The sequence below is a fragment of the Catellatospora sp. KI3 genome (assembly GCF_029948125.1).
Taxonomy (GTDB): domain Bacteria; phylum Actinomycetota; class Actinomycetes; order Mycobacteriales; family Micromonosporaceae; genus Catellatospora.
Map to the genome: position 1 here is coordinate 1 of NZ_JASAMB010000004.1, position 55,849 is coordinate 55,849.

The following is a 55,849-nucleotide window of genomic DNA, read 5'->3' on the forward strand; positions in this document are numbered from 1 at the left end:
CTGTTCTGGCGGCGGCCATCCGGCGTCGGTGCGGGCGTCGATCGGCGGCGTTGCGGCGTTGGCCGCAGGAAATCTTTGTTCAGGTGGTCAACAGCAGGTCAGCAGGGGTGTGGCTGTGTCGGCGGTCGCCGACGGTCGGGGTCGAGGTTTCGCAGCGCCGCAGGTCAGCGTGGTGACGGTCGTGTCGGTCGGTGAGGTGTGTTGGGTGAGCACCTTACGGTTGATCCATCTCCTAGAGACAATTTGACGCACCACCCCTGGGCTTGTCCGCCCACGACCTGCGGTCGCATCCGCCCACCCGCCACAAGCCGGTCGGCCCGCCACCACAACGTCGGCGAACATCCCACTCCGGTCCCTGACCGGCGCCTGCGCGGTGACATCACCGCGCCACCTCACCCTGCCTGCAGCACCGCCCTACCGGCGGTGCGTTTTCGCGTGCGAGCACGCAGAAGGAGCCCTCATGGCCCAGATCGTCACTGTCTGCATCTGCGCGGACGTGCCCACTGAACAGGTGGCCAACGCAGCCAAGGCTGCCTTCATATCCGCGGTCAGCCTGCTTCCCCGCTCGCAGGCCCTTCTCCGCTCCCGCGACGCGAGCCAACTCCATCCCCACTTCGTTCACACGGCACGCCGCCGTAGCCGGGGCGAGCTGGTCGCCCCACGTGAGCATCTGGCCGCGGGAGCGCCGGTACGGCTGCTGAACCTCGACTGGATGGCGCAGTACGGGTACGACGTCGCCCGCAACCGCTGGCACGTGTGGAACCAGGTCGTCAAAGGCACCCAAGCTGCCAAGCCGCTGTCGCACTTCATCGACCGGCACCGCAGCACGCCCGATGATCGCTACACCCTGGCGCAGGCCCACCGGGACTACCAGTCCCAGTCGAGGGTCGCCGCAATGGAGATCTACAACAGGTCCGGTCGTGGCCTCATGCACCTTCCCCTGGACCACCTGGAGGCATTGCAGGTCAGCTGCGAGGCGTACGCCGAGATCGGCTACCAGGTGGCAGTGCCCGGCAACGCCATCGTCGACCGCCACGGCGTGTTGTTCGAGTGCCGCCCGAACTCCCCACTGGCAACGGTCTGGGAGTTCATTTCGAAGACCCGCTCGGCACTGCAGGACCTGTCAGCCGACGACCGGCTGGTCGCCCTGATCGTGCAGTGACCTGAAGGGGTGAAGCCCGGGTTCGCGTCAGCGGAACGGCTTCACCCCTTCAGCCGCGTTGCCCGACGTGGCTTTTCGCGTCCCTGGTGCGACGTCGCTGATGCCGATACCCCGTGGTCCTGCGGACCTGGTGAGGTCGCTGCCCAACGGGCTGCCTGCACCTTGTGCGCCACCACCTTCAGCACTTGCTCCAGAACTCCGGCCGCGCCTGGCCGATCGCGCAGCAGCGCGCACCGGGCACGGCCAGTCGGCCGTGCCCGGACTTCCCTTCCTTCGCCAAAGGAGTCCCGCACCATGACCTACATACGCACGCCCTTCGCTGCCGCGGCACCGTTCGCAGCGCAGCAGCCCGTCCACCTCAACGTCGGCTCGACGTGGGTGCCCGCCACGGTGATCGAGGTCCTGACCGGCGGCAGGGTCACCGTCAGCTACCTCGTCGGCACGGTGCCGATGATCGCGACGGTGGCTGTTTGGCTGATCCGCGCCGCCGACGGCTACGACCTGCGCACCCCCGCGATGCTGACCTCCGGCGCCGAGGTCGCTTTCACCGACGGGATCCAGACCGTGGCTGCCGCGCCGTGGAAGAGCCGCGGCCGGTGGGTGGTGCCGTTCACCAACGGGCAGTCCTCCCGGCTGCGACCCGACACGAAGGTCCGGGTCGTTGACGACCGCGCCGCCGTGACCGTCGACGGCATACCACTAGTCCAGGCCCTGCACATCCTCAACACCACCGAGCAGGTGAACGGATGAGCAGCTACAGCCACAGCTTCGGTGCCGACGTCACCACCGCCCGGTACCGGCTGATGTGGCCGGTCCTGCTCGCCGACACACAGAAGATCCTGCTCGCCGTCGGGCAGCTGGGCATCGGAATGTGCGGCCCGGACGGCTTCGGCGTACCGGTGCTGGACTCACATGCCGGGATCGCGGTCAACGGCGACGCCGCCACCGGCCGGCAGGGCACGCCGCTGCTGCTGCCCCCGCCGCTGATCCACGGCCAGCGGGTTCCGCCCCGGACCGGAACCTGCCACACCCGGCGGGAGCGCTACGACCTGGCTGTCACCGCGGTGCTTCTGCGGGCGTGGCAGCTGCTCGGCGACGACTTCGCCGTCCGCAGCTCGGGACGGTGGGACGTCGAATGGAACGAAGGTCCGCGACTCGGCCTTCCCGGCGCCCGGCAGCTGATCACAGACCTGTTCGGTGAGGTTCCACGGTGCTCGCCGCTGTGAGCCCGTCCCTGCACCTGCAGACGACATGCGGCAACGGCGCCGCGGTACAGGCTTCGGCCTGTACGTACCCGGCACGGCCGGGTCACCAGTCCGGCACCCGCCGGACGAAAACGGCCCCAAGCGCGCCAACGCTTGAGGCCGGTGGAGCAATGGCCACTCTTGGTAGGAGTACAGACCGATGACAACCGTAGCAGTCGACCGCCCGGTCGACGTGAACACCGCGTTCGCCGCCGAGCGGGCTGGGCAGCTGGCCTCCGGCGAGCGGCAGCGCGCGGACCTGCAGGCACGGATCGACGCCGGCAAGCTGGTGGCGCTCGGCGATGGCCGCTACCGGGTCAGCGACCCGGGCAGCTGGGACAACGGCGAGATCTGGATCCAGCGTGACAACGGCCTGGTCCTGCCGCAGCACGGCCTGGACCTGTCGACGGACCGCGCGGCCCTGTATACGTCGACGCCGGCGTGGCATCAGCTCGGAACCGTGATCGAGGGCGGCACCACCGACGTCGACAAGGTCCTGAAGGCCGGGGCGATCGACTTCACGGTCGAGAAGTTCCCGGTCCAGTTCCGCACCCCCGACGGGATCCTGCACGAGTTGGAGGACCAGAACGTCACGGTGCGGCGCGACACCGACGCCGGTCTCGGTGTGGTCGGCAACCGGTACGAGGTTGTGCAGAACCGCGACATCTTCGAATTCCTGCAGGCTCTCGTCGGACGCAACGACGTGATCTGGGAGAGCGCCGGCGCGCTGCGCGGCGGGCGCCGCGTGTTCGTCACCATGAGGCTGCCCGACACGATCGTCATCGACCCGGCAGGGCTGGCCGACGTCGTCGCGCCGTTCCTTGCCGCGTTCAACTCCCACGACGGCCTGACCGGTTTCGAAGCCGTCGTCACGCCGTGGCGGGTGGCGTGCGGCAACACCGAGCGGTTCGCGTTGCGTGACGCGGTCGCGCGGTGGAGCACCCCGCATGTCGGTGACCCGCTGCAGCGGATCCGGCAGGCCGAGGAGACGCTGCGGCTGTCGCGCAAGTACTACGAGTCGTTCGCCGCCGAGCAGGAGATGCTGCTGCGGACCGATCTGGCGATCGACGAGTACCTGCAGGTCGTCGCGGACCTGTGGACGCCGCCGGGTGACGAGGAGTCCGACAAGGTCAAGGCGAAATACCGCAGGTTCGCCGAAGGTATGGCGACCCGGTTCGAGACGAACGCCGAGGACGTCGGCCGTAACGCTTACGCCGCGGAGCGGTCGATCACGGAGTTCCTCGACTGGGGCCGCGGTGTCCGGGCGCCCAAGACGATGACGGAGCAGGCGTGGCGTGCCAGCCAGGCCCTCGAGGGCGACCAGGACGGCAAGAAGACCACGGCCCACAAGCGGCTGCTGACTGTCGTACGTCGCTGACCTCCGTCTGACTCCGGCTCGAACCAGCGGCTGCAGGCGGGTGCGTTCGCACACCGCCTGCGGCCCACGCGCGCCACCCTGCCGGGCGGCGCCCGATGTCCTTTACATCCACAGAGCTGTCTATAGCTGTGGCGTCGATCCGTGGACCGGTCCGGCGTGCACGCCGGACCCCTCGCGTCCGGCGCCGCATCCCGACCCTACGGAGAATCATGTTCGCACTGCCTGCCGCACCCATACGGGCTCGTCTGAATCCGGTCGACCTCGACGCCCTGCTCCGGTCGCTGCACGACGCGACCAGTCCCGCTGACGTGCTGCGCCTGGTCATTACCGGCGTCTACACGCCGCTGCTGGAGGCTCAGGGCAAGTCGCCGCGCGACTTCGGACCCGGCAACAAACTCAACGCCGACAGTTGGCTGCTGTCGGCGCCGCAGCTCGACGCCATCCTGCAGGCCGCATGCGGCCGCGCCACCCAGTGGGGTGTCTGCGCCGACATCGTCGTCGAGCTGATCAACCTGCTGCCCAAGGGCTTCCCCGACGACGACACCGTCGTCGCCGAGGTGCCGGCGTTCGACTACCTGCCGCAGCAGCTGACGGCCACCGTCGAACGCGACGCCGCCGCGGTGTTCACGGCCGTCCAGCACCGTCTGCTGGCGCTGGCGTCCTGCTACGGCGACACCAGCCGCTTCCACGTCGACGCCCAGTCGTCGTGGGTCGCGATGGTCACGGTACTGATGTCGCTGAACTTCGGCCCTCATCAGCAGGTCGCGCCGTTCGGGGAACTCGGCCTGCTGGTCACCGCCGCGGGTGGCACGACCTACAGCATCGGTTTCGAGCCGCTCGCGCGAACGTGCGTCGCGGGCGACGGCTGCCAGGCGATCTTGGGCGACGACGGCCGAGTACTCAACCCGGACCAGCAGATCACCGAACACGACCACGTACCCGCCTACCCGCTGGCCGCGATCACGCCCGGAGTGTGGCGGGTCCGTTCCGGCCTGCACCTGGCCCTGCCGGCCTGACCGACCACCGCCCCGCCGACGCCCTTCTACCTGCCCAAGGGGTGCAGCGCCTGCGCGCTGCACCCCTTTCGCCATTCCTCGAACGGAGGACGATCTTGCTGCTCACCGAACCGCGACAGGACGACCACCTCACCGTCGCCATGCCCGACCGCCTCTGCGGCGACCTCACCGCGCCGACCCTTGCCTGGCTCGGTGTCGCCGTAGCCGCCGTGGGCGGCCACCACCTCGCCCTGACCGGCGGGACAGGCACCGTCCGGAGCCCCCTTGCCGAGGCCGTCGCCGGCCTGGCCACCACGCTGTCGCGCCGCGAGACCGAGCGCGTCGCCGCCGTCTGGCGGCATCGACCCGACCAGCTGTGGCTGGGCCGGCTGTGTCGGCCGAGACTGGTCCGCCGCGACCACACCGCCCGGCCGGGCGACCTGCTCGGCTGCGGTGACCCGCACCAGCCGGGTGCGATATCGCTGGCCGACGCCGAAGTGCTGGTCCTGGACCAGGCCGGCCGGTACGACCCGCAGACCGTCGCCGCGCTGGTCGCGGCGATGACCACCGGTTCCATCACCCACCACGGCCAGGACGGCTGTCACACGTGGCCGGCGCGCTTCCAGGCTGTGTTCACCTCCACACCCTGCGGATGCCTGGCGCATCTTCTGGACCGTCCGTGCCGCCAGGCCGAGGCCGAACAACTCACCTACCGCTGCCGGACCGCGACGCTGACGCAGTTCGCCGACCTGCGTATCGACCTCGACGCAGCGCTGCCGTGCCCGCATTACGGCATCGCCGGCAAGGATTTGGCCGGCCTGCGGCGCCTGGTCGTGGCCGCGACCTGGCGGGCCCGGACCCGTATGAACGGCCTGCCGTTCCGCCGCGCTGCCGACTTGCGACACGACCTGCGGACACCGCCGCGCTGGGACGGCCCCGCGTTGCAGCGCCTGCGACGGCGCCTGGCCCGTGACCGGATCACCGCCGGGCAGTACACCGCCGTCGCCCGGGTCGCGGTGACGCTGGCCGACATCGCCGGACGGGCCGTGCCGGACCTCACCGACGTCCGCGCCGCCGCGCTGCTGCACGGCATCACCGTCTGACCTTTCCTGATCGCTCTCCGAGGGCGCCGTCCACGTGGACGGCGCCCTCGCCGTGTGAGGAGCCCACGTGACCCGTCCACCCGAACCCGACAAGACAGAACACCACCGGCACCAGGAACCCGCCGACGGCACCGTGCCGTGCGTCAGCTGCGCGAAACCGACCGTCGCCAACACCGCCCAGCTCATGCCGCAGGGCTTCATGTGTGACCTGTGCATCACGCGGCGCCCGGCGGTGACCCCATGATCCTGTCCCCTAGCAGCGCCGACGCGCGCCCGCCGAGGGAACTGCTGCTGCGGACGCTCAGCTTGCAGGACCGCACCGAGCTGCAGCACCTGCTGAACCGTGCGACGCGGCTCCCGGTGTGGCGTGGCCGGGCAGCTGCGGCCAGCCTCGCGTCCCGCCTCGCCGCGGTTCCCGTCATGCAGGCTCCGCGGCTGCGGTTCGACGCCGAAGCGTGCTCGGCGTGGCTGGAAGCCGGCGCCGCGGCCCGCTACGGCATCGACGACACCCTGTGCCGCGACACCCTGGCCACGACCGCTGGACAGCTCGTCGACCTGCTCACCGGCCTCAACGACGGCGACGCACCCGGGGTCTGGCAGGCGGTCGGTGCGCTGCGGCAGGTCCGGATGTGGCGCACCGCAGACAACGACGGCGCCGACGGCGGCGGTGTCCTGACCGCGCGGCTGCTGGTCGGCCACAAGGCGGTGCGGATCTGCTTGATGCACCAGGAACCGCGGGACCTGATGCCGTCCGACGACACGGGCGTCTTCGCCGCCGTCGAGGCTCTCGAGCGCATCGCCACGGAGATCAACCGCGAATGCGCGGTCGTGTTCGCGGCCCTGTCCGGGACCGACCTGGAGCGCCGATGACCGCGAAGATGATCACTCTGTCTGCCGCTGTGCCGCTGTCGGCGGTGTACCGCCTCGACCTGTCCTGCGGGCACCGCACGACGGTCGCCGTCTCCGGTGTCGTCCCGGTGGTGCTCGGCTGCTGCGACCGGCTCGGGCTCACCGACCACCGCGACTCGCGCGGACTGCCGATCCCGGTCCCGGGGGCCGTGGTCGGCGCCACCCATCTGCCCGGGTTCGTCGCGTCGGCATCCGGACTGAAGGTCGTGCACCGAGACGACCACGAGCAGCGCTGACGCCGCCGTACGCGACCCGTCCGGGTCCTCGGGCGGGTCGCGTCGCCCCCGACACGTCACTTCATCCGCTGCCGCTCGTACGCGGCCTTCGAGCACTGGAGTTCCCATGTCCATAACCACCCTTCCCGGCGCGCCACCGCAGAACGCGGACAGCCCGAACCGCCCCATCGCACCGATGCGCCCGGATGCCGGTGCCGCGGCGACGGTCAGGATGTCGATCATCCGCGGCCGCCAGGCACAGACCCTGGCCGGCGCCCTGTACAACGTCGCCGCGCTGGGTTCCTGGATCGGCCAGACCTGGGCCGGCACCACGAACCTGCCCTGGCCCGACGACTTCCCGATCTGGCTCCGTGTGATCATCGTGGCGCCGTTCGCGCTGGTCGTCGACCTCGGCGGCGTCGCGACGATGGCGATCGCCGACTGGCGCCGCTCCGAAGGCGAAACCGCCTGGTACTGGCGGATCGTCTCGGTCGTGTGGCTGGCCGTCGCCGTCGGCATCAACATCGTCGGCCACCTCGACCTGCCGATGCTGGCCGTCGGGTTCGGGTTCCTCGGAACCATGGCGTTTGCCGTCGCCTACGGCCACATCGAAGCCCGCCGCCGCGACGCCCTCAAGGCCGCCGGGCTGCTGCCACGGGACAAACCCCGCTGGGACGACGACCTGCGCAAAACCGAATCCGACGCGGTACGGCTCGCCGAGCGGTTCTACTACGACGACGGCCTGGACAAGTGGGCGGCGCTGGACGCCGCACGGGAGAGCATCCGCAGCAGCCGGCACAGCGCCGCGCTGGCGGCCTACCTCAAGAAGCAGATGACCGAAGCCCACGGCGGCGACCAGACCCTGCCAGGCCTGATCGCCGGCGCGATCCGCTTCGACCAGCTCGCCGAACTGGTCATGGCTCAGGTCGACCTTCCTGCCTGGGCCGGCCACATCGCCGGCCAGCTCAGCCCGCCGAGCATCGCCGACGACTTCGACAGCGGCGACTTCGAGCCGATGCCCGGCGCCGCGAGCCGGGTGGTCGCCAACGCGCCCCTGGATCTGATCCGCCGCATCCCGAACCAGCAGCACCACTACGACGTGTGGCGGTGGCTGTGGGCGCAGATGATGGCCCACCCCGACATGGACCTGGAGACGTTCGCGGACAAGCACGACATCCGCGCACGTCAGGCGCAGTCCATTCGGCAAGCCGGCACGATGCGGCTGCTGGACTCCCCGCAGCCGCCTGCCGCACGGCTGATCAACGCCGCAGCCGCTGCCACACCCGTAGACCTGTCCGATGTCGCCGGGCAGCCACGACCGCGGACCGTCAGCCCGGCCAAGGCCGACAGCAGCGACGACGGGCCAGCCTCTGCAGCCGACCACGGGTTCGCCTCGGCCACCGGCACGGTGAAGTGACATGGCGGACATGCTGTGCTGCGCCGCCGACGTCACGCACCGGCACCCGGGCGCCCACACCGTTCTGGTCTGTGTCAGCGACCGGACCGGCTACGGCCCCCGGCTGCTGAACGCCGTCGAGCGGCAGCTCGCCGCTGTCGGTGTGGCGGCGTGTGTCACGGACTCGATGTGCTCACGGCATCTTCTGCGCCGCGGTGACTGGGCCGCAGCCGTACACACCGCCGACCTCGACCTTGACGCCGCTCGGCGGCACGCCGTGGCGGCTGGCAAGTCGACGTACTGGTGGTACCGCCTCAACGCCTACGGCACCCCGCCGCTGCCGCTGGCGCTGCTGCGCGATGGCACCCCGCAGCAGATCGCCGAGCATCCCCGCAGCCAGTGGCTGAGATGGGTCGGTCTCGGCCTGGGCACCGTCGCAGCCGAACTGTTCGGCATCGGCCTGATGTGCCTGCAAGCCGGACCGACGGTCTTCGCCCAGTACGCGGCCGCCACGACCGTGTTCGGCCATGCGCTGATCACCTGCGACGGCGAGCTGCTGCGCAGCGGCGGGTCGGTTCCTGCCCGCGACACCCTCGGTCGGCGGCTGACCTACGCCGGTGCCGCCGAGGCGTACCTACGGGGCTTGCGGGACGCGGTCGTGTGCGTGGTGCACGTCGACCTGCCTGCCGCGGTCTGACCTTCGACCGGACACAGGCGGCGGAACTGCCGCCTGACCGCTGCCGCGGCTGCGGCTGCGGCTGCCCTTCCTCCAGATGAGGGCAGCCGGATGTGACCCGGCTGCCCTCGCACTCTCTCCGCTTACCAGAGGAGATGCGAACCAGTGTCCACCAACTTCACCGCTTACGCCCTGCTGGGCTTCGGGATTCTCTTCGGCCTGCTGTCCGGCATCGGCCTGTGGCTGCTGGCCGATATATGCCGCCGCCCACGCAACACCCCGATGCCGTCGGCAGCGGCCGTCGACCGGCTCACCGGTTTGCCGGACCGGCGCGCGCTGATCGACGCCCTCGCGCCGATCAGCCGCGCAGGCAAGGCCGCCACCCTCGCCATCGTCAACCTCGACCAGTTCGCTGCCCTCAACGCCACCTTCGGTTACCGCGCCGGCGACCAGGTCCTCGTGCTCCTCGCCGCCGTACTGCGGGAAGCAGCTCGCAACCGCGGTGCGGGCGTCTACCGGCTGGGCCGCGACGAGTTCGCTCTGCTGTGGCCCCGCAGCGACGAACACCTCACCAAGGACGTGAAGGATCTGCTGGCGCGGCTGCGCGAGCCGTTCGAGGTGCAGCTGCCCGGCCGGACCGTCGTCATGGACGTCACGGCATGCGCCGGAATGTATGCCGCGCCGATGTGCCCCATCACCTCCACGGTGCTGCTGCGGGCCAACAGCGCACTGCAGCACGCCAAAGCGATCGGCGCCGGGACCGTTCTCAGCTGGACCATGGGGCTGCCGCTGCGGCACCGTGCCCGCGACGACCGCCGCTGCCACGCCGTCATCGGCTGGGCAGCCGGAACACCGACGCTGATCGTCGGCCGTGACCCCGATGCCGTCGACCGGCAGGCGACGCAGATCGTCGCCGACGCCGTCGCCACCTGGACCGGCGATCGACGCTCAGCGGCCGACGCCGCTCTGCCGCCGATGCCCCCAGGCGACGCACCCGCCGCCGACCAGATCGCGTGGACCACCGCGGTCCTCGCCGCCTGGTCGGCGTCCTACCACCGGCTCACCGACACCGACATCACCCAGGCCGGGCCCGTCGTCGTGCCGGTGTCTGCGGCCCGGCCGCGCGAGGTCCAGCGACCCGTCGGCACTCCCGGCAGCAGGCGGGCAGCATGAACCGCCGCGACCTGTACTTCCGGCTGGCCGGCAGACCGTTCGACGCCCGGCGGCAGCTACCCGTCCCCTATGTCAACGAGCACGACGGCGGCCGTCATGACTTCGCCGTCGTCAACGGTTAGCGGGCCATGGAGTGCGCGCGGGAGCAGCTGTGCGGTGCCTGCAGCCACTACATCACCCGGGACCTCACCTTCGTCGGCGGCGTCGCGAACCTGCTGCACAACACCTACACCGACCCGCCGATGCACATACCCTGCGCCGACGCGGCCATACGTCTGTGCCCGTTCCTGAACCATCCGCGGATGCGGCCCCGACCGGCAGCCGCGGACGTCATGCCCGCCGACTTTCGAGACCTGGACCGTAGCAGGCCCCTGGCCGTCGCAGTCACCGGCGGCTACCGCGTGCGCCTGACCGCCGGCCCCGACGGGTCGCTGCTGGAGTTCCTGCCCGAACCGTGGCACGCACTGCGCCTGTTCACCTACATCGACACCGGCTTAGCCCCCGCTTCGGCCGCCGCTGGCGGGGGCGCCGTCGCCGCCCTCATCGCCCAGCTGAAGGAGACCTACCGTGACTGACCTGATAGCCGCCCCCGCCGATCACGCCAACCCGCGCCCCTACCCGGCAGCGGCGGACCTGCCCGACCACCCCACGGAGTTGGCCGCCGACCTGGCCGGCGCCTGGGGCTACGAGCTCGACAGCCCGCAGATCACCTACGGGACCGGGCTGTGGCCGTACTACCGGCACGGCAAGCCGGCCGCGGTCCGGCTGGCACCGGACATCGCCTACCGCGCCTGGAACACCCACGACATCGTGGCCCGCCCCGCCGGTGAGGACCAGGTCCAGCTCGTCCTGTCCTGCCACGCCGCCAACAGCGATGACGCGGTCAAGGTCTACGTGCGCCTGGACCTGTCCCATCGCCGCGTCGTGCTCCCCCGTGATCTACCGGTGCAGCTGAGTGTGCAGGCGGTCGTCAAGGCCAAGAAGGTCCTCGCCCTGATCGACGCCGCCTGCGCCGACCGCAACGTCCACGTCCGGCCCGTCACCGCCGAGATGCGGGCACGCGCCCACACGACCACAACCGGCCACTGACCACGGCCCTGTACTGACCCGACCGGGCCTGCACCTGCCATGGGGCGCGGGCCCGGTCTCGCCCTTGCGCATCCCGCCGCAGCGGGTGCGCACCACATCACCGCGGGAGGAACGCCGCAACGCGACGCGGCACATCAAGGAGGAACCTCATGCACCCCCAGCCCAGGGCCGTGCGGCCATGACCAACCGCGTGATCAGCGTCATCGTCGCCACCGTCATGGGCGTCACCATCTGCTGCGTCGGCGGACTCGTCGGCCTCAGCGGCACCGCCACCGCCTGCGTCCCGCAGACCACTGCCACCCCCACCGCCTCCACCGACACGGCCGGACGCTACGACACCGAGCAGCGGGGCCATGTGGCCACGATCGTGCAGGTCGGCGCGAACAAGAAGGTGCCGGGACGCGGGATGGTGATCGCGGTCGCGACCGCGATCCAGGAGTCCGTGCTGCGTAACCTCGGCGACCTCGGCGCCGCCAACGACCACGACTCCCTCGGCCTGTTCCAGCAGAGGCCAAGCCAGGGCTGGGGAACCCCGCAACAGGTCATGGACCCGCGGTACGCCGCAGGCGAGTTCTACGACAAGCTGCTGACCATCGACGGCTGGCAGCAGATGCCGCTCACGCAGGCCGCCCAGGCCGTACAGCGCAGCGCCTACCCGAACGCGTACGCCAAGTGGGAGCCTGACGCCACCGCGCTGGTCGCCGACACCGCAGCCGTGCTCGGCGTCGAGATACCCGGCGGGTTTGGGATGTGCACGAGCGCCAGCGGATGGGTCAAGCCCGTCGACGCGCCGCTCAACTCCGGCTTCCGCACCGATTCACGTCCCGGCCACGACGGCGTCGACCTCGGCGCCGGCCGCGGCACCCCGATCCGGGCCGCGGCCTCCGGCATCGTCATCAAAGTCCGGTGCAACGCCTACAACGCCGACGGTTCACCGCGCTCCTGCGACATCGACGGCAACCTGTCCACCCCAGGCTGCGGCTGGTATGCCGAGATCCTGCATCCAGATAAGACTGTGACACGCTACTGCCACATGCTTCAGCGACCGGCTGTGTCGGTGGGCGAAGAGGTCGTCGCGGGGCAGATCATCGGCCTGGTCGGCAACAGCGGCCACTCGTCCGGACCGCACCTGCACCTGGAGACCCACACCGGCCAGCCTGCCACGGAAGCCAATGCGGTCGACCCGGTGGCGTTCTTCGCTGCCCGTGGTGTGGATCTCCGCAGCGTCAGGACGTTGTAGGTTCTCGGTGAATCTTCCGTTTCTCCGATTATGTCGGTGCGAATGTCGGCCCGACATTTCGTTGAGAAGCCGTCGTTGCTGAGCTGTCGACATTAGTGATCCTGGCAGTTTCTCACCGATGTGTCGCCTGGCTCGCGACGGCTCCCTCTACATTCGCACTGGCCATGTGTTTCTGGGTGGGGCCACTTGGACGATACCGAACTTCAGTCCGCCGCCAAGCTCAACGGCGGGCTACGGTATGGCGGGTCTCAGGACTCGGACCGCCCTCTTGGCAGTCGAGGCGGCTCGTTCGAGGCGACTTCCCGGAACCAGATCAACCCTGGCTGTCCATATTCCGTGGCGATGGCCCGTTCCAAGTCGGCCATCCTGCGATAGAGCGCATCGACTAGGCCGATCACATGCTCCACTTGGGTCAACATCCGGGCGGCTGTAATGCCGATCTCGAAGCTCGTCCCCAGAAGGGCCGTATAGCTTTCCCGATACAGCCACCCCGCCTCAGCCGGTCCTGAAATGGCCCGACGTACCTGAATATTGCGACGCCCAATCGTCAATGACTCCCAGGTGTCACACAACGTACCCAGGGCGACTCTGGCGCGCTCATAATCTGCTTCCGCGACGCCCGCAACGGTTTTGCTTTCCCGATACAGCTGGTAGAGGTATTGGAGCCGTGCGCCGACGGGTTTGGCACCAAGAGCCGCCTCAACCTTCGATATACGGTCACGCAAATCGTGACTGGAATACGTTGCGTCGATGGCGTGCTCAAGTTCAACGGACAGCCTGGGATCGTTGACGTGGTCGCCTGATCCCGCACGCAGGGTCACGTCTCGAGTTCCAACCTACTAGCGAAGATACTGGTCCACAGGGCGTTAAACCATCCACCATTGAGCAAGTCGTCCGACCACCTGACGGTACCGCTGATGCGTGCCTGGTTGAGTTGGACCGAGAGTTTAGCCATGGTCTGCAGGGACTGATGCCCGATCATTCGCTCGTCTTCGGAGATGTAGCGATCCATAACCTGTACCGTCAGCCGCGAGATCGCTTCGTTCAGCTGGGCCGATGACAAAGTTACCTCGCTACCCGTCCAACGCATCTCGGCGGCCGCTAGTTCCACCTCCCGTTGACGTTGCCCCAGAGCAGCAAGCGAAATTGAGCGTACGGCTTCTGTGCGTTGCCTCTCTAGCGCGATCTGTCTGAGCTCCGCAGCCAGGGCCGATAACTCAGCGACGGTACGAGCCGCTGCACCAAGCGGACTTAGAGCGTCCGCAACGCGCGAAACGGCTTCCGTGAAGGAGACGACGCCGTCGTCGAGATGGAACAGTTCTCGCATCATTGGATCTCCTAGATCGGAAATGACGAAGCAGTCCCATCATCGTCTGCCCGCAAATGGATAGGCAGCCGCCAAGCGGACAGTAGACCATCCGGTCAATCGGCAGAACCGGACAGCCATCGGTGTTCAACGAGATCGACGACGGGTACGGGAGCATTCGCTTACCGGGGCCGTCGCTGCCGCATCGACCTGCACGCCCACAACCTCGCCGCCATGCGGTGGGCGTTGCAGCCGATCATCGACCACGCCCGACCCGACACCACGACCAGGCCCCGGCCGCAAGTCGCGCGGCCGCTGACCCGGATGCCTACCTGCAGTACGAGTACGTGACACACCGGTAGCCACCGGCCGAAGAGCCGCCGACCAGCTCGGCCGCCACAACCCGCCAAGGGGTTGAGCGGCCGTGGGGCCGCTCAACCCCTGTCCGATCCGACAGGGAGTTTCAATGCGCATCATCCGTGCCTGCGTCCCCGCCTACAAACCTCGCAGCGCTGCCGTGACCACCGCCCGCCAGCTCGCGGCTCTGACCGGTGCCCTGCGTCAGAGGCTGGCCGACGGCGGCAACAGCATCGACGTCGCCGAGGCCGAGCTGGCCCTCACCGCGCTGAACCTCGCCGTCGCTGACATCAGGGTCGTCGTCGAGCATCTGCACCGTGTGCTGGCTGCCGAGTCCAGCACCGCCACAGCACTCACCGCCGGCCCTGACAGCCCGCAACCCGGTATGCCCTCGGCCGCGGTGCCGCAGGTGGAGAGCCTGCGCTTCGCCGCCGACCCGGCACCAGCCAGCACCGCATCGATCCCCGAGGGTCCTGCTCCGCTTGAGTCAACGGCGCCCGATCCGGAGCCGCTGCCCGACCTGGAGTCAGCGCAAGATCCGGAGCCGGAGCCGATCGCGAGCCAGGCGGCATCGATTGCAGGACGAGCCGCTGCTTTGCTGCAACTGCTCTGCCCGTCAGCGCCATGGTCTTTCACCTTCAACGACCTGGAGCAGCTGGCAGCGGCGCTGACAACCGCAGCCGACGACCTCGACGCGATCAGCCAGCACTACCTCGCACCCACCCGGCAGCGCCGCAGCAGTCATCTGACCGCCGTCGCGGCCGCCGGCACCGACGATGAAGGATCCCCGACGTCGGCGCCCTCCTGCCCGGTCCGGGCCGAGGTGCGGCCGACGCCGTTCCTCCTCGCCCGCCGCGGGCACCGCACGACGTCTGCGTCGAGCCGCGTGCGCGCCGGCGACCTCCTCGCGCCAGCCACCTGACGCCCACGTCATACGACGCTCGCAGTACCCAGTAGGTCTATTCACCCGACCGCCTATCGCCAACTTAAGAGATCATCACATGACACACGCTTCCTCCTTCGTCATCCGGCAGCTCCGCAGCGCATACGCCGCAGCCTGGGCGCAGATCGTCGACGCCTGCGCCAGCCTGGGCATCGTCATCGCCGGACCCGACGGCACCGGCGACCCCCAGGTCGACCTCACCGCCGCCATCACGTTCAACGGCGACGCCGACACCGACGCCAACCGCACACCGCTGCGCCTTCCCCCGCCGCTGCCCAGCGACGGCATCTGGCCAGCCGCCACCGCGGTCCACTTCCAGGTCGACACCGGCGGCATGCCCTACGACATCGCCGTACGCGTCACGCTCCTGCGCCTGCTGCACCACGCCCGACGACATCTGTTTGATGCCGGCCCCACACGGCCCGGCGCTGTGCTGGTGCCCGCGCGGTGAGCGTCACCGTCCGGGTCGCCTTCGAGGCCGACATCGAGACCATCGCACGAGTCCTCATGCTCGCCGACGTGCACGGTTCCAGCCAGCAGGCTGTCCGCACCGCTGTGGCCGAGGTCCTCACCCGGGACGGGATCGACGGCGCCATGCGCCGATACCGCAACCTGCGCTACCAGCTGACCGAACCCGGCGACGTCGAACGCCACGACACCACGCTGGCCGCCAACCGGCTGCTGGCCAAGCACGCCTACCCGGAACCCAGGCCGCGCGTCCGGCCGACCCGGCCTGCACCGGCAGGTCGTCTGCTGCTCGACGTCCTGGCCGGCGAGCCGGACCAAACCTGACCGCCGCACCTTAGCTGGCCATGCGCCGCCGCGGCCTCAGCACCCCACGCTTACGTTCACCTATTCAGGGACAACTATGCCCATGCCCCGTACAGCCAGCCCGGAACAGTGCCTGGCCGAAGCGACCACGGCGCTGCGGCAAACGCTGTCGGGCCTGCAGATGTCGCTCGGTGAGGACCACCCGGTTCCCGGATGCCTGCCGCTGCCGACGCTGCGTCTGCCTACCGACGCCGTCGACATGAACTGCCACGCGCAGGAGATCGACGCCAACCTGTGGAGTCCGTCCAACAACCGGCTCATGGCCGACGGCTGGGTCCGGGCCGAGGACGCCTGCCCGCACCTGCCCGCAGGCGGTGTCCAGGTTGTCCGGGAGATCCTCGCCTCGTGGCGGTCGCTGCTGCTGCGCGCCGACGACCACGCCCACGGCCGACCGAACCCGATCAGCCTGGCCGACTGCCAGGCCACGGTGCTGGCCCGGCTGACCGACCTCGATCGGCTCATGGCCCACAGCGCCCTACGGCCGCCGTCCTGACGCCCGCCCGCCACTGGACGCCGGGCGCGGTCCCACCGCGTCCGGCAGACCCGGCGCACGAACGGACACCGACCATGCCAGGCAAGCACTCGACACGTGCAACCGATCAGCACACCAGTGTTAACAGCCTCTACGACCTGGAGCACCTGCCGGTGCGTGACGCCTCACCCCGACCCGCTGGACCTATCTCGCCTGGGCGGGGCGTCCGGCCTCCGGTAGCTGCCGGCTGCCCAGCTCATCGACGTACCCGACGAGCAAAGACCACGAACCTACCCGATCCAGGCACAGCTACGGATCGAACGCCTGCTAGCAGCACAAGGGAGAAGCCGATGACCGGCCAAGACGTCCTGATGGACTTCCTTTTAGCCGCTGAGGCGGCAGCGGACCGGCAGGGCTAGGACGCACGACCGCAGTTGCTAGTCCTGCGACGCCGCAGCGACACCATCGCCGCAGTGAACAGCCCCTTACTGCAAGGACACCACATTCTGCCGGAGTTTCTGGAGAATCTCACCGTGGCGACTGCCGTCAATGCCGCCGCGCGCCATTGTTTCCTCGCCAGCGTCGGCCCCAACGTCTACGGCCTGTGTCTGCTCAACGAAGGGTGGGGCGTGTTCGACAGCGAGTCCATCGCGCAAGTCGCCAGGTCCACCGAACGCCGGCCGATCAGCCGGCACCCCAACCGTCGGGAGGTGCGGACGCTCACCGCTGTTGTCGCTGGCCGTGACCTCTACATCCAACGTATCCGTGGCGGCGAACCGGTGGTGCTGTTCGACTCGGCCACCAGCCCGTTCGGCGGCACGCTCCAGGGCCGGATCCCGGAAGCGCTGCGTGGGCTGGCGAGCACCATCCACAACTCCCTCTGACTCACGAAGGCATCCCGATAGCTGCCGAACCGGAGGAACACCATGCTATTCGACCCTCGTCAACACTATGCGGTGCTCGACTGGTCGTCTGCAAGCGACGCATCGCCGGAACTCATCGTCGGTGCCACCCGCGACGATGTCGACCGGCAGCTGATTCGCTCGATCCGCTCGATGCACGAAGCACTCCCCGACGGTCTGCTCGAGGACGGTGTCCTGACCGCTCACCCGTTCCCGGATCCTGACGACCTCACTCGTGACGTCTCGACGTGGGTGGAGAAGGTGACCGACTACGGCCCTCTGCTCATCGCAAGGTTCGACGACAGCACCCTGACGTGGGCACCATCACCAGCCGCTGTCTTTCACCGCAAGCGGCTCAGCTGACCGAGCCATCGACGACCGCAGTCGGGACGCCGGACAGGTCGTCATCGCTTCAGATGTGGTGGCGGCATTGTTGGGGTTCCGCGGCCAGACAGAGTCCGCTCATTGATCGATGGCCCTGCCAGACACCTGAAAGTGAGGGCCATGACCTATGTCGACGACGAGGCCCAGCTCGGGGCCCGCATCCTGGACACATATACCGATCTGGTCCAGGGTCGATTCTGGGGACGCCAGGCGAACCTCAGCGACGTGCTGGCGACCCTGATGCATGCAGCCCACGCAGAGGGTCTCGACTTCACCGACGCGCTGACCTCGGCCCAGTGCCACTACGCAGAGGAGGTAGCCGAACACGGCATGTACGTCAGCGGTTCGGCTTTGCGCGTCTCAGCCCACTGACCAGAGCCCACCGCAGGCGTCAGCCATCGCCATCGACGCCTGCGGTGGGCCGGTCCGCGACTTCTCCGGCGGCGCTGCCTGCCAGCTTCAGGCGGCGGCGCCTCCGTTTGCCCCCGTTCTGCCATGCCCAGGAGGTACTAAGTTCTGGCGGGACGGTCGGTGGCGGCACCTCGGCACAGCCGAGGCGGCCCCGACCTGGTCCGCCGATGGACAGTGACTTCCTCCGGTCGGCGCCGAACCTGGACCACGGCGCCGCCGTCGCCCGGCTGCATCTGTACGTCTGCCCGCAGGGCTTGGGCACTATGACCGTCGCGGTCGAGCTGCACCTGGACGTCAGATATCGCGCGCTGATGCTGCCAGGAAGGGCTGCGAACCGACCTGCTCGGCCAGGCTGACACCAGAGGCCGACGCCTGGTGGGCCTTACCACGTCGGAGCGCGAGAGAAGACGCTCCGCGCGGCCCCGAACCTACCCACCACCGCTCCCTGCGGACCAGCAGTCGCCGGAGATCCCCAACGGGACCGACACGGCTGTTTCCGAAACCAGGGCGGTCAGCACGTCACATCACTTCTCCCTGCAGCTCTCGCGACCGATTGGTCGCGCGCCAGCCGAGGAGCCTCTATGCACCATCATTCTTGCCGCCGGGCAGCCACGACATGAGCTCTTCCCGCGAAGCGGTCCAGGCCGCCCAGGCCATCGCCGGGATCCGGCAGGGCTACTTTCAGAACCTCGTCATGTGCGGTGTTACTCGCGCAGACATCGCCGATCTGGAACGGCAGCTCGCCGCCGACACGACCATCACCTTGCCACGTGGCCTGGCCCAGTACAGCGAGCTGCTCGCTGTACTGGGCGGCAGGTCGACCTACGTCTCCAACCTGAAGACCATGCTGCAGCTGGGCCTCTGGGAGCACCACAAGATCGTTTACCGGCTTGACGCCGACCTGGCCCACGACCTGGGCAACCTCGGTGACGGCGACGTCATCCACCGCGAGGTGCTGCGCCGGCTACCCCACCCCAATCCCTACATCCACCTGCCCTCACCGATCCTGTTCACGAGCAACTCGAGACGCACGATGCAGGTCCGCGGGTTCTTCGTCTCCGGTTCGCGATACGACGGCGACGACCCGGTTCTCTGCAGCACCCACCACCCACAGCGACAGCACCTTGTCCTGCTCTTTCCGCGACTGCCTCATCCGGCCGCAGACCACTCGGCCGACGCCGACATGTCGGAGATCGAGTTCAGCCGGTTCAACCTGAAGTTCGCCGGTCCCACGGCAACGCTGGGCGAGCTCATCGCCGACGTCCAGAGGCACTTCACCGACCACACCAGCAACATGCCGGCAGAGGACGTCGCAACGCTGCTGCGCACGAGCATCGCCCCGATCTTGTACACGTGCACCGTCGATCCCGACATCCGCCGGACAGCGGCCGGCCACTCCAAGAAGCACCGCTGGCAGGGCAGGGCCGTCACCGCGTACGACCTGGGATACCGCCTGGGCGACGCGATCCGGTCGTGGAAAGCCGCTCGGGTCGCCCGCAGCCAGACCGCGGGCACAGGCACGGGCGCCACGCGACGTCCGCACTGGCGGAAGCCGCACCTGCACACATACCGGGTCGGTGTCGGCCGCACCGAAACGGTCATACGTTACCTCTCCGGTCTGCCGGTGAACGGCTACACCGGCACCGACGTCCCGACTGTCATCCCCGTCTAGAAATAACCGGCTGTGGCGGCGCCCGCGGGCGCGGCCACCTATGGAGATGGTCCTTCGGGGCCCGCCGAGAGAGGCCGCTGCCCGGCTGCACCCACAAGCACTGCGGCAACTGCAAGCGCTACGCCCTCGGGTAATGCGAGCGCGTGCTGCAGGCCATCCGCATCGGCGAACTCGCCGAGCACAACACCCCTTGCTGAACTGGAGAGACACCATGAGCGACCCCTCCTACCCCTCCCTCAAGCCAGCGGTGGCGGCACCGGTCAAGGCCGCTATGGTGCGAGTGTCCTGGCGGACCGAGCTCGTCGAATTCTGGGTGCGCGACATCCCGATCGACGTGTTCCGCGAGGCGCTCGGCCTCAAGCCCGACGAGCCGATCGACCCGGCCGAGATCGTGGGCCACAAGGCGGAGCACTGGGACGACATGCACTCGTTCCTCGGCGATTTCGAGGACGGCGCCGACTGCTGCGTGGACACCAACGAGCGAGAGTTCGAGGAGATCCGGCTGCTGGACAGGTGACGGAAGCCGGGCGTTGGGGCGAGGCAGCCAGAGCCCCAACGCCCACTCGATGGTCTGACCCGAGAAGGCATTCGTATCGCCGTACGGCATGGACCGATCGAGCGCGGCGCAGTTCATTCACTATTGATCATTGACAGCCATAGATTTCCATAACAGAGTGTAAGCTACCTGCTACGGAGAGGATCTTTTATGGGCATCCGTCGGCTAGCCTATGGATTAGGAGCAGTGCTCGCCGCTGTCCCCCTCGCTATGACATTCGCATCGCCGGCCCAAGCCGTTCCCAGCGGCTGCCAGGCCGGTCCGTTCGATGCCCGGGGTTCCTATGCAGTCTGCAGCGGGGGAACAGGGGAATACCAGTCGTGGACGCAGTGTGAGGTCCTGGGGAGCTACTACATTCGCTACGGAACCTGGGAGAATGCAGGCTCCGGGATTCTCTCCACATCCTCGTGCAGCTGGGGCGCGAATCGACGGGCCTACGGCTACAACCTGAAGTAATACCGGCGACGGAGCCGTCTGGAGCGCGCTGGAGCAGCACACGTCGTCCCACACGATCGGCGTCTCCACAAGAGCACGGACATTAGCGGACGCCGTCGGCAGAATCGCCGACCATGACGTTCCCTACGGCCCTGGCCGTCGTCACCGTACGCGGCAGGATCACCATCGCTGACGGGGTTCCGGCGCGCGGCCACATCGTCTTCTAGATGCCGGTTGCGCTCCGGAGCCCCGCCGACCAGCTGATGCTGGCACCGACCGCGTTCAAGGCCGTCCTGGACGACGAGGGCGCCTCGAGGTCGACCTGCCCGCCGTCGACTCGCCGGGCGTCACGCCGGCGGGCCGGGCGTACCGGGTGATCGTATCGACGTCGCTGTGGCGGCCATTGCCGTTCTTCGCGCAGCTGACCCACGACGACACCTGTCGCCCCGGTCGCTTGGGTCGGTGACCCGAGCGACGGGGCCACGACTCGTTCCCGAAGGCACCCCCGGTCCGCCCTGCCCGGGCTGCTGGGCCGAGTCCACCACGACCTGGTCGTCTTCCTCGGCGCGCCTCGCGGCTGGGCGTTGCGACACGGATGCGCGGACCACGTCGACGCGTTCGTCGCGAAGCTCGACGAGGACTTCGTCATCACCGAGCCACGGTTCGCCGACCTCACCAAGGAGAACGCGGTATCTGCCGGCCTTCGCGCAGGTACGACAACACCCACCGCGCCTCCTGCCCCAGCAGAGGCGTGAGGCCCGACTCCCGCAGGAACGCCTCGTACAGGGCGATGCCACGGCCGGGATCCCGGTCAGCGACGCAGCGAATCGCGGCGCTGCGCACCACGAGATCCTGATCAGCGAGGACCTTCTCGACCGCTTCCCGGCTCTCCGGGGCGGTGTGCTTGGCCAGCGCCCTCACCGCGTTGACACGGTGCAGGAAGTCCTCGTGCTCGGCCTGCTCGCGCAGGATGTCCGTAGCCCGCGAGTCGTCGATGTCGCCGAGGATCACGATCTCGGTGGTGCCGACGCGGCCCGGGAGCCGGGCGAGGAACTCCTCGGGTGCGAGCGTGGCCGCGACGTGCAGAGCAGCCGACCAGCCGTCGACCAGTTCCCGGCCGGTGGCCTTGGCGACCAGCCTCGTCTTGGCCCTGCCGTAGTAGAGGTCGAAGACGCGGCGCGCCCCCTTCCGTCCGGCGGCGATCAGGGCTTTCTCAGCTCCGGGCTCCCAGTCAAGCACCCTCGCAATCACGCCGTCGACACCATCACTCATCGCCCCATGATGCCATCGATCTTGCCGAGCGCCCGACGATCTGAACCTCACCATCGTCTAGCAGGGCTGCAGTGACCGACACCAGCCGTCGGTAAAGGTGTTCGAGGTGGTCTGCTTGCCCTCGGAGTCGGTCAGGACTGAACGTTGCTCAGAGATCCCCTACGAATCTCGCTATCTTCTGCAGGTCGATGGCCGATTGGTCCACGGGACGCACCATGATATCGAGTTGGCGGCATACCGGTTCACGCCTAGACGCCTCCACGAACGAGCCTATGATCATGTTGATGAAATCGTGCAGGCCGTTGGATTCCACTCTCGCCAGCCCCGATCCGATGACCGGCATCGCGACGACGTCGTTTCTGCCATGGCGGCGAACCGCGCTCCAGAGGTTGTCCAGGCTCATCCGGAGGAACTCATAGTTCGACCTGGCCACCAGGTCGTTGCTCATACGGCTGTAGGCGACGGCGAAGATGGACCGGCCGCCGTGGGCGAGCACCGCAACGGTGCCCAACGGGTAACGATGGAGCTTGCCGTACGGCTTCGCCGACCGTGGCTCCGTGGATACCGGTGATCTGCCCGCGAGCGCGCGTTCGATCGCCCTGTCCAGACTCGCCGGCTGATCCTCGTAGACGCGCCGTAGAAGCTGACCCTGGAGGCTCCTACTGTTGATGATGCGGTCCTGCTCCGTCGAGGTGTCGAAGGTGTCGCTGAATCCGATCACCAGGTGGGTCTGCCGGGCGAAGAGATCGCCTGCGGAGATCCGCACTGACGTGCCGAGTTCGGAGAACGCGTACAGGGTCGACAGCGCCGCGGACAGGCCGGATTGGCTGCTGCCGCGTGCCACCTGCCGCCGTAGCTCGTACAACTGATCCCGGAGCGTCGCCGCTGCCGGTCGGGCATCCGGCGCCAGGGACTGGCCCGACATGAGCAGCGAGACCAGCGCTCGGTGAATGATGGCATCACCGCCGCCGGGATGGCCGGGGCGGCTTCCGGGCGCGTCCACGGTCTTGTCGTCGAGGCTGAGCAGCAGACACGTACACAGTTCGTATACGTCACTGGCCGTGGTGGGCTCTGCGCCGCGCAGAAGCTCCGGGGCCGCGAGCGGGCCCCCCGGCGGGGATTGACCCCAAGACGGCAGGTAGAAGGAGGTGATCACGGGCTCACCGTCCACGAGCACGATGTTCGACGGAGTGATCGATCCGAACCTCATGCCGACGTAGTGGGCATAGCTCAGAGCGTCGGCCAGCTTGGCACCGATGTCGAGTGCCTGTGCCAGCGGCAGCCGCCTGCGCAGCAACGAATCGGCCCCGAGATACGGCTGGTGGAGGAATGACCGGCCGGCATGGGCCCCCCAGCTGAGCACGTCGGCGATGTGGGGATGGGCGGCCGTTTCCCGGAGCAGCTCGACTTCTGCCTCGAACTGACGCTGCCCTGTTCCCGTGTTCGGCGGCATGGGTGCGCTGTACGCGACGACCGTCACCTGGTGTCTTTCGTCGTACGCCAGCTGTACCGACACGGTCTGGGCGGGGTGGTCGGTCAGCTCGAGCAGAGGGGTGAGAGCCGGGGATCCGTAGGGCGGCGCCTCGACCGTCAGCGCGATCTGCGCAGTACGAAGCCTGGGCCGCTTCCTCAGGGCGAATACCATGGTCAGCATCGGGTGGTCGTCACATGCCGTCACCACGTCGTCGACGCTCAACGACGTCTGCTCATCGATTCCGTCGACGACCACAAACCGAAGGCGGTCCGACCGGACTGCCTCCGCCCGGGGCAGCGCGCTCCGCAATGCGCGTAGATCCTGCTCCAGGAAGCGTCCGCGCAGCCGGTAGACCTCCGCACCTCTGACCTCACGGATCCGACGTGCGAACTCTTCCAAGATGGTGGTCTTACCCGTGCCGGCCTCTCCCACCACGACGAGGACATTCGGCCGCGGCCTGACCGGCGAGTCGTCCAACGCCGCCTGGAGCAGCTGCTCGACAGCGAGGAGCTGCTGGACAGCGAGGAGCCGCTGCCCGGCCGAGGGATGCCCGTCCCACTGCGGCACGACCGATGGATCATGGGGTTCACGCGGCGCGGGTTCCGGCGGCGAGGATTGCGGCGCGGTCACGCCGAGCAGATCCAGCACGGTTCGGCTAGCTCTGGCGAACGGTCGCAGGCTGGCCGGGATCTCGGCGTCGCCGGCGGGATCGTAGACGGCCGCGATGAACTGCCCCGGCAGTCCCATGGTCTCGGTGAGGTGCTTCGACAGCGCTTCCTGCGTCCGCCAGACGTCCTCCTCGGTCAGCCGAGCCTGCAAGTGCGCACTGACTCCCGGTTGGAAACGCAGTTCCACCTGGCCCTGAGCATCCCGCGTGGCGGAGAACAATCCGCCCACCATCAGTTCGGCCATGTCGCCCGTGGTGGCTTGGGGCAGCAGTTCCTGCCGCAGCAGGTGCAGCAGGGGAATGGTGATCTGCTCGTACGGCGACGCCAGCACGGCGAGCCGGTCCGCCAGCGGGGACGCCAGATAGCGGAACGCCTCGACGATGTCCGCCGGCGACCGGTGGTCCGGCTCGTCGTTGGCCCCGTCGTCCCAGGCCGCTCCGTTGACGGGATCCGGCCAGGCGGCACCTGCGGCCGGGTCTGCGGCGATGAGCACGCTGTCGCAGCCGTCCCGGTCACCGCGCATCAGTGTCCTGGCCCACCGGTCCAACGAGTGCGGGGTAAGCGAGGCCACAGGCACCGACAGCCACCGCTGCCCTGGCGAGCGGCGCAGCTCAGGGGGCAGCTCTATGGTCAGGTTCCGGTTCAGGCTGCCGGTCTGCGGCGCGGTCGTCCTGGTGATCGGCTGGTCCAGGCCGGTGTGCCGCCACAGCGCCGCCGACAGCGGGTTGATCAGGACCGTCGGGCCGGAGGCGGTCAGCTCTCGCACCAGGTTCCAGGGCTTATCCGTGTACCAGCCCAGGCTGGAGAAGTCTGACACCACGCAGAGGATGAGACGCCGGTCAGACGACCGCAACCGCGGATGTCCCGCCTTCTGCCGGTGGTCGAGCAGGGCGGTCTCACCGCCGTCGGCCACATGCATCTTCCACGTTCGTACGGAGCGGAACACGCCCAGCTGGCTCAGGATGTCGTTCAGTTCGGCGATGGTGTCCTGCCAGACGGCCATGCTGATGCCCTGGTCCACCACGAGCGCGACCTCGTACCAGCGCTCCGGGGCACGGCGCAGCACCGGGATGATGAGCCGGGACCTGCCGTATGCCTGGACCGTGGCCGCCAGGTCCAGCTCGTACGTGTGCCCGTGCGGCCACTGCCGCTTGAACGGGCGCATGGCACGGGCGATCTCGAGCTTGCGGGCGAGGCTTCTGCCCCGATGCACCCGGACATGCCGTCCAGCGGTCGAGGCACCCGGCTGGGAGACCAGATCGACGACCTCGGCCTCCTCGCCCTGCCGAGCCGCTGCGCCACCGCCGCCGACCGTCGACCGGGACGCGGAGTCACCGCCGTCGGTCGAGGACGGGACGGGAGCGGAGCCTGCGGCGCCTGTCCGGGCCTGCTGCCCGACGAGCGCCGCGAACCAGACCGCTTCGGCGATGCCGACGGCGTCGATGTCAGGAAGCTGCTCGAGCAACCGTTTCTCCACCTCGTACACCATCAGCCGCCCGATAGGTCGTGCATCACTATCGAGGTGAGGAACTCGCTGCGTTCCGCGCCCGTCGGCGCGTGGCTGCCGGACAGCAGATGGACGGCGTTGAGCAATTGGTCGACGGCGACCTGCTCGCCGTTGTTGAGGCGAAGCAGGTAGGCCTGGATGAGTTGTTGCACGATGGCCTCATCGGCACCTGCCAGGTGGGCGCTCACCACCCGGCTGAGGATCTCCGGCGTCGGCCTCGGCATCGTGTACCGGATGCATCGGCGCAGGAAGGGTGCGGGAAAGTCACGTTCGCCGTTACTCGTCATGACGATGAAGGGGAACTCGGTGCACCTGACGCGCCCGTCGACGATCTCCGCGGCTTTTCGGCTGTCCCACCGTCTGATCGCCACCGACCGCCGGTCGTTCAACCGCGCGAGCTCGGGGATCTCGAACTCGCCGCGTTCCAGCACGTCGAGCAGGTCACTGGCGAGGTCGAGGTCGCTCTTATCGATCTCGTCGATGAGCAGGGCCTGGGACGGTCCCGGCAGCAGAGCCGTGCCCAGCGGGCCCAGCTGCATGAAGACGCCGATGTCATCGTCCTGATGCAGTTGCTGGGCATGGATGCGACCAAGCGGATCGTATCGGTAGAGCGCGTCGCTCAGCGTGCTGCGGGAGGTGATGTGCCAGCGCAGCACCGGTCCGAGTCCGAGTTCGTCGGAGACCGCCTCGATCACCGTCGACTTGCCCGAACCTGGCGCTCCGGTCAGCAGCAGCGGGCGGCGCAGCAGCAGCGCGGCGTTCACGGCGTCCGTCAGCCCCTCGGTCGGCTGGAAGGCCGACGCGAGCGAGGGACGGGGAAAGGTACGCCATGGCGGCGGTGGCGGCAGTGCCACCTGCCGGCGCACACCGTCACCCACGAAGGGAGCTGCCGTCCAGGTCATGCCGCGCTCCTTAAACCGATTCTGGTGTCCAGGCTCCGGCAGAACCCCAGCCATGCGCGGTCATCCCAGACCGTCCGCAGATCGGCTATCGGGTCCTGCTCCGGCAGGCGCCACCGCCGCCGGATCGCTTGCAGGAACTCGTCGGGCAGTTGACCCCACCGTGCCGTCACGATCGCCTCCATCTGGACCGCGTCAGGCTCGGTGCCCGGGTCCGGCCAGATGACGACAGGCGCGTAGGACAGCAGCAGGTCCATGAGCGCCAGGTTCATGCCGGGGTGCTGGTGCAGCCCGAAGGTCGTGGCGGAGGAGTCGTCGGCGAGCCTCTGCTGCAGCCCCGCTCCGTCTGCTGCCGCAGCAGGGGTGAGCCAGCTGATCGTGCATGCGCCGTCCTGAGCGTCCATGAGGTCCAGCCGCCTGGATTTGTGCCGCCACAGCCGCTGCGATCCGGTGCCGCGGCGGCCCGGGCCGAGCAGGTTGCTCCAGCGCGTCCCCACGCGGTAAACCGAGCCCAGGCGGCTCTGGTACAGCACGCCCGTCTCCGAGAGGCCGGGACCCGACGCGTACATAGCTTCGGGTCGCCAGTTCAGCAGCAGCCAGGTGGGCATGGCGATGTCGATCTCGCTGACGCCGGTGTCCATGGCCTCCGGCAGGTCATCTGCCCAGTCGACAGCCATGTTGACCAGCGCTTCGGTGCTCGCCTGATCCGGCTTGCCGTCGTGGGTGAAGCGTTCGTGGCGTATCAGGACCCCGTCGCGCAGCAGCCACACATCTGCTGCGACCGGCCACTGGCTCGTGGTCCGCGCCGTGTGCAGGTCGATGATGAGCCGCAGGGCGGGATCCGCCGCATAGCGCAGGAGTGTCTGCGCCGCGTTCCTGGCGTGAACGCCGGCGTCGAGGGAACTTGCCCAGCGCAGAAGGTCGGGGTGGTCGAGCGCCAGTTCGCCCAGCCGTGCCACAGCCGCGACGAAACGGGTCAGGCCCACCTGGTAGGGCTCTTCCTTCGTCGTGTCCTTCAGCGCCAGGAACTCGACGAAGTCCGTTTCGGTGTACAGGGTGGGGCCGTCAGGCATCTGGCGCAGGCGGCCGGGCCACGTCGCGACCGTCGTGAAGGCCTTGCGCAGCGTCGAGGTGGTGAGCAGTTGCGGGCACCATGAGCGTAGAAAGGCGCCCGTCAGCCGGGCAGCCTCCAGCTTGGCCAGCGTGTCCGACACCCGCTGCACGGCAGACGTCTGCAGCCGGCGTTGCAGCCTGGCCTGCAGTTGCGACAGTGTGGGCGCCCCCGCGAGTTCACCGTCTTCATCAGCACCAGCGATCACGTCACGGAGATAGCCGCGGCCGAAAGACCCCCATGCGCCTAGCCCATCCGGCGCCTGCCCGCTCAGCGGGTTGCGGCTCAGCCAGCGGGCCCCCTCAGCATCTCCCCCGGCGTCGACGGTAACGGCGGTGAGATTCTGGTCGGGTATGAGCTGCCTCAAGTGGGTCAGGGAATCGGCCATGGTCAGCTTGTCGCCGAAATCAGCGGACCCGGTGCTCAGCAGGTCCGCGAGCCCGCGGGAGACTCGCAGGTCGATGGCGTACTCCCCTCGACCTGCCGCAAGGAGCATCACGAGACCGAGCTGGCCTCCGGCCGTGCTGGCGAGCAGGTCGGCCACCGCAGGCGCACCTGCGGCGGCCATGCAGGTGTCCACGATGACGATGACGCCGTTGATGCGCGAATCACCGGCGGCTGCCGCGACGATGCTCCCCACATCGACGGCTTTCGCGGCGGCCTCCGGAGTCGAGTCCATTGCCAGAAAGTGCAGGCGGTTGGACTCCCCCGGTGCGAACCCATGGCCGAGTAGGCACAGGACGAGCGTCGCGCGCTGCTGCGCGGCGTGCTCGATGGCGCCGTGGAGGGCGCCGATGGTGTCCTGGAAGCCCGCGTCACGCAGCACGGCGCTGCCGTCGCGGAATCCGCCGACGCAACCTCCGGCCAGCGGGTCGAGGAACGCCTTCTCCAAGCCGTCCGCTGCCTCGCCCAACCGGACGAGGACGGTTTCCTCGGCGGCGCATTGCGATGCGACGATGATGAGATGCCGGCGAGCGCTCATGCGTCTGCCGAACCGGCCAGCAGCGCCACGGCCTCCGCCAGTGGCCCGGCCACACCAGGCGTGCTCAGATAGGTGGTCGCAGGATGCACCCACAGTCCGGTGGAGTCGACGCGGTCGGTGAGCGCCACCACGCCGGCCGTGTTGGGGGCGATCTTCCCATCCCAACCAGAACGGGCCACGATCACATCGTCGTGGTCCCAGAAGTTCAGCCACCGGCCGACCGTTTCGGGGGTCCGCGGGGGTTGCGGCCGAAGCCTCGGCCAGACGACGGTCCTCATTCCGATAGGCGATCCCATGGTCATGAAGAGCGGAACGGGCGTCGTGAGTTCATGGAGTGTCTCCAGCCCCACGACACTGCCCAGTGAATGGGCGACCACTATCGCTGGCTCATCGCCGATCGCAGCCCGCACCCGATCGCGGATCCGCGCGTCCAGGGTCGTGCCGGTGTTGTCGGCTTCACCGCGCGAGAGGTAGCGCACGACCTGCGCGAAATGCCCCCGCATGACCTTTGCGCTGATCCAGTTCGCGACAGGGTGGGGCAACACCGAGCCAAGTGTCGTCAGCACGCCGAGCAGTCTCCGGGCCGGTCCGAGCGCACCCTGCTTCTGGCCCGGTGGCATGAGCTGGGTCCGGGCGCTGCGCAGTTTCACACGTACGTCATCGGGTGGGCCGTCGTCGAGGCGCAGGTCGATCTCCTCGACCAGCAGTGCAATCAGCGCCTCGGCGTCCTCGTCGGACAGCTCGGGCTCGCCGGCACCCTGGGCCTGCGACGGCCGGAACAGGTCCGCATAGTTCGCGAAGGCAATCTCCACGCGGCCGCCGCAGGTGGGATCGTCGGCCACCTTCTGATGCCCTGCACGAATCGCGCCGCGACGAAAGGCGCCGATCCAGGAAGTAACGTGTTCACGGCTGTCGCGGCTGCCGCCGATTCCGTGGATGAACACCAGCTTCGGCACTCTATGGCTCCCGGCGACGTCGATTTCTCCCAGAGAAGAATCTTTTCGGCTGCCGAGCGCTGTTGCAAGTACCGTTCACCTGTCGCGTTTCCGACGGACGTGGCGTCGGACCGAAGCGGCCGTCCCTCTCAGCTCACGCAGAGGAGTTTCACTCGCCTGATAAGGCCGTCACTCGGCAGTGTGCCGCCTCGAACGTCCTCAGCCGGCTCGAGCAGGAATGGATCACCGGAGAGCAGGATCGGGATCAGTGGTTTGCCGGTTCGCCGAGCCTCATCCACTTCCTGCCGAACGCCGGCGGCACACCGGGAGTGCTCGGTCATCAACACCATGACCGCTGCGGCGCACTCCAGGTTCACCGACACGTCGTCCCACCATCCCCGCGCGTGACGGGTCGGACCGGCGATCCAGGTGCGCACGCCCGCGGACTCCAGCTGATCGGCCAGAGCACGCGCGTAGACGTGGTCCCAGCGGCTGTGGCTCAGGAACACCGACCTAGGCTGAATGATCTCATCGAGAGCCGAAACTCCCACCGGCACTATTGTCATAACCATCGGTTCCTGCAGCTTCGGGTCGACGGGATGCGATCAAGCGGTATCAGCTTAGCGGCGAGTAGCCGGAAGCGGGATGACCGTCACACAGTAGAGGATTTCCGCGCCCGATGCGGCGATTCCGGAGATCGGCTACACGGCTGCCGAATACCGATGCCGGAAGAACGCGAGGATCATGCCGGGACTCACGCCGGACGTTCCGGCGTTGTGCCATGGACGGCGCTGCCGGCCCCCTGAGCAGGTATCTCCGCCGAGCCGGATCGGGCCTGCCCGCCAAAAGGGGTCGGGGCGGGCAGGCCGTGGCCGAGGACGGTTACCTGACCGATGCCGGCTCAACGAAGTTGCGGGGGTCGAGATGGCCGCGAGTGAACGCGGTTCGGGAGGCGATTGGATCGGTTAGGTACGCCGGTCAAGTGGCCATCGACGGCTCGAGCACGGCACGGCAGGCGACGAGCTCAGCGGCGAGCGCGGCGGCCCGGACGGCGCCAGTGTCCGGAGACCCCGGTGAGCCAGGCGGCGGCGATCGCGTCGTACATACGCCGCAGCAGCTCGTGCACCACGCGTAGATCACGGTAGAACCGCGGATCGGCGGCGGTCGCCCACCCGTCGTGCAGCCGGAACCGGGCCGCAGCCGGGTGGGCGGAGGTGGGCGGGACGTGTCGCATCACCGCCAACCTGCTCGGCTCGACGCAGTCGGCGATCAGCGGCGCCGCGAGCACCGCCACCTCCTCGACAATGCGGCGGCGCCGGTACGGGTCGCAGTGCCTCAGCGTCGTGGCCTGCGCGGCGATGACAGCCCTCTCCTGCGGGGTGCGCCCGACCAGATGTGCGTGGAACCTCTTGCGAGACTGGATCGAGGCACGGTCGCCGGTGGCGGGGTCGTAGCTCCAGGAGATGACAGGAGCCAACTCCGCGTCGGCGCAGTGATCGACGAACGTGCCGAACAGCCGTGCCAGCACGGTGTCGTATGCGGCGGAGTGGTCGTGCAGGCCGGAACGGACCCGCTTGCCCGCCGAGATGACCATGACCTCGTGCAGCGCGTGCGGGAATGCTTTGTCGACCACCGCATGTCCCTCGTCCTCGCCCAGCCCGGCAGAGCAGAGCAGCCGGCCGTGTGCGCGCAGCTGCTCAACGGTGCGTAGATTGTCGTGACCCGCACCGCTCCAGTCCTGGGCGAACGCCGGCGCGGGCAGTCCATCCAGCACCGCGACGCCATCGCGGGAACGGCACAGGTGCGGCGGCAAGAGACCTATGCCGCAAGCATTGCACGCCTGGCCGTCCTGTGACGCATCGAGTCCGCGGAACTACCCGCGCCTATCACTGGACATCGACAGCCATGATGCGCTGAGGGATGTCGATACCCATCTGTGAGGCGCTATGACGCATCGTATGTCCGACCTCGGCGCAGGCGTTATGGGCACCGGAACCGCCACACTCGCGGTGGGCAACGAACTCGCGGTGACCCTGATCGACCTCTCAGGGCCGCATGACTGCCTTTCGGTGACTGCTGCGGTTCGCCGCCGTCGCGCTTCGGAAAGCATTTGTCTGTGCGGCGGCGAACCATACCTACATCTCTGCTGCACCTGTGGCGCAGTGACGGTTCGCGCATCCCACGCGTCCGCAGGGTCTGCCCCGCTCGTGCAGTGCGGCATCAGACAGCAGCGCCCGTATCTCCTCCCTGGCCCAGGCTGGCGGGACGGTAACAGCCTGAAGGTCGAGTGGCGGCCCTGACCTTGTCCGTCGCGAAGGCGGGCTGGCTTGTACGGCCCGGTCGGTGCGAGCCCTTTCCAGTGCGCGTTGGTGGACCTCGTCGGTGTCGGGAGCGGCTTGACGAGAAACGCTCGCGGCTTGGGCGATCTGGCGTACGGCGGCACGCAGTCGCGGGTCGCTAATGGTGTTCGGTTCGAGGCGCTGCGCGGCCCGCGGGATCATGCGTTGTCGGCGCTCGTGTTCGGCGCGGACGAGCCGGACGGTTTCGACAAGGTCTACCGGCCACATCCGCTGGCGGCTGTTGGCGTAGAACCGCGACACAGCCTCCATGGCAAGGTCGAACTCGAGGTGGCCGACGGCTTCGTGCCAGGCAACGACGTCGGTCTCGCCGATCGTGCGGGAGTCGAACGCGGCGCATTTGGCCAGCACAAGCCCCATCTCGCTGGGCTTCACGGGACGTCCTTTCCCTCTGGCGGCTGGTCTGCCGGCGGCTGCGATCGGAGCATGGTGATGGTCTCGGTGAGGTCGACCGGCCACATCCGATTGCGGTGGTGGGCGTAGAAGTGCGCCACGGCCTGGATCGCGTGGTCGACGTCGAGGTGGCCGGCGACCTCGTGCCATGCGGTGACCTGGTCGGCGGTGACGACCCGCTGGTCGAACGAGGCGCATCTGGCCAGCACCCGGGCCATGTCGGCGTGTTTCATTCGAGTTCTCCTCGGGCTTGTTGGGCTTCTCGTTCGGCGAACATCGCGGCGACGGCCAGGCCTGCGCGGACTTTCTGGTCGGCGGTCGACAAGGCCGGTGTTCTGTCGGCTGGGGTGAGTTCGTCGAGCCAGCGTTCGGCGCGCAGCCAGGTGCCGGGATGCGCGGTGTACTGGTCGCCGCCGCGGCGGCGTGCGCCGTCGTCGCGGTAGCGCTCGGCACCGGCGATGATCGCGTCGAAGTCGGCGTCCTCGGCTTTGGCGATCTTGTCCCATGCTCTGCGGGCATCAGCCTTGCCGACACGCTTGGGATAGGCAGCCCAGAAGCGGTCGAAAGCGGCTCCGACGTCGGCCGCAGCCACGGCCAGCCGTGGCGCGGAGGAACGCGCCGATCGGCCGGCTTCAGCGGCACCCACAGGACTGGCAGGGCGTTCAGGAACATCGACCGCGCTGGTCGGCAGCGGCGGCGCCTCGGCGGTGACCGAGGGTGTGTTACCTGATCCCTGATCCCTGGTCCTTCTTCCCTGTTCCCTGCTCCCTGTTCCAGTCGCTGGGGTGTCGCCGCATCCTCGCGAGACCGCAGCGAGGCTGTTGGCGCACCTGCCGATTCCGAGATAGTTTGCACAGGCCACAGAGCGGTGCAGGGGTTTACGTGATGTTTCTGGACCGGTCGCCGGGCCTCGGGACATCCCACCCGTTCGCGTGACGATGGCGGGGCGATCACGCGCGTGATGTGGCGGCGGACCACTGCGGTGGTGCGGGTGGTGCGCTGGTGTGCGGCACGGCTCGCGTAGATGTCGCGAGGGTGTGGGGCGGGCTGTGGCTGAGGCCATGCCTGCAGGTCGAGTTCCCTGGCGTGCGCGGCGTCGAGCCTGACTGCGCCGTCGGCGTCGGGTTGCGGGTAGCGGGGTTTGCTGGGCCGGTCGATGCGCTGGTGTTCGTCCCAGTTGGTGACCTTGAGGTAGCGCTTGCCGTCGACGACGTAGCGGATGATCAGGCCATGTTCTGCAAGGCTCGCGAGGTCCTCGCGAGTGCTGTCGCGGGCTTCGCGTGGGTCGGGTTCCAGGGGGTAGATCTCGCTGGTGATGAGGCAGTGGTTGTCGCGGCCGACGCCGTTGTCGTCGACGTAGGTCCACGTGCCCGCGAAGGTCATCCGGGCCCGGATCGGAACCCTGGCGAGGGTTTCGCTGGTCCAGAACTCCGGTTTGATGGTCCTGATCCTCATCGGATGCCTCCTTGGATACTCGTGCCTTCCGGCCGGAGAGGAAACGGAACTCCTGCGGAGCAGGGCAGGAGAAGCCGGTTCGCCCTCAGGGCGGATACGGCATCCGCCGGTGCCGCGGAAGCGAACGGGTGGTCTAATTTGTTGCGGCCTGGCCGGCGAGAACCAAGCCGGTCGGGCCTACCGCCGGGCTGGCGGGAAGTCAGGTCTGTGGAGCCTGTGTAAGACCGATGGGCGGTACACCGCTCCTTGCTGGTAACCCAGGTCGGCAACGGACTGGTAAGCAGAAAGCTCAACCCGTGAGCGTCGAATCCCCCTGCTTCGGCTGGGGGAGATGTCAAGCTGGGCTCCTTGCGTGTTCAGTTGTCGCCGCTGAGCCAGCGCGCGGACCGTGCCTTGGTCGGGGCGCCGGCGGCTGGTGGGCGGGGCATCGTGCTGCGGTCCACCTGGTGTGGTCAGAGGCGATTGTTGCCGGGTTCGGTGGTCAGGTCGGTCAGCAGTTGCTGGGCCAGCCGGGCGGTGTCGTCGGACAGTTCGAGGCCTGCCTGGTGCAGGTCGCGGGTGAGGACGGCCAGGCGGTGGCTGACGGCGCCGGCGTCGCTGTGAGCGGCTGCGGCGCGCATGGCCCGGCAGGCCAGCTCCTCCGACAGCGGGTCGACGGCACAGGCGGCGTTCAGCAGCGAGCGGGCCTGGTGCGGGTCGGACTCGGCGTACATGGCCGCGGTCTGGGCGTAGATGGTAAGGGCGGCTCGGCGGACGCGTTCCTCGTCGAGGGTGCTCCACTCGTACAGGCAGCCCTGGGCGAGGGGTCCGGTGATCTCGGCGAGGGCGGCGTGCAGGTGCTTGAGGCGGTGCTGGTCATCGGGTGCGGCGGCGATCTGGGCGTACTCGTCGGCGATGGTCCACCAGTCGGCGTCGACGAGGTCGGCGTTGAGTCGGTAGTGGCCGCCGGAGTTGGTGACAGGCTCGATCCGGCCGCCGTCGACTGATGGACCGGCGACAGTGCGGATGACCTTGCGGAGGTTCGCGACGTCGGTGGACAGGCGTTCGCCGGCACGGGTGACGGTCGCGTCGGGGTAGATCGCCTCCATGATGTCGTCGATGGCGGCGCCGTCGCGGTGCATGACGAGGTAGACCATCAGTTCCCGGGCCGCGGTCCGCAGTCGCGGTGCGGGCCGACCGGCGTGGTCCAGAACGGCGGGCACGCCGAGGACTTTGATCCGCACCGGCGGCCGCTGACCGCATTCCTCACGCTGCGGCCGAACAGCGGGGCGCGGTGGGACGGCAGTCTGAGGCTGCGCCGGGGCCAGCGGCGCCGGGGCGGGAGCGTCGCCGTGGGCTTCGCGCAGGATCTCGAGGGCTTGGGCGGCTGTGCCGGTGTCCAGCACCGCCAGGCGGCGGCCGGTGGCGTCGGTGGTGCCATCAGCGGCGACTTCCAGGGTCGTGCCGCGCGGCCACTCGCCGATGATGACGGTGCCGATGCCGACCGACTCCCCCAACGCGACCGCGGTCGCCAGCCGGGTGTGCCAGCGCGGGTCGGGGGTGCCTGCGATCAGCAGCAGTTGCGGCAGCGGCTCGGCGTAGGCACGCGGGTTGTGCAGGTCGGCGGCCTCGGTGGTCTGCGCGTCGGCGATGATGCGGGAGCGGTGGATGATCTCTTCTTCGAGGTGGGCGACGGCTTCGCCGATGGTGTCGGTGATGTGCAGACGCCGGATCGGAGTCACTGTGCGGGCTGCCCCGCCGAGCAGCATCTGCAGGGTATCGGTGGGCATGACCGCCTGGCCCTGGGCGTCAGGGTCGTCGCGGTGCCCCGAGGAAAGCGTGGCGACGAGCATGCCGCGGGCGGCGTCCAGGGCGCCGGGACCGACCAACCCGAGTCCGGCGGCCAGCGGCAGGGCCCCGGCCCCGGCCAGTTCAGCTCCGGTCGGGCCGCCGGCCGCGATGCTGTCGGGGGTGCTGTCGTCGGCGGATCTGGTGGTGGTAGTGCGGCGTCGCAGGGCGTGCCGGATCCAGCCGACGACCGTCGGCAGTGTGGGCGGGTCAGGTGCGTCGGTCAGTTCGGCGGTGACCGTCTGGGGGACGTAGTTGGCCCGTCGGCGCCGCAGCACCAGGGCCGCGGCTGCGGCGAGCGCTGCGGCGAGCCCGACGGGCGTCCATCCGCCAGGCAGCTGCACGCCGTCACCGACCTGGTTTGCCGCTGGCTTGATGTCAGTGACGTCCCGTGCGTGGTGCTCGGTGACGGATGCGTCTTGCTGCGGGGCGGCGGCGGAGACCGGGCTTGGGGGCGCCTGGGGCGGGGCGATCGCGGGCGGGGCCTGATCGAGGTCGGCTGCCGGGCTGGGTGCTGGGGTGGTCGCCGCGGGTGTGGCCGGCGAGGGCCTTGTCGCTGCCGGTGGGGTCGCGGTGGCCGGTGGCGTGGCGTCGTCGGGCAGCCGCAGGTCCCACTTGGGGTAGATGAGGTCGCAGTCGCGCAGTGTGCCGCCGACCTTCGGGTAGTGGCGGTGGAGGTTGAGTTTGCAGATTTCGGGCCAGCGTCTGGAGTCGCCGAGCCACTGCTTGGCGATCTTGGACATGGTGTCGGTGGGACGGACGATGGCGTGGTAGCGCTGTCCGCGTACGACGTACCGGATCTCGGTGTTGTTGCCGCTGGCCGCGACCGTTCCCGGCGTCGGCGCGGGCGCTGTCCGCAGTGCGGCCGGTGGCTGGTCTGTGGGCGGCGCTGCGATGGCGTGCGTGGTGGCCGCGGTCGGCGGGGCCGTCGTGGCGGGTGCGGCCAGAGCCTGCGCGGGGGCGGCTAGGACGCCGGCGATGAGTAGCGCGGCCAGTGCACGCAGCGGGCCCCGGTTGGTGTTGGCGCCGGGCCGGGGGCTGCGGTCGCGGCGGTGCAGCGCGGTGATGACATGGGCGGTGAACTGCGCCCAGATGATCCATCCGGCGATCGCGGCAGCATCTGCGTAGACAGTGTCGGGCAGTGGGTCGGTGAGCCATTGTCCGGCCTCGGAGCCGGTCGGGATGTGGTCGGGTAGCGGCCACCCGGCGGTGACGATCAGCAGCCATGGGACGCCGGCCAGCAGTGTGAGCAGGGTCAGGAGGCTGGCCGTGCGGACTGCCAGGCGTGGGACGGTGGTCATCATGGGCCTCCTGCCGGGTCGGCGGTGAACGGTTGGGCGGCGGCGGTCGCGGTGACGGTGATTTCGCCGCCGATGCCGAAGATCGCCAGCAGCGGCACCGGTTGGCGGCTGGTGGCGGTGACCGTGAGCCGGTTGGCGGTGACGGTCGCGGTCCCGGTCGCGCCTGCGGCGGCGAGATGCGCTTGTGCTGCGGCGGTGGCTGGTCCGGGTTGCAGGACCAGGTCGCCGCTGGTGCGGTAGGCGGTGAGGTCGATGTGCTGGACGCCGGCGCGGGCGGCTTCGGCGGCGAGGTTGGCTGCGCGGCTGCGGGCGACCTGGACCTGCGCGAGCGCGACGATGGTGAGGGCGAGGGCGACGGCCAGGACGCTCATGGCGGCGGTCCATGCCGACACCGCGCCGCGGTCGCGGCGGCTGAGGTGGTTGGTCATGGGTTGGGCTCCTGTCGCCAGAGGTCGATGGGGCTGGTCGCGGTCTGGGTGGTGGTGATCTGGCCGGGCAGGTTGATGCCGGTCAGGTGGTGCAGGTCGGCGGTGCAGGTCACGGTCACGGTGACCGCGCCGCCGCGGGCGAAGCGGCTGGCGTCGACGGCGACGGTGACGCCCTGACACAGCCCCGCCAGCGAGGTGGTGGCGCTGTCGCGGGCAGCGGTGTCGGCCAGCGCCGGGGTGCGTTGCGCGGCAGCGGCGCGGGCGGCGGCCGACGCGGCGGAGGTGACGTCGATGTGCGCGGCGCCCGCGCGCAGGCATACCAGGATCAGCAGCACTCCGGTGAGCAGGATCGGCACCGCGAGGGCGAGCTCGACGGCAGTCGAGCCGCGGTCGTCAGCGTGCTGCCGACGGTGTCGCGCACGTGGCAGCGGATGCTCGCAGTTCGGCATGGGTCACCTCCTTTCGGTTCGGTGGTCAGGGCTGGGTGGTCCAGTGTTCGGTCGGGCCGGTCGCGGTGTGGGCGACCGGAAGATCGCCCAGCGGGGTCGGGATGGTCGCGGTCACCGTCGCCGTGGTGTTCTGCGGGTCTTTGGTGACGGTGACGTGGATGCCGGTGGCGGCGCCGCCGAGGTCGTCCATCTGCTGCCATGCGTTGGCTTGTGCGGTGCCGGGGTCGCCGCCGATGACGCGGGCGGTGTTGACGGCGGTCTGCGCGGCGGCGCGGGCGGCGTAGGAGGCCTGGGCGAAGGCGAAGCCGTAGCCGACCGCGGCGAGCAGCAGGACGAGGATCGGGGCGCCGATCGCCCATTCGACTGCTGCGGCACCGCGGTCGGTTCGGCGGCGCATCAGAAGCCCCAGCTGTTGAGGACCGCCTCGACCCTGGTCCGGTAGGCGATCATCACGATGAGGACGAGGGCGGCGGCCAGGCCGATGGCGATGGCGTACTCGGTGCTGAACGCACCCCGGTCGCTGGAAAGCAGGCGCCGGAGGCTGGTGAGACGGGAACGGATGGACTTCATCGTGGTTCTCCTTACAAGGTGTCGAATGCGGCGGTGATCAGGAAGACCGCCAGTAGACCGGCGAGCAGCATCAGCGGTGCTGCCATGCGTTCGGTGGCCGACGCGGCGCGGGTCTCGGTGTCGGCGATGAGTTTCTGTGCGAGGGTGTCGGCGCGGGCGGTGATCGCCGCCCGGATGCGGGTTCCTTCGCCGGAGGCCAGGCGCAGGCTGGTCGCCAGCTGCCGCAGTGCGGGGACCTGCAGCCGGGTGCCGAGGTCGTCGACGGGCTGCCACAGCGGCAGCTGCCCGGCGCGGGCGGTGGCCAGCGCGGTGCGGATGCGGTCGGCGGCCCAGCCGGTGCACACCGACGCCGCGTCGCGCATCGCCTGCTCCACTCCGGCGCCGGCGGCCAGCGCGGGCGCGACGAGGTCCAGCAGCGTCGACAGGGTGTGCTCCATCAGCAGCCGACGCGCCGCAGCCGTACGCCGTACCCGCAGGTTCGGCAGCCAGAAACCAGCGGCGGCGCAGGCCAGGCACAGCCATGTGGGCAGCACCCATCCGGGCGCAGCGCCGGTCAGGCCCAGCAGCGTGAACAGGGCCGCGGGCGCGGTAAGGCCGATGAGGGTATAGGTGAGCTGGCGGGCGAGGTGGGCGGACGGGTCGGTCTCGCACACGGCGAGATCGGCCAGCAGCCGTGCCGGTGGCAGTCCCCGCTCCTGCAGAACCTGGACCAGCCGGGCCCGCACGCCCAGCCGCCGGGCGCTGACTGTCCGACGGGTGAGTGCGACGGCAAGTGGTCGGCGCGGTGGGAACAGGCCCCAGCCGATGACGGCCAGGCCCGCGCCGATCCCCGCACCGGCGAGCGCGATCTGCTCGATCATGACCGGCCTGCCCAGGTCGGGTTCTGCCACTGCGGCGACGCTTGCACCAGTTCGTGTCGGCTGGCGGTAAGGATGCGTGGCATGTCGTCGATGACCGCCAGGCGGTGCATCCACCACAGGCACAGTCCCCCACCGCCGCCGAGCAGCGCCAGGCGCAGCTGGCCTGCGACGGTGGCGTACCCGACGAGGAAGTCTCCTGCCACCAGCTGAATCCCGGCGACGACCGTGACGATCACGACGGTGACGATCCGGGCCGCCGACCGGCTGCGGGCACGTGCTGCGGCGATCCGCATCCGGGCTGCGGCCTGCCGCCGCGCGGTGGCCGCGACGGCGTCGAGGCTTGCGGCGAGGTCACGCGCCGGACGCGTGGCCGCGTACAGCAGCATCGCGGTGACCAGGTCCACGGTGGGGTCGGCGAGGTCGTCGCCGAAGGCCCGCAGCGCCTGTTCGAGGGGCCGGCCGCGGCGCAGCTGGTCGGCGAGTGCGGCCAGCTGCGGTGCGAGCGCGGTCGGGGCGGTCTGCGCGGTCTGCATGACGGCCTGGTCCAGCCCGCGGGCGGCGCGCATCGTCCCGGCGAGGTCCTCGGCCCAGGACGCGACGGCCTCCATTCGGGCCAGGCGCTGCTCGTGGCCGCGGTCGCGGCCTAGCGCTCGCGGCAGCGTCAGGACGGCGACCGCGGCCAGCAGCCCGGCGACAGGCCAGCCGGTCAGCACGGCCACCGCCAGGCCACCGGCGGCGGCCAGGACCACCTTGGTCGTAGTCGTCCCGGTGCGGGCCAGCATCGGATGCCCCGCACCGTCGGCTTCGCGTGGCGTACGGCGGGTACGCAGTCCCGTCACGACCAGCAGAACCCCTGCGGCGAAACCGACGGCGAACAGCGTCACGAGTGCGCGCATCGTCACCACCGGCCGCTGGTGTCCAGGACCCCGGGGTCGAGTCCTGCCGCGATCAGGTCTGCCGCGGTCTCGGCACGCAGCGGCGCGGCCGCGACCGCGCGCCGATCGGGGCCGGGGGCGTAGACCTCGTTGGTATAGACGTCGCGGCCGTCGGCGTGCAGGACCTCCCGCACGCTGGACACCACCCGCGTCCCGTCCGGCGCGAACGCCAGGTGGACGATGAAGTGGACCGCACCGGCGGTCAGGATCGCGGTGGACTCGAAGCTCAGCCGCTCCGGTGCCTGCGCGGCGTACGTCATCAGCCGGGTGATCGCCTGCGCCGAGCTCGATGCGTGGATCGTCGCGAGGCTGCCGTCGTTGCCCTGCGACATGGCGTTGAGCAGCGGCAGCACCTCGCTGCCTCGGGCCTCGCCGACGATGACCCGGTCCGGTGCCATCCGCAGCGCCCACCGCACCAGCTCGGCCTGGTCGACCGCGCCCTCGCCTTCGAGGTTCGCCTCCCGGGCTTGCAGCGCGACGCAGTCGGGGTGGTCGGGGTCGAAGTCCAGACCCAGCTCGTAGGTGTCCTCGATCGTGATGATCCGTTCCCGGGACGGGATCGCCTTGGCCATCGCCCGCAACAGGGTCGTCTTGCCGCTGTCGGTGCCACCGGCGATGACGACGTTGCGGCGCGCGGCCACGATCGCGGCCAGCAGCCGCGCCAGCGGCACCGTCAACGTGCCGCGGGCGACCAGATCGTCGAGGGTCACCCGCAGCAGCTGGTGCCGGCGGATCGACAGCGACGGCCGCCGAGCCAGGGCCTGGACCGCGAACAGTCGGGCGCCGTCAGGCAGCTGCAGCGACAGGCGGGGCTGGCCGAAGTCGAACCGGCGCTCCTCCCCCGTGCCGTCGCGGCCTGCGGCCAGCAGGCGGATCATCTCGATGAGTTCGGCGTCGCTGGCGGCGACCGGCGGCGCCTGGGCTTTGGTGCCGTCGGTGTAGCGGACCCACACCTGCTCGGCGCTGTTGACGAAGATGTTGGTGATCCGCGGGTCGTCCAGCAGCAGCTGCAGCCCACCGGCCGGGGTCAGCAGCCGGATCGCCTGCGCTTTGGCCGCCGCGATCACCGACGCAGGAGCCAACGCCATACCTTGCTCGAAGGCATCGGCGTTGAGGTCGTCGATGACGGCGTCCAGCAGCCGCCCCAGCTGCGCAGCCCACTGCTCGGCCGGCAGACCGTCGAGTTCGACCAGCCGGGATCGCACACGCTCACGCAGCTGCTGGGCCAACCTAAGCTGCGCGCTGTCACCGGCGGCATCGCTAGCAGTGTCGGTGGTGGTCAGCTCACGGGCAGGATGCGCCACGGGTCGTCCTCCTCAACGGTCGGGTCTGCTGCGGTGTCGCCGCCAGCGACGGGTTCTGGTGACTGGTCAAGGTCGTAGGGGCCGGGCTTGACCAGCGGACCGGCCTGGACGAGCGCCTCGGCGATCGGTGCCGCTTTGCGGAACAGGCTGAACAGCCGCCAGTGCCGCCACCACCGCTCGCCGCGTAGCAGCGGCCCGGCGAGCCGGTCGCGGGGCACCTGGCCCAGATGCGGCAGGCCGACAGCACTGAGGATCTCGCCGTTGCCGAACGGCCCCGACCCGACCGTTGCCAGCCACATCGTGCCGCCGGTCGCCGCCTTGAGCGCTTCGGCGTGCCCTTGCACGAGCGCAAGTTCGGCCTCGACGGGCCGGGCGACGACGATGACGTGGTCGGCGGCGGCCAGGAATCCGCCGCACGGGCCGCCGCGTTCGATCCGGCCGACGTCGGCGATCACGACGTCGCCGGTCGGGATGGCACCGGCGCGGTCGGCGGCGACCTGAGCGGCCCGCACGTTGTCGCGGGCCTGTCCGGCCACGACGTCGACGCCGATCGGCAAGCGGATCGCGTGCTCGCGCGGCCGCCACCTGTCCTCGCGGTTCAGGTCCTGAGCCAGCGACCACAGACCGGGGAGCTCGAAGAACTTCCAGTAGGCGCCGATCTGGCCGCCGGCCGGGTCGGCTTCCAGCAGCACCGGCCGAGGCTGCTGCGGCGGCCAGGTCGCCGCGAGCGCGAGGGCGAGGGTGCTGGCGCCGGGTGCGCCTTTGAGGCTGCCGATCACGATGAGCATCAGGGGGCTCCCCACACGATGATGGCCACGTCGGTGCTGCGGGGCACTCCCAGCAGCAGGGCGTCGGCGGCCGGGACGAGGACGGTGACGACCGACCCGGCCTTCTCAGACGAAGCGGTGACGGCCACGACCGTCCCGCGCACCTGCACTGCAGCGGTTCCGGTGCCTGCGGGAGCGGCTGTCGGCGAGGACGCCGATGCGAGGCTGCCTGGCGTCTTGGTGCTGGGGGCGGCGGTCCCGGGTGCGGACTCTGGGGTGATGACGCTGATCTGGGCCCCTGGGACGACTCCGGCGGGCAGGTGACCTTCATCGACGCCGACGGCGATCAGTGCCTTGTCAGCTGGTGGCCAGTCGCTGGGGCCCAGCTGGGGCGCGGCGATCAGCTGACCGGCGCGCAGCGGGACCGCCGCCGCCCGGCCGACGACCTTATCCAGGTCTGCGGCAGGTATGAGCAGCAGACCGTCGTCGGCGCCGACCATGACCTGACGCAGGTCGGCGGCGGTCAGCTGCTGCCCGGCCGCGACGTCACGGACTGCGGCTAGAGCCGGGGTCCGGTCGTCGATGCGGCCGTAGACCTGCAGCGACAGCAGCACGCAGACCACGATCAGCAGCAGCCCGCCGAGCAGGTGCGCGACCGGAGGCCGCCGCGGCGCGACGGCCGGAGGTGTCGGTGTGTTCACCGGGTGCCGCCGACGTTGAGTCCCTGCACCTCGACGACCGCCACCGGCACGGTGGTCGTGGTCGTCAGCGTGCCGGCGTCGCCGGACATACCGGCGCCGGCCCATGTCACGTCCCAGGTGACCATCGCCTGCAGGAGGAAGGTGCCGCCAGGCAGCGCGGCCGACGCACGGGTGTAGGTGTGCGAGCACGCCGACGACCCGAGCGGGTCACCACCTGACCACGCCAGGCCAGGTCCGGCACAGGTCAGGTGGCTGCCGTCACCGGGCAGCCATGTCGCTGACACTGGAGTAGCGGTCGCGGTGACCGACGCGCCGCCGGTCGACGCGGTAGCCGTCGACGGCTGCCAGGTGATGGCGTCGATCCATAGCCACGTCGGTACATGCACGATCGGCAGCGCCGGCGGGCCGGGGTTGATCCGCACCGTCGGGTTCGGCGGACGCAGCGCGGCCAGGGCGGTCGCGATCAGCGGACCCGTGCCGGGGGCGTCGTTGTCGGCGAACCAGACCTGCGAGTTTCCCATGCCGCCGCCGGCGAAGGTGCAGTTGCGCGAGTACCACGCCCCCGGCCGCGGGCCGTCGGCCGGGGGCGGATCCTGCTCGGCTTTGCGTTTGTAGCGGCAGCCGTCGCGGTGCAGCCAGCCGAAGTCCGGGTCGTAGCACGGGACTTCGTTGCCGTTGAGCCAGCAGCGCATCCGGCCGCCGCTACCGCTGCCACCGCCGCCGGTCACGACGATTACGACGACCGTGCACTCGTCAGGGCGAGGCTGGATGTTGCAGGTCACTCCCCCGCCGACGTCGGCGGCGGCGGTCTGGGTACCGGTCAGCGTCGCGGCGACCGCCGCGGCTGCGGCGAACGCGACGCCACGCAGCTTGGGGGTCAGCATGAGCCGACCTGGCCGAGCTTGATCTGGGTTACGCGCCACGTCCCGTCGGCGGAGAGTACGACCGTGGCTGTCATCTGCCGGGCGCCGCCGGGGTTGTCGGCGTAGGGTTGCCCGTCGGGCCGGTACACGCGGGTGGACGAGGTGTCCATGCAGTCGGTGATCGTCGCCCGGGTCGGTGCGCCGATCGGGTACATGCCGACGACGTTGGGTGACAGGGTCGTGGTGCCGGCACCGCGCAGTCCCGCTTCGCTGGTGGAGCGCACAGCGCGGGTCAGCAGCTGCAGTGCGGGGCCGTCGGCGTAGGTTCGCAGGTCGGGTGCATTCGGGTCACCGGCGGCCAGAGCCTTCTCGTATGCGCGCCACATGCTGATGTAGGCGGCCACGGCCACGTCGCGGGCCTGCGGTGACGGTGACGCCGGTGCCAGCGTCGGGGGCGCCGGTGTGGCAGGTGGGGACGTGCAGGCTGCGCAGAGGAGGAGCATCGTGGCCAGCGTTGGCGTCAGACGTCGTGGCATCGGGTTACCCATCGTGTTGGTGGTGACCGTGTGCCTACGAAGCCATGCAGGCAGACAGGCAGCGGCGAACGGTCCGGCGTGGTCCTATGTGCACGACCGTGCGGGCGCGCCCTGCCATCTTCAACACGAACAACGTCAATCTGCAATACAAAGTGTGCGTTTAGCAATACATACTTTAGAAGCCGTGCCGCTCCGGTAACCCCCTCACACAGTCCATTCGCATCCTCATGAACGGCCACTGACGCCCCGCGCACTCCTCAGAGGTCCCGGACAGCGCGCCACGCAGGCGATTCTCCGGCCGGGGTCGATCCCCACAGCCGCCCGGCGGCCGTTGCCGACTGCGGCGCAGCCGAAAGTAGAAGCAAAGTGCCACTTGATGTCCGAGCGGCCGGCATCCACGGCCTGGCGCCGGACGTCCCCTGCTGCGGGGACGCAACCCGTCGCGGCGGACACCGCATCGACCGCGCCCACCGCACACCAAGCCGCGCAACTGGAGGAACGAGCATCTGAGCTGCCAAAGCCGTAAGCCAGATCATCCGAGCCGCAGCGGTCTGCGGAGCCGATCGACTGCATGCACTGCGTTCCTGAACCGGCGTCGATCTCCGGGAATCGCCGTGCCCGTAACCCGGCGTGCGGCCTGACACCGGAGGCATACCCGGCGCGAAGGTATAGCGCCGCTTTCTTTACCCGCGTCCGTCGGGTCGGGCAGGCTGATCTGCGGTACCACGCAAGTTGCATCTCGCAGCTACGACTTCTCCCCCTGAACACCGGAGGCAATAGTGGCCCGGCCCGCCATGGTCGATGACGCAGCAACCGCCATCGGCACGGCGCCGACCACCAGCAGTTCGCCGCCGGACTCCCCCGCACCACCACGCACGTCCAGCTGCAGCACCGCACCTGGACGTGGCCGCACTGCCCAACCCGCACCCGCACCGTGGACCCTGCATCCCACGCACTGGCCCGACAGCGGCGAACCCCTCCTGCTGCTGCATCCCAGCACCACCGGCCAGCAGCACACCGTCCGGGGACTGGCCCTGCGGTGGGGTTTGTCGAGCTGGCCGGCGGGACTCGACCTCGTAGACATCCCGCCTATCAACGTCCTGTGCCTGCGCATCGCAGCGCATGCAGTCTGGCTGACCAGCGCGAATTCCGTGCTGGCCACCAGCCGAAGGCCGCCCCACTGGACACCTCGCCAACGCTGCCTGCTCGCACTGAGCAAACTGCCGCCCGTGCCCGGCGGCGACTTCGCTGCCCTGTGCAACACCGGCGATGTGCACGTCGGAGACGTTCGGCTGGAATGGCGCACGTCCTTGGACAATGCCCACCGCCACCGGATTTGAGGCGACAGCGACGCTGGCACCGACCACTTGCTGTGGCCTGTGCCTGCGTCGTCATCGCCGGTACGGCGCCGTCCGCACTACACCCGCTCAAGTTCCGCAGCCGGGCCCTCGATGGCCCGCGGCCCGCGGCAAGCAAGGCCTGCGCCGCCGCCGTTTGGCGGCTACAGCGGCGGCGGTGGGCAGTGCGGCATCAGCGCCACCATGCGCAGCTGCGACCGATCGGCCAGATCGGTCACCACGTGCTGCACCCGAGCCAACGACTGGCCTCCAGGTAGGAAAAGACTCCGCACCTCCGCGTCCGGATGCAGCCGTACGCACGCTTGACGGTCCCACACGGCACGGACGGTCGCGTTGGTGTCCAGCAGCTCACCCAGCACCTCACGCAGGCGGGGGTCGTCGGGCCAGCGCGCGTTGGCCGCGCGCAGCTGAGCAATCGCGCTGCTGAGCCAGTCCGCCTGCCATCGCACCAGTTGTCGCTTCGCGCCCGGCGACTGGCAGATCCAGCGGAACAGGTTGTTTTCATGCGCCAGATGCGGAAACCAGCGCAGCGCCGCACCGTTGTAGTCGAGGACGTCGCCGCTAGGCGTCATGAACCAGGCGGGCACGACCATGTGATGGATGATCTCCACACTGGCCGAGTGCGGGTTCGGTCCCGCCGCGGCCGAGCCCGCGGGTTCACGACCTAGCGCGAGCAGGAACAAGACGGTCCGCTCGTGGCTGTCCAGAGCGAGTACGTCGGCGACGCTCTGCAGGAATTCGGCAGAGTAGCCGGGCTCGCGTACCCCGCGTTCGAGGTTGCCGTACCAGAGGGGTGAACAGCCGACCAGAGTGGCGACGTCGGCCTGTGTGACGACTCGACTCGACGACTTCTTTGGCGGCAGGCCCGTCATCTCGGCACGGTTGAGCCGTAGACGCCAGGCTTTGGTGAGGGAACTCAGCTCTGTGCCGGGCAGCATCAGCCAGGCGGCACGGGACGCGGCGGTTGCCGGACGTCGTTGAGTTCGCGGAGTGTTCTCCTTCATCGGACTCCCCGTTCAGCGGCAAATTGCCGCCGAGCAGTGGCGGCACGATGCCGCTACCGGCTGTTGGCCGATTACCTCAGGATAAGCGGTGGCGTCGATCCGGCGTTGAGGGGGTCGATGCCTGCCCAAGTGTCAGCATCGCCAGCACACTTGCATTCGAGTCTGATCGGTCCCATCGACGTCCCACCGCTGGCCAGCCGCCTTCTCGCCTCCGGGGCGCGTGCAGCTGGGGCGGCCGCATTGCTCGACGCCCATGAACCCGGACGGGGAGCGTCTGCAGCTGCCTGGTCGTCAGTCGGCCAGCCTCGCCTGTCCGCTTGCCGGGCCTTTTCGGAAGGATCGCGGCGAGATCCGTCCTTCAGCCCGCCGCATCAGGCCTGTGGCTTGAGACGGTGGCGTCACTGCCGTGGAGTTCGTCGATCGCGGCAAGTAGATCGGCGGCTTTCTCACGAATTCTGCTCAGGTCCAAGCCTGATACTGAGTCTCCTCGATGACTTCTGCCTACGTTCATCGCGTCGGCGAGTTCGAAGTAGCGTTCCTTTGCCCTGTCCGGTCGCAGAGGAGCACTCAGGGCCTTCTCCATCAACGCCGCCTCGAAAACGGCGGTGAGCGGCAGATCTTCGATGAGCGCGACCAGATGAAGGTACTCGACCAAAAGGGTGGGCAGCCGCAGTGCGATGGGGTCTTTCGACCCGTGAATGTCGGGAAGCCGATCGGTGAGGTCCTCATGCTGATCAGCAGGCACCTTGGCGTTCTTGATCCGCTGTCGCCGACGCATGTTGGCCAGGACTTCATCGTTGGCCAGCGGCCCCCGCCCCCGCTCGTACCTGAGCGGCTCGGCTTCGCCGGGCATCGCCGGGCCGTCGACGATCACCTCTGGCTCTGCAGGCCGCGGCAGGTTGAGCCGTCGCCTATGCACCCGCATACCGTCCCCGTCGGTCCCACCCGCCATGTTCCCGCCAACCTGAGTACTGTGCACTATACGTTCCACAAGTTAGCCGATGGGCCTGCTGCACCGATAGGCGCCGTCTGAGACGGCTTGCGCCGCCGGTCGAAGCGCGTGTACCTGAGCCGTTGCAATCGCGTGGTCCTAAGTGACAGGTAGGAAGTCCCTGAGAGATGGCGATGCGAGCAGAGCGCGCTTTGACAGTCCTGACCAGCCTCGCATCATGGCTGTCATGATCCGTCCGCGGTGGGGCGCGGCGTGATCGGCAGCCTCACCCTGCCCAGCAGGCGGTTTGTCGACGTCTTGGTCTCTGCGACAATGATCGACTCCCGATCGGCACGCGCCGTCGAGGCAGCCGAGGCCAGCGCGACTTCGGCGCGGGCAAGAAGATCGACGGTGGTGAGCGGCACATCACCGTGGATACCACGGGACTGCTGCCGGATCGGCTTGGCCGTCATAGACCTCCGGACCCGCTTTAGTCCATCGAGATCCAAGGACAGCAATTCGGCTGGCGCAGGGGTGCTTGCGAGTGTGCTTACATGCGGATCAGTGCCGCTGGCAGGCAACTTTTGCCCGAACCAGGTTATCCACAGGCCCTGTCGGGGGTGAAACTTCTTCGATAACGTGGCGGCACGAAGGCGCTCGGAAGACGGGGAGGAACCAGATGGCGTTTCGTGTTGAGCCCGAAGCGGTGAAGTTCGCTGCTGTGAGTATGGACCGAAGTAGCGGGCACCTGACGCAGTCGGCTCAGTACCACGACCGGTACGCAGACTTCGGCTTCCTCGACGGCGGCTTCATCCTGACGCTGAACCAGGCGCACACGGAGTTCGAGCACCTGCTGAGTACGCGGCTGGCGCAAGCCGCACGCCTACTGGCCGCAAGCGCGCACGAGCTGAAGCTCGCCGCCGACGCCTACGGAAATACGGACACGGTGTCAGCGCAACGCCTAGACGCGACCTACCCGCAGGTTCAGCGCAGCGCTGTCCCAGCGCCGTTCGGCGGTGCGTGATGCCCACTGTCGCCTACGACCCGACCACGCATCTGGTGAAGCCCGAGCCCGCCGATGACTCCGTCAGCAGCGGCTTCGTCAACGTCACCTCCGTCCTCGACTACGTGAGCCTGACCGCCTGGCTGAACGAGGCGATCGAAGGTCTCACCGGGTGCGACGTGCTCGGCACGATGGTCAGTCCGCTGTCGGGCGACTGGGAGAAGGTATCGACGTACGGAACAGCGCTAACCAACCTTTCCCGCTGCCTCCGCGGCATCGCCGACAACGTGGACGTCGCGAACGTCGACCTAGACCTCCACTGGAACGGCAACGCCGCCGACGCCGCCTACGTCTACTTCTCAAGCGCGTCCCGTTCGCTCAGCGCCCACGCTGATGCCGTCGAACGCGCCGCCGGCCAATACCAGAAGCTCGCCCTGGACGTCTGGCACTTCACGGAGGTGCTGAAGGGCTTCCTACAGTCGATCGTGGACCAGGCACTACTGGTGCTGGTGTTCAGCGCGGCAGGTACGGCGCTACTGGAAACAGGTGTGGGCGCAGTCGCCGGCTACGCGCTCGCAGCCTTGGAACTGGTGAACCTCATCAAGACGATCAACAAGGCGTCCGCCGTCGTGCAGGCAGCCAATGTCGCCTTCCAGACCAGCTTCTCCACGCTGACAGGCATCTTCAAGGAGGTCGAAGACCTCGGCTCGATCCCCACGGTCAACACGGTCTACGACCACCCGACGGCGAAGTGAGGTTCAATGACCTACGAGACCGCTCCTCGCCCGTTCGACGACCCGGCTACAGCTGCGCTCGCGGTGTTGGCGCTGAAGAAGCTTCAGAAGACCGGCTCACCTGCCCTGCGGGAGATGGCCGCCGAGCTGCTGGCCGGACGCGCCCAGCTGCGTGACGTCGCCCGGTCGAGCGAACTCGTCGGCCCGTTTCGTACAGCGGCAGCAGGGTTCCAACGTTTCCGTGACGAGTGCCCGCCCGACATGTACCAGCGCATGACGGACTACGCGGCAAGGTACAAGGAGCAGCTGCGGCTTGCTTCCGACAAGGAGGACCCACAGTGATCAGCCCGCCGACGTGGCACTCGTTCCGCCGGATCCTCGCCTTCGCAGCAGGCGGTGTCTGGGTGCTCATCGCCTTGGTTCCCGCAGTCGCCCTGGCGATTCAGGCTGTACGCGGGGACAGAACTGGCGCCGACCTCGTTCGTGTGCTGGTTGTAGTGGGGGTCCCTGCAGTGCTCTATACGGTTGGGCTGTACTACGCGGTACGGATAGCACTGGCCAAGTCTCCAGAAGAGTCTCGGCTACCTGGGTGGAAACTTGCCGCGTGTTTCATAGTTGGTTACGCCGTCTACATCACGGCAGCGTTGCTGGTTAAGCCCTGATGCGCGAAGATCAAGGAACTAGGTTCGTTCGCGCATGAAACGACGCTCGGCTGGCGATGATGTGCGGCCGGGTAACGCTTGTTGCGTAGTGCCGCAGCGCCAATACGGCGAGGCTGCTGCGGCGGACTGCTTGGGCTCGCCGTCGGGCCACCGGATCAGGCCGTCACTGCCGCTCCTCGACGTAGTCGCTGGCGGGGCTGGGGTTGAGCCGCAGGCAGGCGAGCGCCGCCGCCGCGGCGACGGTGGCGCAGACGGCCCATAGCAGGGCGCTGCCGCCGAGGTTCAGCAGGACAGCTGCCAGCGCTGGCCCGGCGAGTGCTGCGGCGCCGAGTGTGGCGCCCCAGGTGCCGAAGTAGGCGCCGCGTAGCTGCGGTGAGGCAAGGCCTGCGACGATGCCTGGGGCGACGGAAAGGAACATGACTTCGCCGGCGACCCAAAGTGGTGTAGTGGCGATGAACCAGGTGACGGTGTTGCCGAGCGCGGTGATGGGCAGGCCGATCCCGATGGCGGCGATACCTGCGGCGCAGACTTTTGGCGCAGGCAGGGTCGCCAGGAGCCGCTGCAGGAGCAGCTGCGCGATGACGACGGCGATGGGGTCTGCGGCGAGGATGACGCCATACCAGGTCGGTGGTATGCCGGCTTGGTCCATGACGATCGGCAGGGTTACCGTCGACTGGGTGTGGACCACGAGGAACACCAGGGTGACGCCGGTGAAGGCGGCCATGGGCCGGTCACTGAGGACCTGTCGCCATGGGGCATGGCCCCGTCGCGGTACGGGGGCGGTGGTGTCGGTGACGCCGACGGCGACCATCGCGGCGAACGCGAGGTTGAGTACAGCGTTGAGCACGAACAGCAGCCTGAAGTCCTTGTCTGCGAGCAGGCCGCCGATGATGCAGCTCACAGCGCGGCTGAGGTTCATGATCCAGTAGAGCAGTGCCAGGATTTTCGGTCGAGTTTGCGGGTCGGTGGTATCGGTGAGCAGTGCCTGCACCGCGGGTCGGGCGAGGTCGAAGGTCAGTCCTGCGGCGACGGCTGCCACGCCCAGCCAGACGAGGGTGGGGGCAGCGCCTAGGAGCAGGAACGCTCCTGCGGACAGGGTGTTGGCGGTGATGATGGTCGGTTTGCGGCCGATGCGGTCGGCCATGGTGCCGCCGGTGGGTACGCCGAGCATCCATCCGGCGCCGAAGGCGGTCATGACGAGGGTGACCTGGGCGGGGTTGAGGTTGCGGTCGCTGGCTAGCCAGTAGGCGGCGAACGGGACGACCACGAAGCCCAGACGGCTGAGGCCGAGGCCGGTTAGCAGCCGCCAGCCGGTGCTGGAGACGTGCCCGAAGCGGCTGGTCCACCATGGGCTGGCCGCGTTGGGGGCGGTGGTGGTGTCTGCTGTCATGGCTGCGTCCGCATGGTGAGGGCGTACAGGTCGGGTACGGCGCTGATGGCCTCGCGCATGGCGGCTACGTCGTCGGTGTGCAGGTAGGCGATGCCTGCCAGTCCCGCCCACAGCCCGGTGCTGGTCGCGCCGCCGCGCATGCCAAGTCGGACAGCGACGGTGGCATCGATGACGGCGGGGTGGCGACGGATGGTGTCGACGTCGGCGCAGGATTCCACGGTGCCTTCGAGGACTGCGGTGCCGGCCCAGCCGTAGACGCCTGGCCGGTCCATTGGTGCGGCGATGACGGATCGGCCGGCGGCGACGGCGGACATGAGGGTGGGGACGTCGATACCGTGGGCATGGGCGATGGTCTGCTGGATGCCGCCGCCGCCGACGCGGGCGGCGATCTCGCCGAGCAGCCACCGTCCGTCGCCTGCGTGGAAGATCTCCGCATGGGTGAAGCCGGTCCGCATACCGAGGGCTTTCGCGGCCGCGGCGGCGATGTCCACGACGGTGCTGCCGTCGGCGGAGTCGCGATCGATGAGCCAGGAGCCGAGGGTGGCGCCCATACCGGTCAGCGGCGGAGTGTTGTAGCGGCCGGGCAGGTGGTACAACGCCACACCGTCCTGCCAGAGGGCGTCGGCGTGGTACTCGGTGACCACGTCGATGTACTCCTCGACGAGGATGGCCGCCTGCTGACCCAAGCCGAGGAAGGCCCGTTCGGCGGCGAACGCCGTCGAGGTCGGGGTCGCGGTGTCGAACAGGCCGGCGGCGGCCATCCGGCGCAGCTCGTCGGGCGAGTCGATGACGTAGGTGTTGGTGGACGCGAATCCGGTCAAGGGCTTGAGGACCAGCGGCCAGCCGCCGACATGTTCGGCGGCATCGGGGACCTGGTCGACGGCGGTCACGACGCGGTGACGGGCGACGTCGATCCCTGCGGCGGTCAGCCGCCGCTTCATGACAGCCTTGTCGAGGAACCCGGCGGACTGGTGCAGGGTCAGGCCGGGCAGATCGAGCAGGTCGCGTAGCAGCCCGGCGGCCATGATCGCGCCTTCCCAGCAGGTTTCGACGCGGTCGATGCGTCCGCGCAGGTGGTCGGCCAGCTGCGCGAGTTCGGTGTAGGACTGCCAGTCCGAAACCGCCACGACGTCGTAGCCCGGGTTGGTCTGGGCGCGGTCGCGGGCGTTGGCTTTGGTGAGGCAGACGATGACGTCGTGGCCTGCTGCATGCAGGCCTTTCTCGAGGACGTCGTTGTGGTTGGACAGGACGAGTGCGGTCATAGAGTCACCTCACGCAAGAAGAAACGGGCAGGATGCCGGCGCCTTGGGCCAGGCCGATGCGGGCGTTGGCGCCAGCTGCGGGCGGGGGACTGCGGGTCGCAGGACAGGTGCAGGTTCGACCGGTTGGCGGTCGGCGACGGACGCGGTGCTCCGTGGGTGCTCCAAGCGGGGTCGTACGTGGGACGGCTGAAGGAGAAGGTCGGCCCGCGTCGCCGATGGGCGGGATGGCGGCGCGGGGCTGTGTCCGCCGCGCGCCGTGGTGATCAGCGGGGCGGCCTCATATGGCAGAGCCAGCCGCTCCACGGACCGCTGATCGGCTGGACGGCGATTGCAGGGCTGCGGCGGTCTGGGGTCCATAGCCGCCGTCTTGCGGCGATCTGGTGATGTCTCTGGGCCGCGATCAGGGCCGCTTTGGTCTTGGGCTTGAGATGGCCATCGACGCTCAGCGGCGCGAAGTTCAGCCGGACGCGGCCATCTCCCCCGTGGAGGTGGCTGGTCGCCGCAACAGCGGTTCAGGGCTTCTTGCAGTGCCTGGACGGCCGCTCCGCGCATGCCGTATTTGAGTGCGCAGTCGGGCGTGGCGGTCGTGAAGGACGTGAATGCCCACGGGGTGTAGACCCCATAGTCGAAGGCGGTCGTCTCGTGCAGGCGCGCCAGGACGGCCAGATCACCGTCGGGTTCGGTGTACTTCCACAGCCAATGGACGTCGCACCTGGGGATTGTGGCGTTCGCCGGGATGGGCGCTGCCAACGTCGCGGCGAGTGGCGCGACCAGCGCTGCGGCGGCGTGCGGCCCCGTGGTGCGCAGTGTTCTGTTGTTATTCAAGGCGATCTCCCGCCAGGGTTTGTGGTTGATGCGTGGGGTGGAGGTGGGTGCGCTGCAGGGCCTTTGCAGGCGCGGCGGTGCCCTCGCTGGCCGCAGGTCGGTTGGACTCACTGGTAGGCGCACCAGGCGGCGGTGGGGTTGTAGATGTTCTGGTGCCTGATCGACACGGCGGTGTCGGGACCGTAGATCCCGTCGACGCCCCTCACGCGTTCGGTCCGCTGTGCGACGGCGACGGCGTTGAAGGTCTTGCTGCCGCGGACCCCGTCGACCTGCAGGCGTTGGCCGTAGCAGATGTTGAGGCTGTTCTGCAGGTGTCTGCCCGCGCTGCCGTGGTACTGACCGGCATGGCCCAGAAGGCCGCGTTGAGGGTGCTCGACCCGTAGGCGGGCAGTCGAAGCGATCCCGCCTGAAGGGTTGAGGTCGACGCGACGGCTGTCGGTTCCGCGACCAGGATGACGGCGCTGGCGAGCAGTGCCGCGAGCGCCGCCGCGATCCGGACAGTCCGTAGCGCGATGCCGTTCGGAGCGCCCAACCTCTGCGAACCCACGCGGTGAGCAGCCCCGGGCGTTTCGTACTTGATCGGCGCCGACGCTGTGTCCATTCCCACCGTAACGCCCCTTCCAAAGTCGACGAGGAACACAGAACAAGGTTTGTATAGCAAAACTCTGTAGCATGCGACAAGTCAACGCACCCATCTCTACCCCGAAACAGCTGCACAAGCGACGAAGACCGGCACCAAACGCGGCCCTCGTCGCGGAAGTTTGTCTTGACGAACTTGTGCTTCGTGGTACACGATCGAAACGCCCCGCAGAACGGACGCTCGTCCGGCCGGGGCCGGTGTACGGGTGGCGCCACGCGACGGCCCCGTGTCTCCGCCAGGGCCGGCCATCCCCCGTTGGCCGGCCCCGACCACCTCCGGAATGGCCGCGGGCAACCCTCCTCGGCTTCGACGCCCTCGTCGGTCAGTCCCCCGCGGCCGACGTCGGCACGATGTACGGCCGGGCAGTCACAAGACGCTCGTATCCCACCGGTGCGGCTGTCCGTCTGTGAGGGCGGCGGGTAGCCGCACCACGCTCCCACCGGGAGAACAATTGAATACTGCAACCGCACCACGTCTACTGGCCGCCGCGCTGACCGCCGTCGCGCTCGTCGCCACATGCGACCGGCCGTCGACCACCGGTCCCGATCCGGCGCCATCCTCGGCACCGGTTCCTGCGCCGCCGCAGCCGGCATTCACGTGGAAGCTGACCGACGACACCGAGCAGCACACACGGATCCCGGACGGCTACACGGTCACCTACCTGGCCGGCAGCATCACACTGCGGAAAGATCCTCCGGTTCTGATCGGTTTCCGGGTTGACACGGCCCGTCCCGGCAGCGACAGCCAGCTGCTGAAGACCAACGTCTCCAACGCCGCCGAGCACGGCTGGGCGAGCACCCCGGCGTCCGTCGACGGCGGTACGGGCATCTCCTTCGTGGCTAGGAACGGTGGGCAGAACGCCACCGTCAAGACCGTCGTCGCCAAGGGACCGGTCACGCTGACCGTCAACGTCGACATCGGCACCTCCGACGCCACGGCTGCGAAGGACTTGCACGACAAACTGCTCGCGGGCCTGCGGTTCCGCACCGATGGGCTGTCAGGCACGTACCCGGGTGCTGTCGACTCGCCCCCGCTGCCGTTCACGCTGCAGATCGCGCCGACGCTGACCGGCCCGTTCACCCCCGAGCTGTCGACGTACGCGACCGAGCTCTCCTTCGGCGTAGGGAAGACGACCGTATCGGCGTTCTGGCAGGACCCGGCCACTGCCGCATCCGGGTTCGCCGCCACCCGCGCCGACCTGTCCAAGGCCGCAGTCAAACATCAGAACGACGTCAAGTCGCTGCCCGCGCTGAAGGACACCCTCGGCGGCCGCGTCGATGAGGGCTTCAGCTTCGCACTGACCGCCGACGACAGCATGGCGCGCTACGTGGGCATCGTGTTCCGCCGTGGTGCGGCAACCGTGCGGGTCTACACCGACGTCGGCGGGATCTCTCTGGAGCAGTTCGACGACGACGTGACCGCGGCCCTGGCCGCGCCGATGGGCCTCGCCCGCAGCTGGCGCTGGACCGCCGGCTGACCGCCCGTGCCAGCGGCCCACAGCGGTCGGCACGCCTTCCCATCGTTCCGCGTATCCCGCAGGAGTCTTGATCATGTGTGGAATCACCGGCCTGGTGGCCTGGTGGCAGTCCCCCACCCG

At 69.0% G+C, this 55,849-nt stretch carries 63 protein-coding genes (1 of these 63 cut by a window edge); 32 read left to right on the top strand and 31 right to left on the bottom strand.

Annotated elements, in window-relative coordinates; genetic code table 11:
* The 17 genes from QEZ54_RS08425 to QEZ54_RS08505 form a co-directional block, all read left to right on the top strand.
* On the top strand, positions 1-247 hold a 247-nt coding region (locus QEZ54_RS08425), incomplete at its 5' end, for a hypothetical protein (protein ID WP_281303932.1).
* Positions 248-460: 213 nt separating this feature from the next.
* Positions 461-1,162 (top strand): hypothetical protein, encoded by a 702-nt coding sequence (locus QEZ54_RS08430; protein WP_281303933.1) that lies wholly within the window; start codon positions 461-463, stop codon positions 1,160-1,162.
* 294 nt (positions 1,163-1,456) lie between these two features.
* On the top strand, positions 1,457-1,912 hold the full coding sequence (locus QEZ54_RS08435; protein WP_281303934.1) for a hypothetical protein: 456 nt from the start codon (positions 1,457-1,459) through the stop codon (positions 1,910-1,912).
* On the top strand, positions 1,909-2,388 hold the full coding sequence (locus QEZ54_RS08440) for a hypothetical protein (RefSeq protein ID WP_281303935.1): 480 nt from the start codon (positions 1,909-1,911) through the stop codon (positions 2,386-2,388). Before QEZ54_RS08435 ends, QEZ54_RS08440 begins: the two co-directional genes overlap by 4 nt.
* Positions 2,389-2,566: 178 nt before the next feature.
* Positions 2,567-3,784: a DUF932 domain-containing protein gene (locus QEZ54_RS08445; protein WP_281303936.1), complete on the top strand. Its 1,218-nt coding sequence runs from the start codon at positions 2,567-2,569 to the stop codon at positions 3,782-3,784.
* Positions 3,785-3,993: 209 nt separating this feature from the next.
* Positions 3,994-4,800: a hypothetical protein gene (locus QEZ54_RS08450; RefSeq protein WP_281303937.1), complete on the top strand. Its 807-nt coding sequence runs from the start codon at positions 3,994-3,996 to the stop codon at positions 4,798-4,800.
* 95 nt (positions 4,801-4,895) lie between these two features.
* Positions 4,896-5,882, top strand: a complete 987-nt coding sequence (locus QEZ54_RS08455; RefSeq protein ID WP_281303938.1) for an ATP-binding protein — start codon at positions 4,896-4,898, stop codon at positions 5,880-5,882.
* A 67-nt stretch (positions 5,883-5,949) separates the two neighbouring features.
* Positions 5,950-6,126, top strand: coding sequence for a hypothetical protein (locus QEZ54_RS08460; protein ID WP_281303939.1), 177 nt, complete (start codon positions 5,950-5,952; stop codon positions 6,124-6,126).
* Complete coding sequence (locus tag QEZ54_RS08465; RefSeq protein WP_281303940.1) at positions 6,123-6,752, top strand: hypothetical protein; 630 nt, start codon at positions 6,123-6,125, stop codon at positions 6,750-6,752. Before QEZ54_RS08460 ends, QEZ54_RS08465 begins: the two co-directional genes overlap by 4 nt.
* Positions 6,749-7,027 (top strand): hypothetical protein, encoded by a 279-nt coding sequence (locus QEZ54_RS08470; RefSeq protein WP_281303941.1) that lies wholly within the window; start codon positions 6,749-6,751, stop codon positions 7,025-7,027. Before QEZ54_RS08465 ends, QEZ54_RS08470 begins: the two co-directional genes overlap by 4 nt.
* Before the next feature lie 106 nt (positions 7,028-7,133).
* The gene (locus QEZ54_RS08475; RefSeq protein ID WP_281303942.1) at positions 7,134-8,423 is read left to right on the top strand and encodes a hypothetical protein; all 1,290 of its coding nucleotides are present in this window, start codon (positions 7,134-7,136) and stop codon (positions 8,421-8,423) included.
* A 1-nt stretch (position 8,424) separates the two neighbouring features.
* Complete coding sequence (locus QEZ54_RS08480) at positions 8,425-9,099, top strand: hypothetical protein (protein ID WP_281303943.1); 675 nt, start codon at positions 8,425-8,427, stop codon at positions 9,097-9,099.
* A 144-nt stretch (positions 9,100-9,243) separates the two neighbouring features.
* Positions 9,244-10,251: a GGDEF domain-containing protein gene (locus QEZ54_RS08485; RefSeq protein ID WP_281303944.1), complete on the top strand. Its 1,008-nt coding sequence runs from the start codon at positions 9,244-9,246 to the stop codon at positions 10,249-10,251.
* Entirely contained in the window at positions 10,248-10,373 is a 126-nt protein-coding gene (locus tag QEZ54_RS08490) for a hypothetical protein (RefSeq protein ID WP_281303945.1), read from the top strand. Before QEZ54_RS08485 ends, QEZ54_RS08490 begins: the two co-directional genes overlap by 4 nt.
* A 6-nt stretch (positions 10,374-10,379) precedes the next feature.
* Positions 10,380-10,826: a hypothetical protein gene (locus tag QEZ54_RS08495; RefSeq protein ID WP_281303946.1), complete on the top strand. Its 447-nt coding sequence runs from the start codon at positions 10,380-10,382 to the stop codon at positions 10,824-10,826.
* On the top strand, positions 10,819-11,340 hold the full coding sequence (locus tag QEZ54_RS08500) for a hypothetical protein (RefSeq protein WP_281303947.1): 522 nt from the start codon (positions 10,819-10,821) through the stop codon (positions 11,338-11,340). Before QEZ54_RS08495 ends, QEZ54_RS08500 begins: the two co-directional genes overlap by 8 nt.
* A 178-nt stretch (positions 11,341-11,518) precedes the next feature.
* Positions 11,519-12,580, top strand: coding sequence for a M23 family metallopeptidase (locus tag QEZ54_RS08505; RefSeq protein WP_281303948.1), 1,062 nt, complete (start codon positions 11,519-11,521; stop codon positions 12,578-12,580).
* A 248-nt stretch (positions 12,581-12,828) separates the two neighbouring features.
* Here QEZ54_RS08505 and QEZ54_RS08510 read toward each other — a convergent pair whose 3' ends face one another.
* Both QEZ54_RS08510 and QEZ54_RS08515 read right to left on the bottom strand, forming a co-directional pair.
* The gene (locus QEZ54_RS08510; protein ID WP_281303949.1) at positions 12,829-13,401 is read right to left on the bottom strand and encodes a hypothetical protein; all 573 of its coding nucleotides are present in this window, start codon (positions 13,399-13,401) and stop codon (positions 12,829-12,831) included.
* Positions 13,398-13,910 (bottom strand): hypothetical protein, encoded by a 513-nt coding sequence (locus tag QEZ54_RS08515; RefSeq protein ID WP_281303950.1) that lies wholly within the window; start codon positions 13,908-13,910, stop codon positions 13,398-13,400. The genes QEZ54_RS08510 and QEZ54_RS08515 overlap by 4 nt, the downstream gene beginning before the upstream one ends.
* Before the next feature lie 442 nt (positions 13,911-14,352).
* Between QEZ54_RS08515 and QEZ54_RS08520 the strand changes: the two genes are divergently transcribed.
* From QEZ54_RS08520 to QEZ54_RS08565, 10 genes are all read left to right on the top strand, one after another.
* Complete coding sequence (locus QEZ54_RS08520) at positions 14,353-15,165, top strand: hypothetical protein (RefSeq protein WP_281303951.1); 813 nt, start codon at positions 14,353-14,355, stop codon at positions 15,163-15,165.
* 79 nt (positions 15,166-15,244) lie between these two features.
* On the top strand, positions 15,245-15,637 hold the full coding sequence (locus QEZ54_RS08525; RefSeq protein WP_281303952.1) for a hypothetical protein: 393 nt from the start codon (positions 15,245-15,247) through the stop codon (positions 15,635-15,637).
* A complete protein-coding gene (locus tag QEZ54_RS08530; protein ID WP_281303953.1) occupies positions 15,634-15,978 on the top strand; it encodes a hypothetical protein in 345 nt (114 codons plus the stop codon). The genes QEZ54_RS08525 and QEZ54_RS08530 overlap by 4 nt, the downstream gene beginning before the upstream one ends.
* Positions 15,979-16,060: 82 nt before the next feature.
* Positions 16,061-16,510 (top strand): hypothetical protein, encoded by a 450-nt coding sequence (locus QEZ54_RS08535; RefSeq protein WP_281303954.1) that lies wholly within the window; start codon positions 16,061-16,063, stop codon positions 16,508-16,510.
* A gap of 452 nt (positions 16,511-16,962) precedes the next feature.
* Positions 16,963-17,373, top strand: a complete 411-nt coding sequence (locus tag QEZ54_RS08540) for a hypothetical protein (protein WP_281303955.1) — start codon at positions 16,963-16,965, stop codon at positions 17,371-17,373.
* 42 nt (positions 17,374-17,415) lie between these two features.
* A complete protein-coding gene (locus tag QEZ54_RS08545) occupies positions 17,416-17,754 on the top strand; it encodes a hypothetical protein (RefSeq protein ID WP_281303956.1) in 339 nt (112 codons plus the stop codon).
* Between the two features lie 141 nt (positions 17,755-17,895).
* Complete coding sequence (locus tag QEZ54_RS08550) at positions 17,896-18,147, top strand: hypothetical protein (protein ID WP_281303957.1); 252 nt, start codon at positions 17,896-17,898, stop codon at positions 18,145-18,147.
* Positions 18,148-18,802: 655 nt separating this feature from the next.
* A complete protein-coding gene (locus tag QEZ54_RS08555) occupies positions 18,803-19,858 on the top strand; it encodes a hypothetical protein (RefSeq protein WP_281303958.1) in 1,056 nt (351 codons plus the stop codon).
* Positions 19,859-20,069: 211 nt separating this feature from the next.
* Positions 20,070-20,375 (top strand): hypothetical protein, encoded by a 306-nt coding sequence (locus tag QEZ54_RS08560; RefSeq protein WP_281303959.1) that lies wholly within the window; start codon positions 20,070-20,072, stop codon positions 20,373-20,375.
* 701 nt (positions 20,376-21,076) lie between these two features.
* On the top strand, positions 21,077-21,226 hold the full coding sequence (locus tag QEZ54_RS08565) for a hypothetical protein (protein WP_281303960.1): 150 nt from the start codon (positions 21,077-21,079) through the stop codon (positions 21,224-21,226).
* A gap of 295 nt (positions 21,227-21,521) precedes the next feature.
* Here the strand turns inward: QEZ54_RS08565 and QEZ54_RS08570 are convergent, their stop codons facing one another.
* The 26 genes from QEZ54_RS08570 to QEZ54_RS08695 form a co-directional block, all read right to left on the bottom strand.
* Positions 21,522-22,121: a HEAT repeat domain-containing protein gene (locus QEZ54_RS08570; protein WP_281303961.1), complete on the bottom strand. Its 600-nt coding sequence runs from the start codon at positions 22,119-22,121 to the stop codon at positions 21,522-21,524.
* A 148-nt stretch (positions 22,122-22,269) separates the two neighbouring features.
* Positions 22,270-25,752, bottom strand: coding sequence for an SAV_2336 N-terminal domain-related protein (locus QEZ54_RS08575; protein WP_281303962.1), 3,483 nt, complete (start codon positions 25,750-25,752; stop codon positions 22,270-22,272).
* Positions 25,752-26,672 (bottom strand): AAA family ATPase, encoded by a 921-nt coding sequence (locus QEZ54_RS08580; RefSeq protein WP_281303963.1) that lies wholly within the window; start codon positions 26,670-26,672, stop codon positions 25,752-25,754. The genes QEZ54_RS08575 and QEZ54_RS08580 overlap by 1 nt, the downstream gene beginning before the upstream one ends.
* On the bottom strand, positions 26,669-28,762 hold the full coding sequence (locus tag QEZ54_RS08585; RefSeq protein WP_281303964.1) for a hypothetical protein: 2,094 nt from the start codon (positions 28,760-28,762) through the stop codon (positions 26,669-26,671). The genes QEZ54_RS08580 and QEZ54_RS08585 overlap by 4 nt, the downstream gene beginning before the upstream one ends.
* Positions 28,759-29,718, bottom strand: a complete 960-nt coding sequence (locus tag QEZ54_RS08590; RefSeq protein ID WP_281303965.1) for a hypothetical protein — start codon at positions 29,716-29,718, stop codon at positions 28,759-28,761. Before QEZ54_RS08590 ends, QEZ54_RS08585 begins: the two co-directional genes overlap by 4 nt.
* Positions 29,719-29,846: 128 nt before the next feature.
* Complete coding sequence (locus QEZ54_RS08595; protein ID WP_281303966.1) at positions 29,847-30,206, bottom strand: toll/interleukin-1 receptor domain-containing protein; 360 nt, start codon at positions 30,204-30,206, stop codon at positions 29,847-29,849.
* Positions 30,207-30,721: 515 nt separating this feature from the next.
* Positions 30,722-31,471, bottom strand: a complete 750-nt coding sequence (locus QEZ54_RS08600; RefSeq protein WP_281303967.1) for a hypothetical protein — start codon at positions 31,469-31,471, stop codon at positions 30,722-30,724.
* Between the two features lie 361 nt (positions 31,472-31,832).
* Entirely contained in the window at positions 31,833-32,429 is a 597-nt protein-coding gene (locus QEZ54_RS08605) for a hypothetical protein (RefSeq protein WP_281303968.1), read from the bottom strand.
* The gene (locus tag QEZ54_RS08610) at positions 32,426-32,680 is read right to left on the bottom strand and encodes a hypothetical protein (protein WP_281303969.1); all 255 of its coding nucleotides are present in this window, start codon (positions 32,678-32,680) and stop codon (positions 32,426-32,428) included. Before QEZ54_RS08610 ends, QEZ54_RS08605 begins: the two co-directional genes overlap by 4 nt.
* Positions 32,677-33,039 (bottom strand): hypothetical protein, encoded by a 363-nt coding sequence (locus tag QEZ54_RS08615; protein WP_281303970.1) that lies wholly within the window; start codon positions 33,037-33,039, stop codon positions 32,677-32,679. Before QEZ54_RS08615 ends, QEZ54_RS08610 begins: the two co-directional genes overlap by 4 nt.
* Before the next feature lie 1,315 nt (positions 33,040-34,354).
* Positions 34,355-37,030: a hypothetical protein gene (locus tag QEZ54_RS08620; protein ID WP_281303971.1), complete on the bottom strand. Its 2,676-nt coding sequence runs from the start codon at positions 37,028-37,030 to the stop codon at positions 34,355-34,357.
* A complete protein-coding gene (locus QEZ54_RS08625; protein WP_281303972.1) occupies positions 37,030-37,458 on the bottom strand; it encodes a hypothetical protein in 429 nt (142 codons plus the stop codon). Before QEZ54_RS08625 ends, QEZ54_RS08620 begins: the two co-directional genes overlap by 1 nt.
* Positions 37,455-37,907: a TadE/TadG family type IV pilus assembly protein gene (locus QEZ54_RS08630; RefSeq protein WP_281303973.1), complete on the bottom strand. Its 453-nt coding sequence runs from the start codon at positions 37,905-37,907 to the stop codon at positions 37,455-37,457. Before QEZ54_RS08630 ends, QEZ54_RS08625 begins: the two co-directional genes overlap by 4 nt.
* Positions 37,908-37,932: 25 nt before the next feature.
* The gene (locus tag QEZ54_RS08635; protein ID WP_281303974.1) at positions 37,933-38,304 is read right to left on the bottom strand and encodes a TadE family protein; all 372 of its coding nucleotides are present in this window, start codon (positions 38,302-38,304) and stop codon (positions 37,933-37,935) included.
* The gene (locus tag QEZ54_RS08640) at positions 38,304-38,477 is read right to left on the bottom strand and encodes a hypothetical protein (protein ID WP_281303975.1); all 174 of its coding nucleotides are present in this window, start codon (positions 38,475-38,477) and stop codon (positions 38,304-38,306) included. The genes QEZ54_RS08635 and QEZ54_RS08640 overlap by 1 nt, the downstream gene beginning before the upstream one ends.
* A gap of 11 nt (positions 38,478-38,488) precedes the next feature.
* A complete protein-coding gene (locus QEZ54_RS08645; protein WP_281303976.1) occupies positions 38,489-39,367 on the bottom strand; it encodes a type II secretion system F family protein in 879 nt (292 codons plus the stop codon).
* On the bottom strand, positions 39,334-40,233 hold the full coding sequence (locus tag QEZ54_RS08650) for a type II secretion system F family protein (protein ID WP_281303977.1): 900 nt from the start codon (positions 40,231-40,233) through the stop codon (positions 39,334-39,336). Before QEZ54_RS08650 ends, QEZ54_RS08645 begins: the two co-directional genes overlap by 34 nt.
* A gap of 2 nt (positions 40,234-40,235) precedes the next feature.
* Positions 40,236-41,576, bottom strand: a complete 1,341-nt coding sequence (locus QEZ54_RS08655) for an ATPase, T2SS/T4P/T4SS family (protein WP_281303978.1) — start codon at positions 41,574-41,576, stop codon at positions 40,236-40,238.
* Positions 41,552-42,355, bottom strand: a complete 804-nt coding sequence (locus QEZ54_RS08660; protein WP_281303979.1) for a hypothetical protein — start codon at positions 42,353-42,355, stop codon at positions 41,552-41,554. Before QEZ54_RS08660 ends, QEZ54_RS08655 begins: the two co-directional genes overlap by 25 nt.
* Before the next feature lie 8 nt (positions 42,356-42,363).
* On the bottom strand, positions 42,364-43,044 hold the full coding sequence (locus QEZ54_RS08665) for an SAF domain-containing protein (protein ID WP_281303980.1): 681 nt from the start codon (positions 43,042-43,044) through the stop codon (positions 42,364-42,366).
* The gene (locus QEZ54_RS08670) at positions 43,041-43,928 is read right to left on the bottom strand and encodes a hypothetical protein (protein WP_281303981.1); all 888 of its coding nucleotides are present in this window, start codon (positions 43,926-43,928) and stop codon (positions 43,041-43,043) included. The genes QEZ54_RS08665 and QEZ54_RS08670 overlap by 4 nt, the downstream gene beginning before the upstream one ends.
* Positions 43,922-44,410 carry a hypothetical protein gene (locus tag QEZ54_RS08675; protein ID WP_281303982.1) on the bottom strand — a complete coding sequence of 163 codons (489 nt, stop codon included), beginning with the start codon at positions 44,408-44,410 and terminating at the stop codon, positions 43,922-43,924. Before QEZ54_RS08675 ends, QEZ54_RS08670 begins: the two co-directional genes overlap by 7 nt.
* Before the next feature lie 778 nt (positions 44,411-45,188).
* Positions 45,189-45,335 carry a hypothetical protein gene (locus QEZ54_RS08680; protein ID WP_281303983.1) on the bottom strand — a complete coding sequence of 49 codons (147 nt, stop codon included), beginning with the start codon at positions 45,333-45,335 and terminating at the stop codon, positions 45,189-45,191.
* Positions 45,336-45,944: 609 nt separating this feature from the next.
* Positions 45,945-46,805, bottom strand: a complete 861-nt coding sequence (locus QEZ54_RS08685) for a helix-turn-helix domain-containing protein (protein ID WP_281303984.1) — start codon at positions 46,803-46,805, stop codon at positions 45,945-45,947.
* 358 nt (positions 46,806-47,163) lie between these two features.
* Positions 47,164-47,679: a hypothetical protein gene (locus QEZ54_RS08690; protein ID WP_281303985.1), complete on the bottom strand. Its 516-nt coding sequence runs from the start codon at positions 47,677-47,679 to the stop codon at positions 47,164-47,166.
* A 302-nt stretch (positions 47,680-47,981) separates the two neighbouring features.
* Entirely contained in the window at positions 47,982-48,209 is a 228-nt protein-coding gene (locus QEZ54_RS08695) for a hypothetical protein (protein WP_281303986.1), read from the bottom strand.
* 206 nt (positions 48,210-48,415) lie between these two features.
* On the opposite strand from QEZ54_RS08695, the gene QEZ54_RS08700 reads away from it, so the two are divergent.
* From QEZ54_RS08700 to QEZ54_RS08710, 3 genes are read left to right on the top strand one after another with little or no spacing between them, the layout of a single operon-like run.
* Positions 48,416-48,760 (top strand): type VII secretion target, encoded by a 345-nt coding sequence (locus QEZ54_RS08700; RefSeq protein ID WP_281303987.1) that lies wholly within the window; start codon positions 48,416-48,418, stop codon positions 48,758-48,760.
* On the top strand, positions 48,760-49,494 hold the full coding sequence (locus QEZ54_RS08705) for a hypothetical protein (RefSeq protein WP_281303988.1): 735 nt from the start codon (positions 48,760-48,762) through the stop codon (positions 49,492-49,494). The genes QEZ54_RS08700 and QEZ54_RS08705 overlap by 1 nt, the downstream gene beginning before the upstream one ends.
* Before the next feature lie 6 nt (positions 49,495-49,500).
* Positions 49,501-49,815, top strand: coding sequence for a hypothetical protein (locus QEZ54_RS08710; RefSeq protein ID WP_281303989.1), 315 nt, complete (start codon positions 49,501-49,503; stop codon positions 49,813-49,815).
* A 483-nt stretch (positions 49,816-50,298) separates the two neighbouring features.
* On the opposite strand, the gene QEZ54_RS08715 is transcribed toward QEZ54_RS08710, so the two are convergent.
* The 3 genes from QEZ54_RS08715 to QEZ54_RS36365 all read right to left on the bottom strand — a co-directional run bounded on the left by QEZ54_RS08715 (position 50,299) and on the right by QEZ54_RS36365 (position 54,307).
* Entirely contained in the window at positions 50,299-51,525 is a 1,227-nt protein-coding gene (locus QEZ54_RS08715) for an MFS transporter (RefSeq protein ID WP_281303990.1), read from the bottom strand.
* Entirely contained in the window at positions 51,522-52,787 is a 1,266-nt protein-coding gene (locus tag QEZ54_RS08720) for an ATP-grasp domain-containing protein (protein ID WP_281303991.1), read from the bottom strand. The genes QEZ54_RS08715 and QEZ54_RS08720 overlap by 4 nt, the downstream gene beginning before the upstream one ends.
* Positions 52,788-53,719: 932 nt before the next feature.
* Positions 53,720-54,307 (bottom strand): peptidoglycan-binding protein, encoded by a 588-nt coding sequence (locus QEZ54_RS36365; RefSeq protein ID WP_348650525.1) that lies wholly within the window; start codon positions 54,305-54,307, stop codon positions 53,720-53,722.
* 351 nt (positions 54,308-54,658) lie between these two features.
* On the opposite strand from QEZ54_RS36365, the gene QEZ54_RS08725 reads away from it, so the two are divergent.
* Together QEZ54_RS08725 and asnB are read left to right on the top strand one after the other, a co-directional pair.
* Positions 54,659-55,729, top strand: a complete 1,071-nt coding sequence (locus tag QEZ54_RS08725; protein ID WP_281303992.1) for a hypothetical protein — start codon at positions 54,659-54,661, stop codon at positions 55,727-55,729.
* 73 nt (positions 55,730-55,802) lie between these two features.
* Positions 55,803-55,849, top strand: the 5' end (the start) of a protein-coding gene (gene asnB, locus QEZ54_RS08730; protein WP_281303993.1) for an asparagine synthase (glutamine-hydrolyzing). 1,825 nt of this gene lie beyond the right edge of the window; the window shows 47 of its 1,872 coding nt (coding positions 1-47); its start codon is at positions 55,803-55,805; its stop codon lies off the right edge, out of view.

Bases quoted from the DNA above. Each gene is read 5' to 3' on its own strand.
- QEZ54_RS08535 (WP_281303954.1), top strand. From the start codon at position 16,061: ATGCCCCGTACAGCCAGCCCGGAACAGTGCCTGGCCGAAGCGACCACG.
- QEZ54_RS08440 (WP_281303935.1), top strand. From the start codon at position 1,909: ATGAGCAGCTACAGCCACAGCTTCGGTGCCGACGTCACCACCGCCCGG.
- QEZ54_RS08640 (WP_281303975.1), bottom strand. From the start codon at position 38,477: ATGAAGTCCATCCGTTCCCGTCTCACCAGCCTCCGGCGCCTGCTTTCC.
- QEZ54_RS08545 (WP_281303956.1), top strand. From the start codon at position 17,416: ATGCTATTCGACCCTCGTCAACACTATGCGGTGCTCGACTGGTCGTCT.
- QEZ54_RS08585 (WP_281303964.1), bottom strand. From the start codon at position 28,762: ATGAGCGCTCGCCGGCATCTCATCATCGTCGCATCGCAATGCGCCGCC.
- QEZ54_RS08705 (WP_281303988.1), top strand. From the start codon at position 48,760: ATGCCCACTGTCGCCTACGACCCGACCACGCATCTGGTGAAGCCCGAG.
- QEZ54_RS08650 (WP_281303977.1), bottom strand. From the start codon at position 40,233: ATGCGCGCACTCGTGACGCTGTTCGCCGTCGGTTTCGCCGCAGGGGTT.
- QEZ54_RS08525 (WP_281303952.1), top strand. From the start codon at position 15,245: ATGACACACGCTTCCTCCTTCGTCATCCGGCAGCTCCGCAGCGCATAC.
- QEZ54_RS36365 (WP_348650525.1), bottom strand. From the start codon at position 54,307: ATGGGTGCGTTGACTTGTCGCATGCTACAGAGTTTTGCTATACAAACC.
- QEZ54_RS08450 (WP_281303937.1), top strand. From the start codon at position 3,994: ATGTTCGCACTGCCTGCCGCACCCATACGGGCTCGTCTGAATCCGGTC.
- QEZ54_RS08490 (WP_281303945.1), top strand. From the start codon at position 10,248: ATGAACCGCCGCGACCTGTACTTCCGGCTGGCCGGCAGACCGTTCGAC.
- QEZ54_RS08710 (WP_281303989.1), top strand. From the start codon at position 49,501: ATGACCTACGAGACCGCTCCTCGCCCGTTCGACGACCCGGCTACAGCT.
- QEZ54_RS08570 (WP_281303961.1), bottom strand. From the start codon at position 22,121: ATGAGTGATGGTGTCGACGGCGTGATTGCGAGGGTGCTTGACTGGGAG.
- QEZ54_RS08695 (WP_281303986.1), bottom strand. From the start codon at position 48,209: ATGACGGCCAAGCCGATCCGGCAGCAGTCCCGTGGTATCCACGGTGAT.
- QEZ54_RS08635 (WP_281303974.1), bottom strand. From the start codon at position 38,304: ATGCGCCGCCGAACCGACCGCGGTGCCGCAGCAGTCGAATGGGCGATC.
- QEZ54_RS08715 (WP_281303990.1), bottom strand. From the start codon at position 51,525: ATGACAGCAGACACCACCACCGCCCCCAACGCGGCCAGCCCATGGTGG.
- QEZ54_RS08580 (WP_281303963.1), bottom strand. From the start codon at position 26,672: ATGACCTGGACGGCAGCTCCCTTCGTGGGTGACGGTGTGCGCCGGCAG.
- QEZ54_RS08720 (WP_281303991.1), bottom strand. From the start codon at position 52,787: ATGACCGCACTCGTCCTGTCCAACCACAACGACGTCCTCGAGAAAGGC.
- QEZ54_RS08475 (WP_281303942.1), top strand. From the start codon at position 7,134: ATGTCCATAACCACCCTTCCCGGCGCGCCACCGCAGAACGCGGACAGC.
- QEZ54_RS08565 (WP_281303960.1), top strand. From the start codon at position 21,077: ATGCCGGTTGCGCTCCGGAGCCCCGCCGACCAGCTGATGCTGGCACCG.
- QEZ54_RS08495 (WP_281303946.1), top strand. From the start codon at position 10,380: ATGGAGTGCGCGCGGGAGCAGCTGTGCGGTGCCTGCAGCCACTACATC.
- QEZ54_RS08555 (WP_281303958.1), top strand. From the start codon at position 18,803: ATGAGCTCTTCCCGCGAAGCGGTCCAGGCCGCCCAGGCCATCGCCGGG.
- QEZ54_RS08550 (WP_281303957.1), top strand. From the start codon at position 17,896: ATGACCTATGTCGACGACGAGGCCCAGCTCGGGGCCCGCATCCTGGAC.
- QEZ54_RS08575 (WP_281303962.1), bottom strand. From the start codon at position 25,752: ATGGTGTACGAGGTGGAGAAACGGTTGCTCGAGCAGCTTCCTGACATC.
- QEZ54_RS08435 (WP_281303934.1), top strand. From the start codon at position 1,457: ATGACCTACATACGCACGCCCTTCGCTGCCGCGGCACCGTTCGCAGCG.
- QEZ54_RS08700 (WP_281303987.1), top strand. From the start codon at position 48,416: ATGGCGTTTCGTGTTGAGCCCGAAGCGGTGAAGTTCGCTGCTGTGAGT.
- QEZ54_RS08560 (WP_281303959.1), top strand. From the start codon at position 20,070: ATGAGCGACCCCTCCTACCCCTCCCTCAAGCCAGCGGTGGCGGCACCG.
- QEZ54_RS08685 (WP_281303984.1), bottom strand. From the start codon at position 46,805: ATGAAGGAGAACACTCCGCGAACTCAACGACGTCCGGCAACCGCCGCG.
- QEZ54_RS08465 (WP_281303940.1), top strand. From the start codon at position 6,123: ATGATCCTGTCCCCTAGCAGCGCCGACGCGCGCCCGCCGAGGGAACTG.
- QEZ54_RS08610 (WP_281303969.1), bottom strand. From the start codon at position 32,680: ATGAAACACGCCGACATGGCCCGGGTGCTGGCCAGATGCGCCTCGTTC.
- QEZ54_RS08470 (WP_281303941.1), top strand. From the start codon at position 6,749: ATGACCGCGAAGATGATCACTCTGTCTGCCGCTGTGCCGCTGTCGGCG.
- QEZ54_RS08445 (WP_281303936.1), top strand. From the start codon at position 2,567: ATGACAACCGTAGCAGTCGACCGCCCGGTCGACGTGAACACCGCGTTC.
- QEZ54_RS08515 (WP_281303950.1), bottom strand. From the start codon at position 13,910: ATGATGCGAGAACTGTTCCATCTCGACGACGGCGTCGTCTCCTTCACG.
- QEZ54_RS08505 (WP_281303948.1), top strand. From the start codon at position 11,519: ATGACCAACCGCGTGATCAGCGTCATCGTCGCCACCGTCATGGGCGTC.
- QEZ54_RS08670 (WP_281303981.1), bottom strand. From the start codon at position 43,928: ATGCTGACCCCCAAGCTGCGTGGCGTCGCGTTCGCCGCAGCCGCGGCG.
- QEZ54_RS08620 (WP_281303971.1), bottom strand. From the start codon at position 37,030: ATGACCACCGTCCCACGCCTGGCAGTCCGCACGGCCAGCCTCCTGACC.
- QEZ54_RS08430 (WP_281303933.1), top strand. From the start codon at position 461: ATGGCCCAGATCGTCACTGTCTGCATCTGCGCGGACGTGCCCACTGAA.
- QEZ54_RS08630 (WP_281303973.1), bottom strand. From the start codon at position 37,907: ATGCCGAACTGCGAGCATCCGCTGCCACGTGCGCGACACCGTCGGCAG.
- QEZ54_RS08675 (WP_281303982.1), bottom strand. From the start codon at position 44,410: ATGCTCCTCCTCTGCGCAGCCTGCACGTCCCCACCTGCCACACCGGCG.
- QEZ54_RS08625 (WP_281303972.1), bottom strand. From the start codon at position 37,458: ATGACCAACCACCTCAGCCGCCGCGACCGCGGCGCGGTGTCGGCATGG.
- QEZ54_RS08480 (WP_281303943.1), top strand. From the start codon at position 8,425: ATGGCGGACATGCTGTGCTGCGCCGCCGACGTCACGCACCGGCACCCG.
- QEZ54_RS08520 (WP_281303951.1), top strand. From the start codon at position 14,353: ATGCGCATCATCCGTGCCTGCGTCCCCGCCTACAAACCTCGCAGCGCT.